49 protein-coding genes (2 of these 49 running past the window's edge) are annotated in these 57,671 nt (G+C 51.0%); 12 read left to right on the top strand and 37 right to left on the bottom strand.

Annotated features, from left to right (window positions below):
- Positions 1 to 400: the end of an ATP-binding protein gene (locus LZ463_RS21910; RefSeq protein ID WP_241458413.1), read on the top strand. The gene continues 962 nt to the left of window position 1, outside the view; 400 of the gene's 1,362 nt are visible here — the last part of the coding sequence; its start codon lies beyond the left edge, outside the window; its stop codon occupies positions 398 to 400.
- A 384-nt stretch (positions 401 to 784) separates the two neighbouring features.
- Positions 785 to 2,392, top strand: a complete 1,608-nt coding sequence (locus tag LZ463_RS21905) for a M64 family metallopeptidase (RefSeq protein ID WP_241458412.1) — start codon at positions 785 to 787, stop codon at positions 2,390 to 2,392.
- An 86-nt stretch (positions 2,393 to 2,478) separates the two neighbouring features.
- Here the strand turns inward: LZ463_RS21905 and LZ463_RS21900 are convergent, their stop codons facing one another.
- From LZ463_RS21900 to gspG, 13 genes are all read right to left on the bottom strand, one after another.
- The gene (locus tag LZ463_RS21900) at positions 2,479 to 2,607 is read right to left on the bottom strand and encodes a transposase domain-containing protein (RefSeq protein WP_277624143.1); all 129 of its coding nucleotides are present in this window, start codon (positions 2,605 to 2,607) and stop codon (positions 2,479 to 2,481) included.
- 156 nt (positions 2,608 to 2,763) lie between these two features.
- Positions 2,764 to 3,252 (bottom strand): DUF4124 domain-containing protein, encoded by a 489-nt coding sequence (locus tag LZ463_RS21895; protein ID WP_241458411.1) that lies wholly within the window; start codon positions 3,250 to 3,252, stop codon positions 2,764 to 2,766.
- A gap of 79 nt (positions 3,253 to 3,331) precedes the next feature.
- Positions 3,332 to 3,805 (bottom strand): type II secretion system protein, encoded by a 474-nt coding sequence (locus tag LZ463_RS21890; RefSeq protein WP_241458410.1) that lies wholly within the window; start codon positions 3,803 to 3,805, stop codon positions 3,332 to 3,334.
- 45 nt (positions 3,806 to 3,850) lie between these two features.
- Positions 3,851 to 4,246, bottom strand: a complete 396-nt coding sequence (locus tag LZ463_RS21885; RefSeq protein WP_241458446.1) for a type II secretion system protein — start codon at positions 4,244 to 4,246, stop codon at positions 3,851 to 3,853.
- A gap of 49 nt (positions 4,247 to 4,295) precedes the next feature.
- Entirely contained in the window at positions 4,296 to 4,775 is a 480-nt protein-coding gene (locus LZ463_RS21880; protein ID WP_241458409.1) for a type II secretion system protein, read from the bottom strand.
- Positions 4,776 to 4,795: 20 nt separating this feature from the next.
- Positions 4,796 to 7,135 carry a secretin N-terminal domain-containing protein gene (locus LZ463_RS21875; RefSeq protein ID WP_241458408.1) on the bottom strand — a complete coding sequence of 780 codons (2,340 nt, stop codon included), beginning with the start codon at positions 7,133 to 7,135 and terminating at the stop codon, positions 4,796 to 4,798.
- A gap of 26 nt (positions 7,136 to 7,161) precedes the next feature.
- Entirely contained in the window at positions 7,162 to 7,701 is a 540-nt protein-coding gene (locus LZ463_RS21870; protein ID WP_241458407.1) for a hypothetical protein, read from the bottom strand.
- Entirely contained in the window at positions 7,698 to 8,297 is a 600-nt protein-coding gene (locus LZ463_RS21865; RefSeq protein WP_241458406.1) for a hypothetical protein, read from the bottom strand. Before LZ463_RS21865 ends, LZ463_RS21870 begins: the two co-directional genes overlap by 4 nt.
- Positions 8,298 to 8,302: 5 nt before the next feature.
- Positions 8,303 to 8,860 (bottom strand): PilN domain-containing protein, encoded by a 558-nt coding sequence (locus LZ463_RS21860; protein WP_241458405.1) that lies wholly within the window; start codon positions 8,858 to 8,860, stop codon positions 8,303 to 8,305.
- The gene (locus LZ463_RS21855) at positions 8,857 to 9,675 is read right to left on the bottom strand and encodes a hypothetical protein (RefSeq protein WP_241458404.1); all 819 of its coding nucleotides are present in this window, start codon (positions 9,673 to 9,675) and stop codon (positions 8,857 to 8,859) included. The genes LZ463_RS21860 and LZ463_RS21855 overlap by 4 nt, the downstream gene beginning before the upstream one ends.
- Positions 9,668 to 11,371, bottom strand: a complete 1,704-nt coding sequence (locus LZ463_RS21850; RefSeq protein WP_241458403.1) for a GspE/PulE family protein — start codon at positions 11,369 to 11,371, stop codon at positions 9,668 to 9,670. Before LZ463_RS21850 ends, LZ463_RS21855 begins: the two co-directional genes overlap by 8 nt.
- Positions 11,368 to 12,570 (bottom strand): type II secretion system F family protein, encoded by a 1,203-nt coding sequence (locus tag LZ463_RS21845; protein WP_241458402.1) that lies wholly within the window; start codon positions 12,568 to 12,570, stop codon positions 11,368 to 11,370. Before LZ463_RS21845 ends, LZ463_RS21850 begins: the two co-directional genes overlap by 4 nt.
- Positions 12,571 to 12,603: 33 nt before the next feature.
- Positions 12,604 to 13,047 (bottom strand): type II secretion system major pseudopilin GspG, encoded by a 444-nt coding sequence (gene gspG / locus LZ463_RS21840; protein ID WP_241458401.1) that lies wholly within the window; start codon positions 13,045 to 13,047, stop codon positions 12,604 to 12,606.
- 595 nt (positions 13,048 to 13,642) lie between these two features.
- On the opposite strand from gspG, the gene LZ463_RS21835 reads away from it, so the two are divergent.
- A complete protein-coding gene (locus LZ463_RS21835) occupies positions 13,643 to 13,861 on the top strand; it encodes a VF530 family protein (protein ID WP_241458400.1) in 219 nt (72 codons plus the stop codon).
- 196 nt (positions 13,862 to 14,057) lie between these two features.
- Here LZ463_RS21835 and LZ463_RS21830 read toward each other — a convergent pair whose 3' ends face one another.
- On the bottom strand, positions 14,058 to 19,637 hold the full coding sequence (locus tag LZ463_RS21830) for a hypothetical protein (RefSeq protein WP_241458399.1): 5,580 nt from the start codon (positions 19,635 to 19,637) through the stop codon (positions 14,058 to 14,060).
- A gap of 204 nt (positions 19,638 to 19,841) precedes the next feature.
- Here LZ463_RS21830 and upp point away from each other — a divergent pair, with 204 nt between their 5' ends.
- Together upp and LZ463_RS21820 are read left to right on the top strand one after the other, a co-directional pair.
- Complete coding sequence (gene upp / locus LZ463_RS21825; RefSeq protein WP_277624140.1) at positions 19,842 to 20,474, top strand: uracil phosphoribosyltransferase; 633 nt, start codon at positions 19,842 to 19,844, stop codon at positions 20,472 to 20,474.
- A 26-nt stretch (positions 20,475 to 20,500) separates the two neighbouring features.
- Positions 20,501 to 21,667, top strand: coding sequence for a pyridoxal phosphate-dependent aminotransferase (locus tag LZ463_RS21820; protein WP_241458398.1), 1,167 nt, complete (start codon positions 20,501 to 20,503; stop codon positions 21,665 to 21,667).
- 130 nt (positions 21,668 to 21,797) lie between these two features.
- Here the strand turns inward: LZ463_RS21820 and LZ463_RS21815 are convergent, their stop codons facing one another.
- From LZ463_RS21815 to LZ463_RS21745, 15 genes are all read right to left on the bottom strand, one after another.
- The gene (locus LZ463_RS21815; RefSeq protein WP_241458397.1) at positions 21,798 to 23,264 is read right to left on the bottom strand and encodes a DUF3999 family protein; all 1,467 of its coding nucleotides are present in this window, start codon (positions 23,262 to 23,264) and stop codon (positions 21,798 to 21,800) included.
- Positions 23,261 to 27,193, bottom strand: coding sequence for a DUF2339 domain-containing protein (locus LZ463_RS21810; RefSeq protein ID WP_241458396.1), 3,933 nt, complete (start codon positions 27,191 to 27,193; stop codon positions 23,261 to 23,263). Before LZ463_RS21810 ends, LZ463_RS21815 begins: the two co-directional genes overlap by 4 nt.
- Before the next feature lie 501 nt (positions 27,194 to 27,694).
- Positions 27,695 to 28,099, bottom strand: a complete 405-nt coding sequence (locus LZ463_RS21805; protein WP_241458395.1) for a hypothetical protein — start codon at positions 28,097 to 28,099, stop codon at positions 27,695 to 27,697.
- Positions 28,099 to 29,196 (bottom strand): cell division protein ZapE, encoded by a 1,098-nt coding sequence (zapE, locus tag LZ463_RS21800; protein WP_241458444.1) that lies wholly within the window; start codon positions 29,194 to 29,196, stop codon positions 28,099 to 28,101. Before zapE ends, LZ463_RS21805 begins: the two co-directional genes overlap by 1 nt.
- 151 nt (positions 29,197 to 29,347) lie before the next feature.
- Positions 29,348 to 30,775, bottom strand: coding sequence for a dihydrolipoyl dehydrogenase (lpdA, locus tag LZ463_RS21795; protein WP_241458394.1), 1,428 nt, complete (start codon positions 30,773 to 30,775; stop codon positions 29,348 to 29,350).
- Positions 30,776 to 30,850: 75 nt separating this feature from the next.
- The gene (locus LZ463_RS21790; protein WP_241458393.1) at positions 30,851 to 31,183 is read right to left on the bottom strand and encodes a PspC domain-containing protein; all 333 of its coding nucleotides are present in this window, start codon (positions 31,181 to 31,183) and stop codon (positions 30,851 to 30,853) included.
- Positions 31,184 to 31,216: 33 nt separating this feature from the next.
- Entirely contained in the window at positions 31,217 to 32,473 is a 1,257-nt protein-coding gene (odhB, locus tag LZ463_RS21785; protein WP_241458392.1) for a 2-oxoglutarate dehydrogenase complex dihydrolipoyllysine-residue succinyltransferase, read from the bottom strand.
- Between the two features lie 61 nt (positions 32,474 to 32,534).
- Positions 32,535 to 35,390 (bottom strand): 2-oxoglutarate dehydrogenase E1 component, encoded by a 2,856-nt coding sequence (locus LZ463_RS21780; protein WP_241458391.1) that lies wholly within the window; start codon positions 35,388 to 35,390, stop codon positions 32,535 to 32,537.
- Between the two features lie 318 nt (positions 35,391 to 35,708).
- On the bottom strand, positions 35,709 to 37,013 hold the full coding sequence (gene gltA / locus LZ463_RS21775) for a citrate synthase (protein ID WP_241458390.1): 1,305 nt from the start codon (positions 37,011 to 37,013) through the stop codon (positions 35,709 to 35,711).
- 60 nt (positions 37,014 to 37,073) lie between these two features.
- Positions 37,074 to 37,355 carry an FAD assembly factor SdhE gene (locus tag LZ463_RS21770; protein ID WP_241458389.1) on the bottom strand — a complete coding sequence of 94 codons (282 nt, stop codon included), beginning with the start codon at positions 37,353 to 37,355 and terminating at the stop codon, positions 37,074 to 37,076.
- Positions 37,356 to 37,499: 144 nt separating this feature from the next.
- The gene (locus LZ463_RS21765) at positions 37,500 to 38,210 is read right to left on the bottom strand and encodes a succinate dehydrogenase iron-sulfur subunit (RefSeq protein WP_241458388.1); all 711 of its coding nucleotides are present in this window, start codon (positions 38,208 to 38,210) and stop codon (positions 37,500 to 37,502) included.
- A gap of 12 nt (positions 38,211 to 38,222) precedes the next feature.
- The gene (sdhA, locus tag LZ463_RS21760; protein ID WP_241458387.1) at positions 38,223 to 39,998 is read right to left on the bottom strand and encodes a succinate dehydrogenase flavoprotein subunit; all 1,776 of its coding nucleotides are present in this window, start codon (positions 39,996 to 39,998) and stop codon (positions 38,223 to 38,225) included.
- A gap of 2 nt (positions 39,999 to 40,000) precedes the next feature.
- Positions 40,001 to 40,369: a succinate dehydrogenase, hydrophobic membrane anchor protein gene (gene sdhD / locus LZ463_RS21755; protein WP_241458386.1), complete on the bottom strand. Its 369-nt coding sequence runs from the start codon at positions 40,367 to 40,369 to the stop codon at positions 40,001 to 40,003.
- A gap of 2 nt (positions 40,370 to 40,371) precedes the next feature.
- On the bottom strand, positions 40,372 to 40,779 hold the full coding sequence (gene sdhC / locus LZ463_RS21750) for a succinate dehydrogenase, cytochrome b556 subunit (protein WP_241458385.1): 408 nt from the start codon (positions 40,777 to 40,779) through the stop codon (positions 40,372 to 40,374).
- Positions 40,780 to 40,982: 203 nt separating this feature from the next.
- Positions 40,983 to 41,786 (bottom strand): GntR family transcriptional regulator, encoded by an 804-nt coding sequence (locus LZ463_RS21745; protein WP_241458384.1) that lies wholly within the window; start codon positions 41,784 to 41,786, stop codon positions 40,983 to 40,985.
- Positions 41,787 to 42,117: 331 nt separating this feature from the next.
- Here LZ463_RS21745 and LZ463_RS21740 point away from each other — a divergent pair, with 331 nt between their 5' ends.
- From LZ463_RS21740 to LZ463_RS21720, 5 genes are all read left to right on the top strand, one after another.
- On the top strand, positions 42,118 to 43,107 hold the full coding sequence (locus LZ463_RS21740) for a malate dehydrogenase (RefSeq protein ID WP_241458383.1): 990 nt from the start codon (positions 42,118 to 42,120) through the stop codon (positions 43,105 to 43,107).
- An 89-nt stretch (positions 43,108 to 43,196) separates the two neighbouring features.
- Positions 43,197 to 44,168, top strand: a complete 972-nt coding sequence (locus LZ463_RS21735; RefSeq protein WP_241458382.1) for an HpcH/HpaI aldolase/citrate lyase family protein — start codon at positions 43,197 to 43,199, stop codon at positions 44,166 to 44,168.
- A 10-nt stretch (positions 44,169 to 44,178) separates the two neighbouring features.
- Positions 44,179 to 44,670, top strand: a complete 492-nt coding sequence (locus LZ463_RS21730) for a hypothetical protein (protein ID WP_241458381.1) — start codon at positions 44,179 to 44,181, stop codon at positions 44,668 to 44,670.
- Positions 44,671 to 44,803: 133 nt separating this feature from the next.
- On the top strand, positions 44,804 to 47,539 hold the full coding sequence (acnA, locus tag LZ463_RS21725; protein ID WP_241458380.1) for an aconitate hydratase AcnA: 2,736 nt from the start codon (positions 44,804 to 44,806) through the stop codon (positions 47,537 to 47,539).
- Between the two features lie 163 nt (positions 47,540 to 47,702).
- Positions 47,703 to 47,939: a hypothetical protein gene (locus LZ463_RS21720; RefSeq protein WP_241458379.1), complete on the top strand. Its 237-nt coding sequence runs from the start codon at positions 47,703 to 47,705 to the stop codon at positions 47,937 to 47,939.
- 36 nt (positions 47,940 to 47,975) lie between these two features.
- On the opposite strand, the gene LZ463_RS21715 is transcribed toward LZ463_RS21720, so the two are convergent.
- The 6 genes from LZ463_RS21715 to phaC form a co-directional block, all read right to left on the bottom strand.
- Positions 47,976 to 49,154: a cystathionine beta-lyase gene (locus LZ463_RS21715; protein WP_241458378.1), complete on the bottom strand. Its 1,179-nt coding sequence runs from the start codon at positions 49,152 to 49,154 to the stop codon at positions 47,976 to 47,978.
- A 192-nt stretch (positions 49,155 to 49,346) separates the two neighbouring features.
- Positions 49,347 to 49,841 (bottom strand): hypothetical protein, encoded by a 495-nt coding sequence (locus tag LZ463_RS21710; protein ID WP_241458377.1) that lies wholly within the window; start codon positions 49,839 to 49,841, stop codon positions 49,347 to 49,349.
- Positions 49,841 to 51,223, bottom strand: a complete 1,383-nt coding sequence (rimO, locus tag LZ463_RS21705; protein ID WP_241458376.1) for a 30S ribosomal protein S12 methylthiotransferase RimO — start codon at positions 51,221 to 51,223, stop codon at positions 49,841 to 49,843. Before rimO ends, LZ463_RS21710 begins: the two co-directional genes overlap by 1 nt.
- A 134-nt stretch (positions 51,224 to 51,357) precedes the next feature.
- Positions 51,358 to 51,915 (bottom strand): polyhydroxyalkanoate synthesis repressor PhaR, encoded by a 558-nt coding sequence (gene phaR / locus LZ463_RS21700; RefSeq protein WP_241458375.1) that lies wholly within the window; start codon positions 51,913 to 51,915, stop codon positions 51,358 to 51,360.
- A 303-nt stretch (positions 51,916 to 52,218) separates the two neighbouring features.
- A complete protein-coding gene (locus LZ463_RS21695) occupies positions 52,219 to 52,959 on the bottom strand; it encodes a 3-ketoacyl-ACP reductase (protein ID WP_241458374.1) in 741 nt (246 codons plus the stop codon).
- A 43-nt stretch (positions 52,960 to 53,002) separates the two neighbouring features.
- Entirely contained in the window at positions 53,003 to 54,721 is a 1,719-nt protein-coding gene (gene phaC, locus LZ463_RS21690) for a class I poly(R)-hydroxyalkanoic acid synthase (RefSeq protein WP_241458373.1), read from the bottom strand.
- A gap of 118 nt (positions 54,722 to 54,839) precedes the next feature.
- Here phaC and LZ463_RS21685 point away from each other — a divergent pair, with 118 nt between their 5' ends.
- Positions 54,840 to 55,091, top strand: coding sequence for a hypothetical protein (locus LZ463_RS21685; protein WP_241458372.1), 252 nt, complete (start codon positions 54,840 to 54,842; stop codon positions 55,089 to 55,091).
- On the opposite strand, the gene pgeF is transcribed toward LZ463_RS21685, so the two are convergent.
- On the bottom strand, positions 55,088 to 55,894 hold the full coding sequence (gene pgeF / locus LZ463_RS21680; RefSeq protein WP_241458371.1) for a peptidoglycan editing factor PgeF: 807 nt from the start codon (positions 55,892 to 55,894) through the stop codon (positions 55,088 to 55,090). The two genes, LZ463_RS21685 and pgeF, sit on opposite strands and share 4 nt — an antisense overlap.
- 2 nt (positions 55,895 to 55,896) lie before the next feature.
- Positions 55,897 to 56,946, bottom strand: a complete 1,050-nt coding sequence (locus LZ463_RS21675) for an RluA family pseudouridine synthase (protein ID WP_277624138.1) — start codon at positions 56,944 to 56,946, stop codon at positions 55,897 to 55,899.
- Positions 56,947 to 56,989: 43 nt separating this feature from the next.
- Between LZ463_RS21675 and LZ463_RS21670 the strand changes: the two genes are divergently transcribed.
- On the top strand, positions 56,990 to 57,671 hold the 5' portion of the coding sequence (locus LZ463_RS21670; RefSeq protein ID WP_241458369.1) for an outer membrane protein assembly factor BamD. 122 nt of this gene lie beyond the right edge of the window; 682 of the gene's 804 nt are visible here — the first part of the coding sequence; the start codon lies at positions 56,990 to 56,992; its stop codon lies beyond the right edge, outside the window.

Below are 57,671 nucleotides of genomic sequence, written 5' to 3'. Positions count from 1 at the left end.
CACGGCCATTGCGCCTGACATTCATGTCAACGGTAACCTGACTGAACTCAGGCGTCTGTTCAACAACCTGATAGAAAACGCCTGCCGCTACGGCAAGACTGCCGGCGCGCCCATCACTACGCTGGATGTCCAGTGTTCACGCAAGACCAAAGAAAGAAAGCACAATATCCTGATCAGCTTCCGGGACCATGGCATGGGTGTGGCAGAGCAGGATCTGATACGCCTGTTACGTCCTTTTACCCGTGGCGATGCATCACGCAGCCAGGCAAATGGCTCAGGCCTGGGCCTGGCCATCGTCGACCGCATCATCAAGAGCCACGGTGGCAAACTGCGTATCTATAACCATCAGGAGGGTGGTTTCGTCATCGTGATTGCCTTGCAGGAGTCAAAAGAGGCGTAACACCTCTATCGACGATCAATATCGATACCACATGCGGACATACAAGAATTAAAACCGGCTCTCCCCATACCAGAACAGTCCGTCTCAATCCCCTTCAGCAACACAGGCTTGCCTTCCTTACAGATCTCGCAAGCATCAACGACATCAGAATTAATCAAGACGCCATACACCTGCGGGCAGCAAAAATACTGGGATGACCGCACAAAAAGAATTCACATCTGCTTACATTAATTGCTGTTTAATCTAGCTTTTTTACTATACTAGTCTGCAGCTGCCAGCATCAGGCGCAGCGCCTTCCCTCACTTCAACCTCTACCCGCAGGGAAGGTCATTTTTTATCAGCGTCGACGGTTCACACATCCACCTTATTTTATTCGGAGACAGTATGAATTCAATCAAACTTATTTTGATGTTCGTTGCAGTCACGGCAGTTCAAATCAGCACAGCATACGCTGGCAATATCTCGCTGCGCGTCGCTTACAGCGACGGCAGACAGGGTACCACCTTCACACCCGTGCATGCTGAACTTGGCGAATTTGCCCTGACACCCGGCATGGCAGACGGTGGCCAGAATGAAAAATGGCGCGTCGTTGCCAAAAATGCCCAGGGAACGGTGCTGCATGAAGTACTGTTGAGGAATGCCCAGCAGCGCCATATTGAAGTGTTCGACCCAAAAACCGGTGCCATCGAAGTGTCCCAGCAAGTGCGGCAGGCAGATGGCGTTTTTGAGGTTTCACTGCCTTTTGATGAGAAGGTCGTCAGTATAGAAATCCAGCAGCAAGCTGCGGGCAATTCACGTATCGCACTTGCACCGCCTCAGCCGACTATATTCGACCGCGCTTCACTGGAAAAAATGGCGCGCAGCATCCAGGCTGCACGCGTCCAGGCCCCGCCACCGGCAGCAACTGTCACCACCATCATCAATAACGGCCCTTCCAACGCACGCATGGACCTGGTTTTTGTCGGCGACGGCTATACCACTGCCGAAATGAGCAAATGGCATACTGATGCCCAAAAGGTCATTGATGGCTTCATGGCCGATCCTCTGTTTGCCGCCAACCGGGCAAGCATCAACGTGCACCGTGTCGATGTCGCCAGCAACCAGTCGGGCGCAGATGAGCCGGACAAAGGGATCTACCGGGATACAGCCATGGACGGCAGCTTCTATTGCTACAACATAGACCGCCTGCTCTGCGTCAATTCCGACAAAGTGTACAGCATCGTCGGTTCGGTACTGTCGCCTGACCAGCGCGATGTTATCGTTGTCGTCTCCAATTCCACCCGCTATGGTGGCTCTGGCGGTGAAATAGCGACCTTGTCCATGCATGCCCAGTCAGTAGAAATCGCCTTGCATGAGATAGGCCATACCGCCTTCGCCCTGGCCGACGAATATGACTACGGCACCTGCAGCCTCAATGCAGAACCAACTTCCGGCGACGTGTCGCTAAACGGCACACGCAGCGTCAAATGGGGCAGCCTGATCTCATCTTCCACTGCCGTGCCGACCGGCCTGGGACAATATCCAAATGGGACAGTAGGCGTATTCCAGGGCGCACAATATTGCAAGACCGGGAAGTACAGGCCCACAGAAAACTCACGCATGCGTACGTTGGGCTACCCATGGCATGCAGTCAACGAGGGCCTGGCCAGAACCGTATTTGCCTCCTACGCACCCTCACCAGGCGGCCAGATCACCCAGACCGGCAGCCTGGTCAGCGGAGCAACAGCCAACGCACCCAGCGCATCACCCGGCTATGTCCAGGCGGGCAATGGCACCTACAGCATACAGCTGACCGGCCCAGCAGGCACCGACTTCGACCTCTACCTGTACAAATATTCCGGCAGCGCCTGGACCAAGGTAGCCAGCAGCGAAGGCAGCACATCAACCGAAGCGATCAACTATGCAGGAACGGCAGGCTACTACTATGTGCAAGTCAAATCGTATTCGGGCAGCGGGAATTACACGGTGACTTACTCGTTCCCGCCCAAGTAAGTTGAACGCCGGGTGTCTTGGGCTGATGTCTGACAGAGCACTCACGCCGTTCGTAAGCGTTTAGCCGCCCCACCTATAAAAAGAAGTTACAACGGTGTAGAGTCCGGGAATGGCAGTAGCGAATCGATCTGATTGTTAGGGCACGTCGGGAGACGTTCCAGGGCGCTGGTCAGCCTTTGCATTGGACCAAGGCCATTGAGCCTGGCGGCACCCAACAAGGTCTGAATTGCGGCAGCATGGCAGCCAGCGCGTTCGGAACCGGGGAACTGAGCGCCCCTCAGTAATTAGTTCACCATCAGGTGAACGTCATACAGCCAGGCTTTCCCGGTTTTGTCTCTACACCACGCCATTTTGGTGCCCACCCACGTGGCCTATTCGTAAGTTTTTGTTCGAACCATATTGCCATCTGTGCGTTTAACCCAGGTACATTTGTCTTTTTCAGGCTCTCTCTTATAGATAAGACATTCGTAAGTAATTCCCGGGCACGAGGCGTTAAATTCATCTGAAAGTGAGTGCCATGGCGCACCTGGTTTCACTTTTGTGATGGCTTCGGCTAGGCCAAGGCACTTTGGCCCAACCCTCGCTGGATCAATCGGAATCGTTTTGGAATTACCATCATTATTTGCCCCTTTAAATGGTGGACTCAATTGATTGTTTAGTGTTGGGTGCTTTGCCTTGTCACCTTGATCGGATAATTCGTTATTAGGTTGCAAGACTTTTACATCAATTTTTTTGCCGTTTTGTGGGGCGGTTGAACGATCACCGAAATGTACTGTGCCATGTTCGTCTTTCCACTTATAAATTTCGTCAGCATTTGCATAACAAAAACAAATCATCAATAAAATCGAAATTTTTTTCATAATATTTATCCGTACCTCTCCTTCGAAAACAAACAATCGATCAGCACAAATGTGAAATTCATGCCCTATCCCGACAGTCTCACTGGACCATGAACACCCATTCCCGATAACTCTTCTTATCCTCAAAACCCTTGATTGACGCTGGAAATTGGGCAACCTTGATCGGCTGCTTTTCTGACTTGCTGTAAATACCGATGATACCTTTGCCATCAGGTGACAATACCAGGCCCCACTCTGCCTGCATGCTGATGGGGTCGACATATAACTGGCGTATGTGTCGCCGTGGCATGGGGTAGCGTGGGTCGCGCAGCAGGTCGTCTAATGACGCGGGCGATCTGCTGGCGCCAGGGGGCGTGGCATTGGCATAACTGAGCAGTGCCCGCTGATATTGCTGGCCTACATATAGCAACTCGTCTTCCGCAGCGCGCCTTTGCATGAGGCTATGTACCTGCGCTGTCGCCAGTGCTGCTATTGACAGCAGCGCCAGACTCAATAGCAGACTCAGGTAAGCCATGCCCCTGGCAGTAGCGAGTTGCTTACAAGAGCTACGCACCTTAGATTTACCGCAATATGTTTTTGTATGGCGCATGCCTGACACTTACAAAGCGTTATAAGGCTTGCCGTCGGCGCGCTGCCCTGTTGCGCCGCTGTAGATGTTATACACCTGCCCTTGCACGCCGTCTGCTGGAGCAACGATTTGCCAGCTTGTAGTGCTTTCAGTGATGGGGTCCATGGGCAGGTCTTTCAGGTATTTGCGCTCTACCAACTCATCCAGGCTTTCGGGGTAACGGCCAGTATCTGCAAAAAATTTGTCTATGCTTTCCCTGGTGGTGCGCAGGTTTTCTACCAGGACGACTTCCTTGCCTTTGTCCACACTATGAAAATAACGCGGCAACGTCAAAGTGCTGAGCAATGCGACGATGGCAAGCACCACCAGCAACTCAATCAGGGTAAAACCACCCTGCCGTTTTGCGGACAAAAATTCCGTTTGCATGTGATCGGGTAAATTCATCCTATCTATTCTTTTGTTGATACGCATGCTATCACCATTGTCTGTAGGCGATGCCGTTCAAACCTTGCTGGCCGCTGGTGGAATAAACATCATAAACGTCGTCACCCTCTTGCGGGTCATTGGCTTCGCTGGCATAGCTACGCTTGCCCCAACTGGCAGTCGCATCCAGGTTCAGGTTGTTTTGCATGGGGTCGCGCGGCAGACGGCGCAGGAAAAAGATTTTCCTGTGGCCGGGGTCGCGCTGGTCGACTACGCCTTCCACCAGCAATTCCAGGCTGGCCGGGTAGCCAGTGGAATTAAAATTCCTGGCAATGCGCCCCTCATCGCTAAGGCGCTTGTACTGATCAATTGCAGTGCGTATTTCACGCAAGGCCAAACGCAATTCCTGCTCCTTATTGCGCTGTACAGATAGTTGCGCCACCGGCACGGCGATGCTCGCCAACACCCCCAGAATTGCCAGGGTGATCAGCAATTCTATAAGTGTAAAACCTGAAGCCGGTGCACGTTTCATCTGGCTATATCCGCAATCTGTCAGGGCTGGACTTCAAGATTGAATGGCAACAGGGCCTGTGCCTGCAAGTTACGTCCAGCCGCCCCTACCGGCATGACCGACAATACCTTGATCGGTGATGCCTCTGCCGCTGCCATCGCACGGAAATTGACCGTCATCAAACTACCGGGGCTGCTGGCGCCGCCGCCTGTACGCGTATTGCTGACGACAACCTGACCTTTGGGGTCAATCTGTGCCGTAAAATTGGTCACTGCCCCACCCTGCTTCAGGAATATGCCCTCATTCACGTTGACCACTTGCAGCACTTGCGGGTCAAAGCCCAGGGTCAAGGGTACAGCAGTGACTGGCTGATCAGACTGCATGATCAACTGCATAGAAAATACGTCGCCAATTTTTACACTGCGCGGCCCCTGCCATTCCATTTGCGGCATACCTGTCATGGCAACGCCACCTGTCCCTGTGCCCATGGCACCGGGGCCACCGTTGTTATTGACACCTGCTCCCGTATTAGGGTTGGCATCATTTTTAACCGCAGTGCGTGTCGTATCCACGGTGGCATTAGACGTATTAGTGTTCACCGGTGACGCGGAGTCAGACAGTTCTGGTCTGACGCGGAAACTGCTATCTGTACCTGACTGGAATTCGGCATTGCGCATTTCTGGCTGCTGAATATTTCGTATCAGGTGGGGTGTGATCGACAGAACGATTTCTGTCTTCTGGCTATCATCAAGCTGGCTGCCAAACAAACGTCCAACGACGGGCAACTCACCTACGCCTGGCACTTTATTGGCTGAATTACGCTCTTCGTCGTTGATGAGGCCGGCCAAAATCTGTGTCTCACCATTTTTCAGGCGCAAGACCGTGCTGGCAGTCCTGGTACCGATTTGGTAGGCGACAGAACCGGACTGAGTTTTAAGCTGGTTGGTCAGGCTGCTGACTTCCAGCGCGATCTTGATGCCAACATCATTATCGAGGTAAATAGTCGGTTCGACCTCCAGCTTCAAACCTACTTCTATATAGTTGATGTTTTCAGAAACAAAGCCCGTAGAAGTAGCTGTCGTAGTGATATTGGGCACACGCTCGCCAATCAGTATCTTGGCTTTTTCATGGTTCTTTGCCCGTATGCGTGGATTGGCCAGCAGGTTGGCGTCACCCGTTTCACGTCTGGCCTTGACAGATACCGGGCCCACGGTTGCGGCAATCGTCGACGGGTTGAGATTGGTTTTCAAGTCGCTTAATTTAAGCGTACTGCCAGACGCACCAGCCAGGGGAGATAAACCCAGGGTATTTGGCCACTGTATGCCCAGGTCCAGCAAGCGGGTACGTTTGATCTCCAGTATCTCGACTTCGAGCATCACTTCTGGCTCAGGCAGGTCTTGCAAGGCGATGATTTTTTCTGCCAGCCTGATCGCGTCAGGGCTGTCCCGCAGGATGAGCATATTGAGTTTTTCATCAACGACGATATCACGCGTCTTGACCAGGGTCTTGAGAGAATTGGACACATTCTTGGCTTCTGCATTGCTCAGGTAAAAGCTTTTGACGATCATCTCTTGATATTCTTTTTGCTTGGCGCTGGTATTGGGGTAGATCAGGATGGTGTTTGCATCCAGCACCTGTTTTTCCAGTTGATTGGTCAGCAAGGCAAAATGAATGGCTGCCTCTATCGTGCTGTTTTTCAGAAACAGGGAGGTGCGCTGATCTGTTTTGACATCACGATCAAACAGGAAATTAATGCCAGATGTGCGTGAAATCACCTCAAACACCTGCTTAACAGGTGCATCCCTGAATTCGATATTGATGGATTTTTTATAGCTTGCATTGAGCTTGTTTTCTTGCGGTGCCTGCGCCTGCAATTCGGCTACCATCCTGGCCAGTTTGTTGCCGGCAACGCTGCCAGGGTTTTCTGCCAATACCTTTTTAAGCAAAGATTGAGTACGTCCATACTCTTTCTTGTCAAAGGCTGTCTGTGCCTCTGTCAGCAAGGCTGCGTGTTGTTCGAGTTGATCAAGCCTCACCAAGCCTGCCCTGGCCTGCTCATTAGAGGGATCAATGTTGAGTATGCGTTGAAAATGTTTTTTTGCGACAGGCAGTTTGTCCAGCTTCATTGCCTGGTCTGCTTGTTCAGACAGATTATAGATAATCTGCTCGCGCGTTTTCAGGTAAGCTTTACGGTATTCCAGTTGGCCAGGATCGTCTGTCATTGCCAGTCTGAATTTCTCCAGGCCGTCTTCCAGCTTATCTTGCGCAATCAGGTCTTTGCCTTCGCGATACGCCATTTGTGCAGCACAACCGAACAAGGTAAGACTGACAGCCAGCAAGGCCAGCAATCGGTAATAAGGCTTTTGTCGAAATGAAATCATAAATACTCAATAAATTATTCTGCAAATTAATCTGCACTACCAATTTGCAAAGTTTGTACCTGATTCAATGGCAGGTAGGTCAAGCTCATCGTGCTTGGTTTGATACTGTCTACACGGTAGATATTGTCGATGATGGTTTTTTCCTGGACGATATAAGTGCGCTCACCATTGGCCAGGTAAACCTCCAATTGTCCGTCATCCGATTTCTTACCCAGGTATTTAAATGGTAAAGGCGGCGCCGTCGGTGGCGGCGGAGGTGGCGGCGCAGCTGCGGGTGGCGGCGGAGGTGTCCAGCTTTGCGCTCCAAAAAAACTTTGGCTGTTCTTATAATCAGAGTTGATCAAGGTTTTTCTGTCTATGATGCTCGCAATCGCCGGTACAACATTCACTGGCTTTGCACCCTGTGCTGGTATTCTCACACCACTGCCTGCCTCTGCTGTCTGCACTTTTTTAACAGTTGCAGGTGCTGCTTCGACAATTGCTGTTTCTGGCGTCTTATCTGCAAAAAAAGCAAACCACGCCGCCACGACAAGTGCGCATGCCAGTATCAGTTTCCGCGAGTTCATTCAAAGCCCCCTTTGGCGTTGTCACCCGCACTGAGGTAAATGGTAAATACCAGTTTTGAATCAACTGCCACACCACTGACAGCTTCGCGCTTGAATGACATCTCATCCAGGGATGCATAGGGGATTGCCAGCAAGACTTGCTCAGTAAACTTGCGAATTTGCGAATAGCTGGCCTTGACCGGTAATTGCACACGATAGCTGAAATATTTGCCGGCACTGTTTTCCGACAATTGGTATTCACCGGCCTTCAGGTTAATGCCCGACTCATTTGCCAGGGACAGTATGGTCTTGACCTGTTGTTCCACATGCTTTTTTTCACCCAGCATTTCATGAAAAGCATTCAACCGTACGAGGTTATCGTCGAGCGGCGGTTCTTTTTTTTCTTGTATCAATTGCTGGCGATTTGCTTGCAGACTCAGCTTGCGCTCTTCCAGCTGGTAGATTTGCCTTTGCATATAGGGTACACCTACCCACCATCCTGTTGCTGCCAACAACAAAGCCATTAACAGGATGGATTTTGCCCACCCCAGATAATGGAGCGCGAATTCAAGTTTTAATTGGAATTGTCCTGGCGAAATTTTGCTAGCGGTATTCATCCTGATCATTGCCGCACCCCGTCCCGCCACAACATTTCAATTTGAAAACGATAAGGCTTATTCGGGTCTTGCTCATTGATTTCGTGTTTTTCAAGGATGACAGATACAAACATTTTCTGTTGTTTCAATGTCTCAACATAGGCAATCATGTCGTCGCTGTTTTTTGCTTCTGCCATCAACTTTACATTCATCTTTTGTGCGTTTGGCGTAATTTGCAAAATAGCGACCTTATCCGTGCTTGCCTGCTCCAGCGCGTCCAGCAAATCTGTCCATGGAATGTTGAGCTTGGCGATTGCCTGGTTAACAGCCACTGCCTGCTCTTGGGGCAATTTAAAAACAGGCTCCTTGCCGACTTTCTTTTCTGCTTTTTGAATATCGATCTGCAAATTACTCACACTGTCGTCAATACGCGCTTTCTTTTGCAACAACTTGCTGCCATGCCAGGTTACACCCGTCAACACGACAAGGACCAGCACGGCAAGCACCCAGGTTGACAAAGACATGTCTTGCACACGTTTCATCACCGACTCAGGCGAAAATTCTATGTATATGGGCTTGCTCATACTATCTCGGCCTTCTGCTTGCACTCAGGCTGATCGACTGATTTGCCCGCCAGGCTTTTCATGGCAAGCTGGCCGTAAGCATTTTTTTGTATGAGCTTACATAGCCACGCTGCCGGCACATCGCCCGACAGCAGCAATTCGGAAGGCATATCCAGTTGCTGCAACATTGATTCCCTGTGCAGTTGTTCAAGCAACCAGGTTTCGTCATTAGTGACTGGCAAGGCAATCGTTTTTACACTCTTGATCTGTCCACCCTTTTGCAAGGCCAGCGTCATTACCTCTTTTCCGACAGATGCAAACCAGGTATCGGGCGAGATTTTTTTTTGACACGCATTCCACGCACGGATAAAACGCGGTTGCAGGCTCAATATGTGTTGACCTGATTGCTTTGCTGCTTTGCTGATTTTACTCAGCAAGATTTTGGGAATGCCGCAAGCAAGAGAGTTCGCATGCATTTGCCAGTCAGCCGTCACCTGCCAGTCTTCACTGGCCACACCAAACAAAGCCTCAAGCCGCATTGTCGCTGCAGCATGCAGATCCTTGAAAGAGCGTGCATGCGGTGGCGGTGCTACCATGAAATACCTGACCATCGTGTCGTCAAGACTGATATCAAGCAAATTTGCAGGTTTTTCCAGGCCGGAAATCGCCTGTTGCCATTGCGCACAAAATGTACTGACATCCGATTCAGAATCGATAGGGAATATGCTGACGGATTCAGGTGATTTGGCCGAACCTATTTTTTTCGTCTGTCGGCAAACCTGAATTTGCTGATCAGACACGTCAACCTGCAAAGAGTCACAAAAGAATTTAAGCATGCAGCGTAATCCTCTTGATTTCTTCCAGTGTTGTGTCGCCACGTTTGACCAGGGCCAATGCAGCCTCGCGCAAGGTAGTTGTTCCATTTCGACGGGCTGCATCCTTGATCTGCCTGATCGGCCGTTTTTCGATGATCATTTCCCGAATCTCATCGGTCAAGGTCAGAATCTCTGCTATCGCACGCCGTCCCTTGTAACCGGTACCGCGGCAATCGCCACAACCATGTCCTTTGCGGAATTGAAAATCCACCACGTCAGCCTGGGTCAGATTGACCCGTTTGAGCATCTGTTCATCAACATGTTCAATAGTAGAACAATGCGGGCAATTGATGCGTACCAGGCGCTGCGCCCAGATGCCATTCAATGCAGAGACGAATGCATAGGGATCAATGCCCATATGCGTAAAACGACCAAACACATCAAATACATTATTGGCGTGGACGGTAGTGAGCACCAGATGCCCCGTCAAAGCGGACTGAACAGCAATTTCTGCAGTTTCCTGATCACGTATCTCACCCACCATGATCTTGTCCGGATCATGCCGCAGGATGGAACGCAAGCCCTTGGCAAAAGTCAGCCCTTTTTTTTCATTCACAGGTATTTGCAAAATACCTGGCAGCTGATATTCGACCGGATCTTCGATGGTGATGATTTTTTCACGCCCGCTATTGATCTCTGACAGCGCTGCATACAAAGTTGTCGTTTTACCTGACCCCGTAGGTCCGGTGACCAGCAGCATACCGTAAGGTTCTTCGGTCAGCATGCGCAAGGTAACCAGGGATGCTTCATCAAACCCCAATGCTTCCAGACTCAGGGCACCATAAGCCTCGACCATGGCGCGCTTGTCAAGAATACGGATAACGGCATCTTCACCATGAATGCTGGGCATGATGGAAAGCCGCAAATCGATTTCCCTGTCGTTGACCTCGATACAAAAACTGCCGTCCTGGGGAACCCTGCGTTCGGAAATATCAAGCTCAGCCAACACTTTGAGGCGGGATATCACCTGCTCAGCGTCAGCAATACCCGCCGTGGAAGTAATATGATCAAGCACACCGTCAATACGGTATTTGACACTGAGCCCTTGTGCAGTACTTTCCAGGTGAATATCGGAGGCACCGGCCTTCAACGCATCATACAAAGTGGCGTTCACCAGCTTGACTGCGGGGCTGCCGGCTTCCGAAACGGATTCAAATGACAATTTGGTAGCGGCTTTGCTTTCGCGTTTTTCAACATTGTCACGCGGACCGGCCGGCGCCAGATTATCTGTGGTACGGGCTGACTCTTCCTGCAGTGACAAAAAAGCCTGTATGTCGGTATTCAGGGACAGCCTGAACTGCAAGGCAGATTTCGCAATGGAGTTCAGCCAAACCTGCACATCAGAATCAAATGGGTCAGACAAAACGGCTAACAGCAGACCATGTTTGTCACGCAGGATCAGGCTCTGCTTTTGCATGGCTTTATTTAAAGGCAGCAGATCAAAGGCCGGCACGAGCAATTGCATCTCTGCCGTTTCGATAACTGGCATGGTGCAGAATTGTGCAAGTACGGCCAACAAGCTGCGCGCATCGGTTTGCGTCAGTTGCAGCATGGCTGTCCACATGCTGACCTGATGCCGATTGGCATAATCCCTGACCGTGATCAGGAAATCGGGGGTAATTGCCGGCGCTGGCAAGTTTGCAAGCGGGCTGTTCATGAAAGACCATCCGCCAGGTCGAATATAGGCATATAAAGAAGCACAACAATAGTGCCCACAACAAGACCAATAATGGCCATTAAAACAGGTTCAAAACCGCGTATAAAACGGTCTATCCATCGACTGATCTCACCTTCATAGAAATTGGCTGATTGTGTCAGCATCCCGCCAAGGTCCCCGGTACGCTCGCCCACTCTCAATAATCGCTGGGAAATGGGGGTCGTCAATTGATTGCGCTCAAAGGCGTCTGACAGCATGATGCCAGACTCTATGGCCTTGCCCGCCTGACGCAAGGCCAGTCGCATGCTTTCGCTCACCATGCTTTCAGCCGTAGTCAAGGCAGTGACGATGGGGATGCCGCCATCAAGCAACATACCCAAGGTAATGTAAAGCCGGGACAATGCGTAGACCCGTATTGAATCACTGAATCCAGGCAACTTGCCAATCAGGCCCAGGGCGCCGCCTTTTTTCCAGATCCGGGCTACTATAAAACCAAGGGAGGCAAGCAATGCCACACCGACCACAGCAAAAACGGAACCATGTTCAGTAACCATGCTCCCCCATTGCAATAGCATTTGGGAAGACCAGGGCAGCGCCCTGCCAGTCCCCTTGTACACTTCGGCAAAACGTGGCACGACATAGACTAATAAAAAGAAGCTTACCGCGCCACCAACCAGAAATAATATGGTCGGATAGATGAGAGCACTGATGATCTTGTTACGAACAACGTCTATACGTTGTTGATATTCAATAAAGCGAGAAAGTGAAGGCTGCAAGCTGCTGGTACGCTCAGACGCCTGGACTATGCCTATGAATAGCGGAGAAAAATAATTTTCCTGTTCCGACAGCACCTGCGAAAAACGCTTCCCTTCCTGCAAGCCCGTCAGCACCTTGGACAATACCGTACGAATTTCCTGGTTCTGCTCTTTCTCAAGCAAGGCTTCCAGAGCCTCCACAATAGTCAGACCAGCACGCAACAGGGATAGTAATTCCTGGCTGAACAGCAGAAGGGAAAATTTTCCGGAACGCGCCCCAAGACGAAACAAGTGCCCCAAAGAAGAGGCACTTGTTTGCTGTATGGAAGAAATAGCCCAGCCACGAGACCGCAGTAACTGGCGCGCCTCATCTTCATTTCGCGCTTCAATTACCTCTTCGACGATATCCTGGTCTGGCGTCAACGCCCTGATCTTGAAGCGCATAGTGTAGTATGAAAAAAATTTGCGCTAAAAGCTTTAGTTACTAATGTCGGCATCATCACCTGTACCACCGGCTACGCCATCCTTACCGTAAGAGATGATTTCAAAATCCTTGTCCTTGCCAGGTGACTGGTATTTATAAGGATGCCCCCACGGGTCCATGGGTATCGATTTTTTCATATAAGGGCCACTCCATTTGGCATTTGCCGATGGATTCTCCAGCAATGCCGCGAGCCCCTCCTCACTTGTGGGGAACCGTCCCAGATCAACACGATAGGTTTCCAGCGCTTTTTCGAAAGCCGTAATTTGCGCCTTGGCAACAGCCACCTCTGATTTACCTATTTGCGAAAAATATTTGGGGCCTACATAAGATGCAAGCAACCCTATGATCACCACGACAACCAGCAATTCAAGCAAGGTAAAACCTGATGATTTGCGCAATTGGGGATAACCCGGACTGTAATGTAATGTTCCGCTCACTGAGCACCTGATTGTTTAGTCTATAGGGATGTGTCTGCTGAAATGATGCAGAATGTGCCAAGAATGCCAAAGTAGTGCGACACATCAGGAATGTGTGAATTTTGCCGTTTTTTTGAGCAACTTTGGAGCATAACACACTTTAGTTGATAATAAAATGCACACCCAGACAACTTTTTAAACATGGCGCCCAAAATCATAAGCTTCACTACCCAATACAAATCAATGCAGACACGGCCTGCAACCTGGACATAGTATGATGCGCAATCCTCAGGAAAGCTCGGTCACTTTCGTTTTTTTTCAGAGCCAAATGACATCATGAATAATTTATTGACAGATGCCACTCACCTCTCCTGGCAGACTGGAATTGAATTACCTGCACTTTTACAAGTACGCAACTGCAACGACCTGACCTGCTACGGAAAAGACAGTGCATACTGACAAACCAACTGAGAGCAATACTTGCTGCAAGCTCTGCCAGCACTGCCTCGTAGCAGTTACGATGGTGTGTCGCACGAGTCTGGCCTGTACGCATCGTGCCCCGCTGAAAAATCGGACAAGCCTGACTATACCTGCCATCAACCATGAATGAGAAGAAATGAAGCAGCCACTCACCCCACGCACCCTGCAACACATGACACTAGAAGCCATCCTGGAACAACTGGTGGCCCACTATGGCTGGGAGCAACTGGGCAAGATGATCGAGATCAGGTGCTTCACAAGTGATCCGAGCATTAAATCCAGCTTGAAGTTTTTGCGCAAGACACCCTGGGCGCGCACAAAAGTAGAAGAACTGTATCGGTCTATGCCAGAGTGATTTTTCATCATGGCAAATCGCGATTATTGCGCATACCTGTGCCATTCGCAGGACACTTTGCACCCATTGATAAATACAAGATTCTGGACCAATGAAAACTGCCACAACCTTCCAAGTTGCGGCATTTTCTATACCTTGCCCATACCAGGCTGGCACTTGATGCAATGTCTCTCAACGCATTTTCTATGTCTAAGTATTAGCGACTCCCCGCCAGAGCCAACTGTACTGCGGGCTTGCTTCCATCTTCAGCCTGAGCCGGAGTTGTAACTGTCGGTGCAGTTAATTCGTAACTCATATGCAAGTCTGTATCGATTTTTTGCCCAGGGACGGTTACTTCCAATGCTGCTGTTTTTTGCACAGCTGTACGGGCTGTCGCAGTACTGGCAACACCAAGACCGTTAAATCCGGCAAACCCTGCAATACCTGCACACAATAACAAACCAGCGATGACTGAAGGACGCAGGCGGAAGCGTTTTTGCACTTCATCTTGATGTGCCTGTGGGTCGTAGGCGATATCAACCGGTGCTGTAGCGAGGATTTGCTCAACCTGTTGACGCCACTCTTCTGAGTGATTTTTGTTGGTGAGCAATTTATTGATCAGCGCCTGGGCAAGCTGCTCTGCTTCGTGATGTTCAGCCTCCAGTGTCTGTTTGGCCATTTCTGCCTCGGCCTGCAAATCATCTTGCTGCTGCTGGATTTGCTGCCTGTTTTTTTCTTGCCACGCCTGAGCTTCAGCCAGCGCCTGTGCGATCAAAGCCTGGGCTGCCACCTGTTGCTCAGCACGTTGCATTACCATGGCTTGCAATGCAGATTCTTGTGCCAGTTGTTGTTCCAGCTTGACTTGCAGAGCCTGTTCGTCAGCGATGCGCTGGGCATTTGCAGCAGCCAAAGCCAGCTCTTTCTCCTTGGTTTGTGCAGCGATTGCTTGCAGTTGCTGCTTCAACTGTGTCTGCAGTGCTACCTCGCCAGCCAATTGTGCATCAATCTGGGTCTGCAATTCCGACTCTTCTTCCATGCGCTTGGCGATAGCATCATTCAAGGCTTGTTCTTTAACTTTCCTTTGTTCTTCAGCCGCATCAAGTTTGCGTTGCAATTCGGCCTGCACTTCTGCATGCAACTCGGCTTCATCTGCCAGCTTTTGATCGAGCTCTGCCAACAAGGTATTTTCTTCTTCTACACGTTGGGCAATGACATCTGCCAGCAGTTGTTCTCTTTCACGCCTTTGGGCCTCCAATTCTTCCAGCTTACTTTCCTTGAGCAATTTTGCACGTAGGTCTGGCAAGGCTTGCTCATCAGCGGCAATTTGCAAAGCCGTTGCTTCGGCAATTTCGCGTTCCAGGTCGAGTCTTTGCTGTTCCAGCGCATTTGCCACAACCAGTTGCTCAGCTCTTTGCCTGCTTTGCTCTGCCAATTCCGCTTCAAGACGTACACGCTCTTCACTGGCAGCAATGACCAGGCGTTCAGCTTCCATTTTTTCTTCGATCAGGTGCAATGCATCCTGCTTGAGTTGCATGCTGTCCATTTCAATTTGTTTCTGTTGTTGGGCAGCGATGATTTCCAGTTGTTCGATTTCTGCACGTTGCTGCTGGGCTTGTTGCAGGGCGAATAGCTCTTCTGCTCGTGCTTGCGCTAATTCCGTTGCCTGTTTTTCAGAGACAGCCAATGCTTCTGCCAATTCTGCGGCTTCTTTTTCACTTTGCAATCTGGCCTGAATCGCCACATGAGCATCCTGTTCGGCATTGGCGCGTATCACGGCCAGATCCAGATACTCTTGCTCAGCCTGCTGGCGTTGCTCTGCTTCTAGTGAGGCTTTTTGTTCCGCAGCGAGTTTTTGCTGCACCAGGCTCAGCGTTTCCAGTTCAGCTGTCGCACGTTTATTTTCTGTATATGCCAAAGCCTCGGCTTCACGCAACCTGGCTTCAATGGCTTCACTGGCAATACGCTGCGCCTCTGTATGCTCCATTGAGCGTGCCAGCAGAGTTTGTTCGTTATTGGCAAGTCTGAGTGCTGCTTCCAGTGCTTCTTGCTCAACAGCAGCACGTTGCGCTGCGGCCTCTGCAAATTCACGTTCTGTCGCCAGTTTGGCTTGCAGGGCAATTTCTGCTGATTCTTCCTGTTCCAGCTTGGCCTTCAGCTCAATGCTGATCTGCTGTTCAATAGCTATTTGTTCCTGAGCTGCACGACTCAACTCCAGCAACAAGGCTGTTTTTTCTTCCAGGGCGACAGCGGCCTGACGTTTGATCAATGCCTCCTCAGCAGCTTGCGCCAGCCACTGTTTCTCGGTCTCATTGAATTTTTCAGCCAGTTGTCGCGCTTCTGCTTCAGCTGTCTGGCGAGCAGCAATCATCCTGCACTGTTCTTGCTCTGCTGCCAGGCGTGTCTCTGCTTCGGTTTTCGCAGCCAATTCTGCCTGTTGTTTGGCTGTCAGGCTGTCAAGCACGGCTTGCTCTGCTTCTGCGCGCTGTTTTTGTGCATTAAGGAGTTCGGTTTCCTGCTGCAGACGTTGCGCCAGCAGCTCGGCAACCAGGTTCTGTGCATCAGCATGGGCGGCCAGTTCCTGGAACAGGGCTTTTTCTGATGCCAGTGTCGCCTCAGTAGCGACACGAATGATTTTTTCTGCACGGGCACGTGCTTCGGCAAATTGACGTGCTTCGGTTTCACTTGCCAGGCGGCTCTCTACTTGTTGCTGTATCTCTTGCTCAGCCTGGAGTTTCGCTTCAGTGGTTTCCAGCAGTGCCTGATCATCAGCCAGGCGTTGCTGCAATACGGCATCAAGCTCTGCAACCTTCCTGTTCTTTTCCAGGACCAGCTCATGAGCTTTGTGCTGGCTGGCAGCATAGGCCTGTGCCTGCACTTGTAAGGTCTGTTCCGCCAACAGTTTTGCAGCAGCCAACTCGCTGGCTTCTTGCTCTGCCCTGGCCCTGACGGCTGCCGCTTGTGCATATTGCTGCTCCGCCTTTGCCTTGGCGGCAGCAGCTTCACTGGCGACTTTTTCAGCCGCAAGTTTCTCAGCAGCAGCCTGCGCTTCTGCCTTCGCTGCTTCTGCCCTTTGTTTTTCCAGGCTGGCCTGCTCTTCCAGAGCCTGAGCTGCCTGTTGTTGTGACCTGGCCTTTTCCTGCTCTAGTTTAGCCAATTGCGTGGCAGCCTTTACCCGGGCACTGGCAGCCGTTGCAGCCTGTTGCTCTGCCCTTGCCTGTTCATTATTTTGCTCCAGCAGTTTTTTCTCTTCAGCGACTTTTGCTTCCAGCGCGGAGCGCAAGGCCTGCTCTGATTGCAAACGGGCCAGGTGTTGATCACGCTGCTCTTGTTCAAGGCTTGCCTTGGCCTGCAATTCTGCAGTCAGGCGTTTTTCAGCTTCTAGTTTTTGCTGGACCAGACTCAGGGCTTTTTGTTCGGATTCGGCACGCAGTTTCAGTGTTTTCCCAAGTTCTTCAGCTTCTGCTGCCTTGCTTTGTGCCAGTGTCGCTGATTGCTTCTGCAACTCTGCATGCTCCTGCATTTTTTTCAGACGCACTTGCTCAGCCGCGATCATGGCCTGGCGAGCTGCACGGGCATCAGCCTCTTGTTGCTGACGCGCGTTGAGGACGTTGATATGCTCACGATCGGCCTGCGCGCGGGCGATAACTTTCTCAGCAGCAAGCTTTTCCGCTTCGAGTTTGTCTTGTGCTGCTCTAGCGGCCTGCTTTTCTGCTTCCAGATGCATCTGCTCAGCACGTGCCATCTCAGTCGCCTGATGGCTCTTCAATACGGCGACTTTGGCAATCTTGGATTGTGCCTCTTTTTGCAATTCTGTCTGCTCCAGCGCACATTTCTCTGCGCTGGCAGTCGCCTCCAGCGCCAGCCTGTGTTCGCGCTCAGCCTGCTCTTTAGCCATGGCAATTGCCTTGACTTCTTCTTCAGCACGCAATCTGGCTTCTGCTTCTTGTTGCGCAGCCTGCTCAAGTTGCAGTTTTTCCTGGGTCGCTTTCAGCACTTGCTGCACTGCCTGGGCACGGCGACGCTCTGCCTGTAATTTTTCTTCCTGAAGTTCCATCGCTTTCACCTCATCATTAGTGCGTTGCTGTTGGACGCGCAAGAGTTCAGTCGCATCATGATTTTTCTTGGCGGCCGCCGCCGCCATTTTTTGCTGCAATTCCACCTGTTCCATAGTTTTTTCCAGGCTCAGTTTTTTCGCTACACATTCAGATTCCTGGGCAATACGACGAGCATGCTCAGCCTGTTGTTGCAGACGCAGTATTTCAGTGTGTGATTGTTCGGCTTCTGCCAAGGCTTGTGCTTCTTCTGCTTTTTTGCGTTCGGCATTGAGCTTTGCTTCCAGCGCTGCTGCGGCTTTCTGCTCTGCTTCCTGGCGTTTTTGTTCTGCCAGAGCCAGTTCTACGGCTCTTTTGGCATTTTCTGCTGCCACCTGATTGGCTCTTTTCAATAATTCAGCCTGAAAGGCCGCTGCACTCAACGCCTGTTGCTCGGCATCGGCTTTTTCACGCGCCTCCTGTACCGCAACACGCTCGATCTCCACGCGCTCATTGGCCAATTGAGCGGCGCGCTGCTCTTCGGCGATACGCTGACGGGCCATGTCGGCAGCCTCCTGTTCTGCCAGACGACGTTGGCGTGCCTCTTCAGCCAGTGCCGCTTCGGTTTCCTGGCGGGCGCGTGCCTGCAAGTCAGCTTGCTGCTCATTTTCTATGCGGGACATTGCGGTTGTCTGCAGCTCGCGCTCGGCCCTTATGCGCGACTCTGTCACCATACGGATTTTGTCTTCCGCCTCACGACGTGCCTGGGCAGTGGCAGCAGCGATTTTTTCTGCCTGTTCGCGCTTGCCGGCGGCAATACGCAAATCTTCCTCGGACTGCATGCGCAGCTGTATTGCTTCGGCGGCCTTTCTTTCCGATTCCATCCTGGCCTGAGCGATAGCTTCTTGCTCTTGCTCCAGAGCAACGCGGGCCAGCGCATCTTCACGGGCACGCACCTCTACCGGGGCGCGGTTGATAGCATATTCCAGTGCAATAGCTTCTGCCTGGTCACGCTCTTTACTGATTTGCAGGGATTCGCTGCGTACCTTGGCAAGCATTTCTGCTGTTTCGCGGGCTTCACGGTCACGTTTTTCGCGTTCACGTGCCAATTCTGCAATACGCGCGTCAGCACGAGCACGCTCTTCTGCCTGCTGACGGGCCGATTGCGATGCTGCCAGGCGTTCCGCCGCCCAGTTACGGGCATTGGCCGTTTGGGCTTCAAGCTTCTGTGCCTCTGCATGCGCCTGGGATGTCAGTTCTGCCTCTGCTTTAAGCTGGTTTTCTGCCTTTTCTTTCGCTTCCAGCTCAAGTTTATTACGTTGCTCTGATTGCTCCCGTGCGCGCGCTTCTATCAAAGCGCGCTCTTGAAGATTTCTGGTTTCTTCAGCGGTAGCAGCAATTCTGGCAGCACTGGCGGCGCGGGACTGACGTTCTGCCATCAATTTTGCTTTAGTACTGGCAATGGCCTCCTGTTCCAATGCCAGTTTGCGCTGTGCCAGTTCGGCAGCTTCTGCTTCGGCTTGCGCCCTGGCTTCTGCCAGCGCACGTGCCTCGGTTTCCGCCTTCAACCTTGCTTCACTGGCGACCGTGGCCCTGGCTTCCGCTTCCACCCGCGCAATAGCTTCACGAATACCTTTCACGTCAATGCGGGTATTGGACTCGATCGCCTCTTCTGATGGCAAATAATCGTCTTTGCGATCACCGAGGCGACCAAGGGGATAATCCCCCAGAGATAATTTATTTAACAACGCCTGATTGCTGTCCATTCTGCACTCCTGATCTGATAGTCGTTCACCGTCATCGCGGGCCCTGCCATGCCGGAACTTCTTATACTGGATTATCGATGAAGAAAAATCTGACAATGGCCGGAGCAGAAGTGGAAAAACAGCTCAATTCTTGTTTTATCCGTTTCCCTTAATGCGGGCGGGGACGTAAAATAGCGGTCAATTCAACATTGCCGGAGAAATATTTTGAACGAACTCGTTACCGAAATCAGACACCCGCTGGTGCAACACAAGTTAACGCTGATGCGCAGCAAGGACACGGCCACCGATAATTTCCGCCGTTTACTGCGTGAAATCAGCCAGATGCTGGCCTATGAAGTCACCCGTGACCTGCCAATCGAACTGGTGAAAATCGAAACACCGATCACAACCATTGATGCACCTGCCATCAGTGGCAAAAAGCTTTGCGTAATTTCTGTCTTGCGCGCAGGCAACGGCATTCTGGACGGCATGCTCGACCTGCTGCCGAATGCCCGCGTCGGCCACATCGGTCTTTACCGTGATCCGGAGACACTGGAACCCGTCGAGTATTATTTCAAGGTACCGGAAGATATCGCTGAACGCCTTGTCATCGTGGTTGACCCCATGCTGGCAACCGGCAATTCTGCCGCCGCCGCCATCTCACGCCTGAAACTGCGCGGCGCAACGACCATCAAGTTTGTCTGCCTGCTTGCCGCCCCCGAAGGCATCAAGGTCATGCAGGCAGCCCATCCTGACGTCCCTATCGTTACCGCCTCCATAGACCAGTGCCTCAACGAGCATGGTTATATCGTGCCTGGCCTGGGTGATGCCGGTGACCGTTTATTCGGTACCAAGTAATTTTATTGATTGAGACAATTCGACTGATGACGACTACAGCCCGCTTCGTACCCGTTTCCAAATTGCCCGAAGTGGGCACCACCATCTTCTCGGTCATGTCAGCCCTGGCAGCAGAGAAGAAGGCCGTCAATCTTGGCCAGGGTTTCCCTGACTTCGCCTGTGACCCTGCCTTGCCTGCCATGGTGACACAAGCCATGACCGACGGCTATAACCAATACCCGCCAATGGCTGGCCTGCCGCAATTACGTGAACAGATTGCAGCGAAAATCAAGACCATTTACGGCCATCAGTACGATGCCAATGCAGAAGTCACCGTTACGGCTGGCGCCACCCAGGCCATCATGACCATCTTGCTGGCTTGCGTGCACCCTGGCGACGAAGTCATTGTCATTGAACCTGCCTATGACAGCTATGTCCCCAGCATCAGGCTGGCTGGCGGCATACCGGTGTTCGTCAGCATGGAACTCGACGAGCGGGGCTATCACATTCCCTGGGACAGACTGAAGGCAAGCATCAGCGACAAAACACGGCTCATCATGCTGAACTCGCCGCATAACCCAACCGGTACAATACTGGCGCCTGCCGATATCGCAGCACTCACCGATATCGTTCGTGATACCCAGGTATTGATCGCCTCTGACGAAGTCTACGAGCACATGGTATTTGATGGCCAGCGGCATGAATCATTGGCATGCTACCCAGAGCTGGCTGAGCGCAGCTTCATTATTTCCAGCTTCGGCAAGACTTACCACGTGACTGGCTGGAAAGTTGGCTATGTGACGGCTCCAGCCGCATTGATGACAGAGTTTCGTAAAGTACATCAATTCAATGTATTTACTGTCAACACCCCCATGCAACTGGGGCTGGCGCAATACATGAGCAATCCCGCCCCGTATCTTGATTTGCCGACCTATTACCAGCGCAAACGTGATTTGTTCAGGGATGGCCTGCAAGGGTCTCGCCTGCGCCTATTGCCTTGCGCCGGCACCTACTTCCAGAGTGTCGACTATTCAGCAGTATCAGCCTTGAGCGAACTCGAATTCGCCCGCTGGCTGACCACTGAAATTGGTGTCGCTGCTATCCCGGTCTCTGCCTTTTATCAGCAAAGCCGCGAGTCAGGCATCGTCAGGTTTTGTTTTGCAAAACAGGATGCTACTTTGCAAGAAGCTTTGTCCCGCCTGCAAAAACTGTAAATATTAAAATTGCTTTATTGAAAACATCAGGCCAGAAGCAGCACACGCGATCAAAAGACAGATGACAGAGGGTTATTGAGATAACTTGCATCACTCCTGTCTGATGCCTGCCTCTATAACAATTTCATCATCATTTCTTCTCATTGCCAGCCTCGGCAGACATGTTTTTCAATAATGACCAGACCATTGCCCCCAGCAAAGCCAGACCCGCAGCCAGGGCAGCCCACAACCATGGCTTGTGTTCTTTGGCAGGTATGGGTTCGATATTTTTTTGTGGCTTTGTGGCGACATACTCGGCAATCTCCACCTTGGCGGCATCCGTTTTCGCCAAGGTGGCCAAATCCATATGTGGCATCAGCGTACGTAAACTTGCGGCTGCACCATCTTTGACCGGCGCCCCCCATTCCAGGCTATAAGGTCCATCACCACGGGCAAGAAACACCAGCCTGCGTGGCAAACTGGCAATCTGTATCGAAGGCGGTACCTTGCCCAACATACTTACAGGCCCATCCGTCTGCAAGCGCAGCCCCTGGTAAGTTGCACCATCCATCAACAGATCCGGGGATTTTGCTTCTCCATTGGGCTGACTGATGCGGTACACAAGGGTTTCATTAAGCCATACTTCGCGGCCTGACTGTGCTTCTACAGCACGCCTCTGATGTCTTAAGACATGTAATGGGTAAAGCGGGCTATGGCGGTGATGATAAGACGATCCCGGACTAACCGCTGCAAGCTGCCCCAGCACGCTCACCCTGGCCAGAGTGTTTGACTCGCTGTTGAGAATCCGCAAACTGTTTATGGGTGTATTGCCCGGCACATCATAATCGCAGTAATTTGTGCTACAGGACTTTACGCTGATGGCTTTGCTCCACTGTAAAGCAGGAGGAATGTAAATCTGCTGCTGACTGTCAATCGTTACACTCTCGATCCAGGGAGCGTACTCAGGGTTATTCCAGCGCAAGCGCAGGTAGTGTGCTTCTACATGATGTAATGCGACGTCCAGTGTTTGCACCAGGGCGCCGTTGTGACGAAGCTGTACGAGTTGTTCGTTATTGCTGACGGTCTGCCAGTTCTTCAAATCTGCACTGCTCTCCAGGCTGAATCCAAACATGCCCTCTGCCTTGTCAGCAAGCTTGAACCTGGCTTGCAATAAACCTCCCTTGACCTGACTGACATCCAATATCCATGCAGGCACCGGATTTTGTCGATCGATCTTCACAGTCGATATCAGTACCAAAGAGCCGTCGTGCTTTTGCGTAAAGCTGCTGATGCTGCTACTCTGATTGTCTTTTAAGGGTAACAGATTGACAGTTTTGCTCTCCAACTGCACAGACTCGCTGTCTGTATCAGTCCAGGCAAAAGGCAATAAATCACCGGTTGCATTGCGTACGCGCACATCGCTCAAATCCGGCTGCAAGCTGCCAGGATAGATAGTCGCAGGAATATCAAGTTGATAGTAAGGTCCGCTGCCTGTCACCGAAATAACCGCGCGCTGTGCAGAGCGGGTTACCGTCTGGCTGGTCGATACCTGAGCAAAGCCTGTGCTACATGTCAAATGAAGGCAGGCAAGGCTGACAAGCAAATGCTTGATTTTCATTGGTGTTTCTCCTGCGTGGTTTGCGACCCTGCCGAACTGGTCTGTGCATCATCCGACATAGCCACATCATTTTTTGGCTTGACAGGAACAGGGGCGAAATAACCAACGACCAGCAACAGAATACCAACACCAATAAACGACACGATGCGGTACAAGCCTCCGCGATCAGCCAGTTCGACCAGGAACAGCTTCAGGACGACCACGGCCAGCAATGCTGCACCGGCTATCCAGATGCCACGCGACATGCGGCGATTCCCAAACAGCATCACTGCCACACCACAGACAGCCCAGGTAATTGATACGGCAGCCTGGCTGAGACGTGATGCAAACATGGCGTCAGCATCCCAAGGCACGTCGGCAAAATGATGACAGCTACGCAATACCATGCCAGTTAGCAGAGCCAGCGCCGTCACGGCAGTCACCGCGCTTGCGATATTTTTACCATCGGTAGTCACAGTCGCAGCGGACAGGGCACGCCACCAGTGCAGCAGAGAAGCCATTACCAGCCACTGCCCCAGTTCAAGGGGATTAAGAAGCGGCAAATAAGGTAAAGGGCTGGCATTACCGGCACTACCAGCATTGGTCGTCCAGCACCAGACCAGCAAATACAGGGCAACCGGCGCGCAAGCATGCTCTATATATGTCTTGCGATACATGAGCAAAGGCCAGCGTCCTGCCAGAGGTTTTGCACCAATAAACCAGAACACCAGCGCCGGCACCAATATCCAGCCTAGCAAAGGCCAGCTAGACCAGGTGTCAGCCAATGGCGCCAGACGGGCCTGGCCTTCGCGGGCAGCCAGCAGCAGGAAAAACCAGAAACCCAGAATGTGCATTGATTTCAAAACGCCTGGCCAGCCAGAGCACCAAGTCTGCTGTTTCTTCAAAAGTTGCAGATGCCACGCCAGAGCCAGGGGCCAGGCCAGCCAGCCCAGATGAGCAGACGGTAGATAAATATCACTGGAACCAAACAAACCTATCAGGGCCGCAAACATGAATAATGGCAGCCCCACCAGACTGGCTTTACCCATTTGTGGCCATTTCCGCCAGGCGGCCAGTGCAGACATGAGGACGGTCGTTCCCAGCCCTATCATCACGGCAACAAAAGATGAGTAATCACGGTGCCCGGTACGCTCCAGTGTTTCCAGGCTTTCCGGAAACCATGCAGTCATCCACCAACTTAATCCCCACAAAATGGGCAAGCCAAGAGCAAGCGCCCCGTCACACCACTGATTGATCCAGACCGGGGATGGTTTTATACCCAGATCTTCTGCAGCAGTCTGATATTGCGCAGGCATTGCCGACAAGACCTCGCGCATCCGGACTGCTTCCGCACGTATCCGGTCAGCGCTGAACCATGCACTCAACGCCAGGGACAAAGGCGTCAGGAAACCCAGATGTGCAAAAGCCACTCCCTGATATTGCCCCGGATTCACCATAGACAGAAAGGCAGATACGACTTGCAGGCTGCCGGCAAAAGCCGCCAATGCAGAATGCGACATACGCAAGCCGACCCACAGCAACAGGCAGGAAGTCACTGGCCAGATCGCCGCGGCCTGCGTCAAATCGATGGCAAATAACATGGCCAGATGCAGCAACGTTGTACCACTGATTACCGCCAGGCTATTCCAGACTGACCAGGACGGCGGCAAGGCTTGCGCCTGCGCAGCACGTTTTGCCGCCAGCATGGAGCGTCCGGCACTATACAAGATACTGCCGGCAATCATCACTGCGGCCAATCCGCCGCGCCAGCCATCTGCCAGTGCAGCATTACTGGTTTCTGCGCTTGCAGCGTGCAAGGTCAGCATGAAACTGGCCAGGGCAAACGCCTGCAGGGTGGCCGAGATATGGCGGAAGGCTGCAACAGCAATGCGCCTGCCTGCTGCTGCAACCGGTAACGCCATCAAAGCCAGAGCCGCTGCAGCAAACTGCGAAGGCAGGAACATCCAGGGCAATAAACTGATTGCCGCAACACCCAACCATGGCAAACCGGCATTTGGCAATTGCTCCCAATTGGCGATCTGCTCTTGCGCTGCCCTTCTGTGCAAATTCCAGACGGTAAAACAGCTCAAAGCCAACAGGACTGGTCCCAGCCAACTGCCCTGCAACAGTGGCTGCCCGGCTTCCGGATTGATGTAGATACCATGCAAAAGTTTATATGCAGCCCCCAGCATGACCACATAGGCAAAACCACGCGCGTAAGGCCGTTGCTGCCGTATGCCCAGCCAATACATGCCGGCGCCTTCTACGGCCCAGGCCGCACCGGTCCAGATACCTTCCAGTCCCAACGGGATAGCCAGGGTTGCAAAAATGGCTGCAACGATGACATAGGCCTCGGCCAGCAAGGCCAGTCCCTGTTTTGCCCGTGAAAACACCAGTCTGGCCAGCAGCAAATAAAAGAAACCGACTGCCAGTGCAGAAAAGGCCGCACCAAACTCAGTATGCCTTACCAGCATGTATTGAAGACCAAATGCAGTAACAGGATTTCCAAAGACCAGGGCACTATCGACACGGCCAACACGCTTCAGACTGGCCAGCGGCCCCTCCTCTGCCTGCGCTTGCTGCAATGTCTTGCGTGCGAAGAACAGACCTATCAAGGCAAACAGGACAAAATAGAAAATCAGGAAGGGCTGGACGATGCCATATTGAGCATCGGTATAATATTTGTCTGCCCAACCCAGCGCCAGCGTAAAGGTGCCGACAAAACCGATAAGGTTGAGAACCCGCCAGGCATTGAACCAGGCAACCAGGCAAATGCCCACATCCAGTACTGCCATGTAGGTGAACAAGCCCATGGGGCGGTTTTCCCCTGTCGCAGTCAACACAGGCGTGGCAAAACCTTCAAGTGCGGCAACTATGGCCAGCATAGGCGCATTTTGCAAGACAGCTAAAATGGCGCTCAGGACCGATACCAGGAACATGAAACCAAAACCTGCCTCTGGTGAAACCAGGGCATGCATCTTCATCGCCGAGAGCGTGGTCAGATAAAAAACACCTACCGCCATACCTTGCAGGATAAGCGCATAATCCCTGCGCCGCTTGCGCAAGAACCAGCCCAATCCCAGCAATACCACACCCGTCATCGCCACGCCGGCATATCGCAATTCCACAGGTACAGTCACCCGTTCTGCCGTATAGCGGAGCAAGAAAGCCAGACCCAGGAACAGGATCAATACGCCCGCCTTGACCAGGGTATTGCCGCCAAAGATGAGCCTGGCCAGTGGCGCTGGCAGGCTTTCCCTGAAAGTCTTGGGTGGCGGTGGCGGAATTCGCTTGGTCGCTGCACTTGATTGAGTCGCATTCTTGAGCTGCTCTTTGCCTGCTGTCTCCTGAGTCAGGCTGGCGGTGGCCAGAGCTGGCGCCTGCAACTCTTCTGGCAAACCCGGGCCATCCGTTGCATTTTTTTCAAAAATCTTATTGCCAAAATCATTGAGCTGCAACTCAGGTTCTTGTGGTTTGTCTAGCTGTGATGGCGTCTGTATACTCTGTGCATCAAGTTCAAATTCACTGACTGGCTCTGCTGGCAAAGACAGACTTAAGGCGGGCTCAGGGGACTGGGCTGTTACAAAAGCAATATCTGGGGCAGACTCAACTGAGTCTGGTTCGGGCGCAAGCGCAGCACCAGCTGAGACAGCAATAGAATTATCAGGCGCCGCGACCAGACTACCGGCCTTGAGCTCAGCCATCTCACGTTCCAGCGTTTGTAATCTACCTTCCAGCCTTGCAATCTTCTGGCGCATTTCTGCAAGCGAATCGTTGACACCCGTCTGAATTGGCCGCTGGGTACTGGCCGGCTTGGGCTGTTCCGCGTTGCGTGATCTGCTGATCATGTGCCCGACAAAAGCGCCCAGCAATGCAAGCAGGAACATCGCTGCACCAGAGTCTGCAGCAACGCCAAGGATGAAACCGACGATTCCACCAACAAACCACATATTATTCCCCTTGTTTTTATGATTGTGAGGCTAACGCCAGACTGTAAGGAAATTTTTGTGGCCTTGCAATACTTATATCTCGATGCAGGTCGACAGATTGCATCCATTTGCTTGCCACAGCAGTGCAAGCCAGGTACTGTCCAGATCAGTAACAGAACAATTCCTTGATGAAAGCAAGGCGCTGGTAATAATGGACTGTAACGGTGAAAACGGAGTCCCTGCCATATGTGCGACGATCATGGCGGCGTTGCAAATACGCGTGATAGTCCCGCTATCTCTCCACTTTGTGCCTTGCCCTGATTCGCCGGACACATGTCCTTCAATCTCGATTCCACTGTTACAGTCTACTAGTTCACCGACAGCGCAATTTATATCGACGAAGAGAAGAAAGGCTGGCCGCACTCGTAGCAGTCCACAGGCAAAACGGGGCTGAATGAAATAAGGGTGAAATTAAAACCAGCTTTAGACCACCCTCATATAGCTTACATGTACTTACAAAATTCAAGGCTTGGCCTGGCGTTCAGCCAAGTCCCTGTCAAGCTGGTCTATACGCAACTTTCTTTGCAAAGCTTTTGCTTCCAGTGCAATTCTTTGCAAAACGACAATATACAGACGACGCTGCTCTTTTATTTCGTTGAGGCAGTTATTGACAAAAAAATTACCCTGGCATGTCTTATCAGCCCGCTCATACCAGCTTTGCAAACGCACCTGGGTCGCGGTACTTTCTTTCAAGGCTGACTCTGCCTGTTCGGCAGTGCGGATACTACCCGCAGGATATTTCTGATCCAGGCTGGCAGTCAGGTTGACGATCTGGGACAGTTCATTACTGTCAGGTGTTGCATATGCAGGCATGGTCGACAGGCATAACAAAACCAGTGCCAGACATATGCACGAGAGGGATTTCATCAAGTAATACTCCCGGTAATTTGGCGTTGATCGGCATCCATATACTCTTTGGACTGCATCTCGATGATGCGCGACACTGTCCTATGGAATTCGTTAGACAAGGTGCCATTGGTATATAGTTCCTCAGGAGGGACTTCTGCTGACATGATCAATTTTACCTTGTTGTCGTAAAACACATCTATCAGCCAGGTAAAGCGTCTGGCCTCTGAAGACATGGCTGCTGACATGCGCGGGATAGACGACAGAATAACCGTATGAAAACGGCTGGCTATTTCAAGATAATCATTTTGTGATCTTGGACCACCACACAAAGTCGCAAAATCGAACCAGATCACACTACCAGCACGGCGCAAGGATTTCAGGTTACGCCCTTCTATGTCCACCCTGACATCCTCATCCGCAGTTTCTGCGATCCGTGCAAAGGTCTCACGCAAGGATTTATCAGTTGTAGCACTCAAAGGTGTCAGATAAGCCTGCACTTGTTCCAACGCACGCTTACGGTAATCGTTGCCCGAATCCACGTTGAGCACATCGAGTTTCTCCTTGAGCAAGGCAATAGTTGGCAGCATACGATCCCGGTGCAGGCCGTCGGGATACAGGGTATCTGGCTCATAATTTGATGTCATGACGAAAGACACGCCGTTCTCAAACAAGGCACTGAGCAGGTTATACAGCAGCATTGCATCAGCCACATCCGAGACATGGAATTCATCAAAGCAGATCAGCCTGTATTTCTTTGCCACCCGGCGTGCCACCTCATCCAGGGGATCAGCCACACCCTTCAATTCATCCAGCTGACGGTGCACGGCACGCATGAATTCATGGAAGTGCAAACGGGTTTTTCTAACCACAGGCACGACAGAAAAAAAACTGTCCATCAGAAAAGACTTGCCGCGCCCTACCCCTCCCCACATGTAAACACCACGCGGCACTTCGGGCCTGGTAATCAGGCGCGTGAATTTGTTCGCACGTTTGCCCTTATATTCCACCCATTCTTCATAAGCTGTCTGCAAACGATCAACCGCTCGTTTTTGCGCCTCATCGGCCTGAAAACCGCGCTGACTGAGCGCATCCTGATAATAGTCTATGACATTCATGGGCAAGGGAAGGCTAAATTGCTGTGCCACCTATAGCAGGTATGCAGGTAAGAAACAACGCACGCCATCCATCATTACTGGACAGAGTGCGTTGCCGGTGCAGACGTAAAAACACGTCCGTATTTCAAATTACCTAGTTACTGGCAATGTTTCAGAAATTCAGTGAACGCTTATCAACCGCCAAGGCCGCTTCTTTGGTCGCTTCCGACAAAGATGGGTGAGCATGGCAGATCCGTGCGATATCTTCGGCAGAAGCCTTGAACTCCATCGCCACGACAGCCTCAGCAATCAGTTCAGAAGCCATAGGACCAACGATATGCACACCGAGGATTTCATCCGTTGTCGCATCCGCGAGGAACTTGACCATACCAGATGTATCGCCCAAAGCGCGGGCACGGCCATTCGCCATGAACGGGAAAGTACCTGCCTTGTAAGCCACACCATCAGCCTTCAATTGCTGCTCAGTACGACCAACCCATGCGATTTCCGGCGAAGTGTAGATCACCCAGGGGATGGTGTTGAAGTTCACATGACCATGCTGGCCAGCGATACGCTCGGCGACGGCAACACCCTCTTCTTCTGCCTTGTGCGCAAGCATAGGGCCACGTACCACGTCACCGACTGCCCAGACATTCGCCAGATTGGTTTTGCAATCACCGTCAACAGCGATGAAACCACGTTCATCAAGTTGCAGGCCAACAGCTTCGGCATTGAGGCCATTGGTATTAGGCGTGCGGCCAATAGAGATGATCAGTTTCTCGAACACAGCCTTATGCTCAGCACCCTTGTCATCTGTGTAGTTGACAGTCACATCGCTGCCGCCATTGACGATTTCACCTATCTTGACACCCAGGTTGATGGACAGTCCTTGTTTGACAAACAGCTTGTGTGCTTCTTTGGCTATTTGCTCATCCACTGCACCCAGGAAAGTTGGTAATGCTTCCAGCACTGTCACTTCAGCACCCAGACGACGCCAGACGCTACCCATCTCCAGGCCGATGACACCAGCGCCGATGACGCCGAGTTTTTTCGGTACTTCAGCAATCTTCAACGCGCCGTCATTCGACAGGATGGTTGTTTCATCAAATGCAGCACCTGGCAAGCCACGGGCATTAGAACCAGTTGCCACAATGATGTGCTTACCAGTGATGACTTCTTCTGTCTTGCCAGCAACCTTGACTTCGTAAGCGCCAGCTTCAGCTTTCACAAATGAACCGTGGCCGTGGAAGAAAGTGACTTTATTCTTTTTAAACAGGAACAGGATACCGTCATTATTTTGCTTGACGATGGTGTTCTTGCGGCCCAGCATTTTGGCCACATCCAGCCCCAGGCCCTGTACATTGATACCATGGTCAGCGAAAGCATGACCAGCATGTTCATAGTGCTCGGAAGACTGCAACAACGCCTTGGATGGGATGCAACCTACGTTCGTGCATGTACCGCCTGGAGCCGGACCACCTTTTTCATTGGTCCATGCATCGATACAGGCTGTAGAAAATCCCAGTTGTGCAGCGCGGATTGCGGCGATGTAGCCACCAGGGCCACCACCGATAACGACGACGTCAAATTGTTTGCTCATGAAAATATCCTGATTTTATATAGATGAATTTAGCGCTGAATCCAGTCGTGAAGTCCATTCTTCGCCTCGTAGCTTTCAGCCCTCTTCAGGGATGAATATCCAGGCCAGTAGATAAGCCACTACGCCAGCACCAAAGTAAAGACTGAAAAAGACAAACATCAAACGCCATATCCAGGAGTCCAGTCCAGTGAATTGGCCCAGACCACCACAAATACCACCCAGCCACTGGTCATTTTTTGACCGGCGAAACTGGTTCAGATGATTAAAACCCTGGTTTTGGCCATTGCCGGATGTGGAAGTGTCGCCTGTAGCCAGCAATCTGGCTTTGGCTTGTGCAAACTCTGCATCAGACAGGGCTCCTGCCTGATGCAGTTCATGCAGACGTTTGATTTCGTCAGCGATATTCACGGAATGATTCTCGCTTTGCGCTTTGAACCTGAATTACAGATCAAGCAACAGACGCGCAGGATCTTCCAGCGCATCTTTCATTGCCACCAGACCCAGAACAGCTTCACGACCGTCAATAATACGATGGTCATAAGACATAGCCAGGTAATTCATAGGACGGATAACGATCTGGCCATTTTCAACCACGGCGCGGTCTTTGGTCGCATGCACACCCAGGATTGCGGATTGTGGCGGGTTGATGATAGGCGTGGACAACATGGAGCCGAAAGTACCACCATTCGAGATGGAGAAAGTACCACCAGACAAATCGTCCAGCGTCAGTTTGCCATCTTTGGCCTTGGCGCCAAATTCACCAATTTTCTTTTCGATTTCAGCAATCGTCATTTGATCAGCATTGCGCAGGATAGGCACGACCAGGCCACGTGGGGAACCAACCGCGATACCAATGTCGAAGTAACCGTGATAAACGATGTCGTTGCCATCAACGGAAGCATTCAGGATAGGGTATTTTTTCAATGCAGCAACGGCTGCCTTGACGAAGAAGGACATGAAGCCCAGTTTCACGCCGTGTTCTTTTTCAAACTTGTCCTTGTACTTGTTACGCAGGTCCATGACCGGCGCCATGTTGACTTCGTTAAAAGTCGTCAGAATGGCGTTAGTCGATTGCGATTGCACCAGGCGTTCAGCAATACGGGCACGCAGACGGCTCATTGGTACGCGCTCTTCAGGGCGGTCGCCAAGGTTGGCAATCGTCGGTGCAGCGACTTGTTGCAAAGCCGGCTTGCTGGCAACAGGGGTCGCCAAAGGTGCAACAACAGGCGCAGCTGCCGGTTTGGCGGCTACTGCTGCCAATGCGTCACCCTTGGTAACACGGCCATCTTTACCGGAACCATCAACCTGTGCTGCAGTCAGATTATTTTCAGACAGGATTTTTGCTGCTGCTGGCATTGCCACGCCAGCAGATGATTTTGCATCAACCAGTGTTGCTGTCGCTGGAGCAGCAGCTACCGGTGCAGCAGACACCTCCATAGGGCTTACTTTTGTTGAAGCTTCAGTATCAAGAATCGCGATAACTTCGCCAGCCACAACTGTGCTGCCATCACCCTTGATGATTTGCGTGATCACGCCAGCGTCAGGTGCAGGCAGTTCCAATACAACTTTGTCAGTTTCCACATCAATCAGGTTTTCGTCACGACCAACTGCCTCACCCACTTTTTTATGCCAGGACAACAGGGTTGCTTCTGCGACGGACTCAGATAACTGGGGAACTTTTACTTCGATAATTGCCATTTTTTACTCTCCGATTCGGGTAGCCAAATGCGACACCAGCTTCTGGTGTCGCATCGCGTCATTATTTGGTCAGGACAAAGCCTTTGAGTTTGGAAAATGCCGTTTCCAGCAATGCTTTTTGTTGTGCGTAATGCTTGTCATAGTAACCGACAGCAGGTGAGGCACTCGCTGGGCGACCGGCATAAGCAAGCTTCTGACCGTCTTCCAGGCTTTCAAAAATATTGTGCTGAATCTGGAACCATGGTCCCTGATTTTGAGGCTCATCCTGCGCCCAGACCAACTCCGTCATATTCGGGAATTTTTTCAATTCTGCGGCAAAACTCTTATGCGGGAAAGGATACAGTTGCTCAACACGGACAATCGCCGTATCAGTCTGACCACGCTCTTTACGGGCATTAACCAGGTCGTAATACACTTTGCCCGAGCAAGCAATAACACGTTTGACTTTCTTCGCATCAATCTTCTCATCGACTTCACCGATGACAGTGTGGAAGCTGCCTTTGGCCAGGTCGGACAAAGGTGAACCTGCATCCTTGTTACGCAACAGAGATTTCGGCGTCATGATGACCAGAGGCTTGCGGAACATGCGTATCATCTGACGACGCAACAGATGGAAAATCTGCGCAGCAGTAGTAGGTTGAACTACTTGCATGTTATTGTCAGCGCACAATTGCAGGAAGCGCTCCGGGCGAGCAGATGAATGCTCGGGGCCCTGACCTTCATAACCATGCGGCAGCATCATGACCAGACCCGATGCACGACCCCACTTCACTTCACCAGAGCTGATGAACTGGTCGATAACAACCTGAGCGCCGTTGGCAAAATCGCCGAATTGCGCTTCCCAGATAGTCAGGGTATTTGGTTCAGCTGTGGAATAGCCATATTCAAAGCCGAGCACCGCTTCTTCAGACAAAACGGAATCGATGACGGTGAATGGTGCCTGCTTGTCAGAAATGTTTTGCAGAGGGATATACGTACCAGCATCCCAGCGCTCACGATTTTGATCATGCAAAACAGCATGACGGTGAACGAAAGTGCCGCGACCTGCGTCCTGCCCTGTCAAACGGATGGCATAACCGGAAGAAACCAGGGATGCATAAGCCAGATGCTCACCCATGCCCCAGTCCAGGTTCATGTCACCACGGCCCATGGCTGCACGATCACCCAGGACTTTTTCTACCAGGCTATGTGGCTTGAAGCCTTCGGGCACAACAGTAATACGCTCTGCCAGGCGCTTGAGTTCAGTTGCCGGTACTGCAGTATCTGCAGCATCTGTCCATTTACGGTTAAGGAAAGGAATCCAGTCAACAGCATACTTGTTCTTGAAATTGGAGATGACAGGGTCATGCGTATGCTTGCCGGCATCCATGGCGTCACGATAAGCCTTGACCATTTGATCGCCGCCATCCGCTGGGATAGTGCCCTGAGCAGACAGTTTGTCCGCGTACATCTTGCGTGTGCCAGGATGCTGACCAATTTTCTTGTACATCAGAGGCTGTGTCAGCGCAGGTGTATCTTGCTCGTTGTGGCCCAGTTTGCGATAGCAGATGATGTCAACCACGACATCCTTCTTGAATTCCATACGATAATCCAGAGCGATCTGGGTCGCCAGGACAACAGCTTCAGGATCATCTGCATTGACGTGCAATACTGGTGCCTCGATCATTTTGACGACGTCGGAGCAATACAGGGTAGAACGTGAATCGCGTGGATCAGAAGTCGTGAAGCCGATCTGATTGTTGATGACGATATGCACGGTACCACCTGTACCATAGCCGCGTGTCTGCGCCAGGTTCAGTGTTTCCATGACCACGCCCTGTCCTGCAAAAGCGGCGTCGCCGTGTACCAGGATAGGCAATACTTGTGATCCGTCTTTGTCACCGCGACGGTCCATACGCGCTTTGACAGAACCTTCAACCACTGGATTAACGATTTCCAGATGGGAAGGATTGAAGGCCAGGGACAAGTGAACCGGGCCACCTGGAGTCGAGATATCAGACGAAAAGCCTTGGTGGTATTTAACGTCACCCGCTGGCAAGTCATCACCATGTTTGCCTTCAAACTCAGCAAACAGATCCTGAGGCATTTTACCCAGGGTATTGACCAGTACGTTCAGACGGCCACGGTGGGCCATACCGATAACGATTTCTTCGACGCCGCGCTCACCGGCGCGCTGGATAGTCTCATCCATAGAGGCAATAAAGCTCTCGCCGCCCTCCAGAGAGAAACGCTTCTGACCAACATACTTGGTGTGCAGATAACGTTCCAGGCCTTCAGCTGCGGTCAGGCGATCAAGGATATGTTTTTTCTTTTCTGCAGAGAAGGATGGTGTGGAGCGTATCGCCTCCAGCTTTTGTTGCAACCAGCGTTTCTCGGCCGGGTCACTGATGTACATGAACTCGGCACCGATGGAACGGCAATACGTGTCACGCAAGGCATTCAAAAGGTCGCGCAATGATGCTGTTTCTGGGCCAAAATAGGTATTGCTGATATTAAACTGTATGTCCATATCGGCATCGGTAAAGCCATAGAAACTTGGCTCCAGTTCTGGAATACTCGGGCGTTCCTGGCGTTGCAGCGGATCCAGGTTAGCCCAGTGGCTACCGAGAAAGCGATAGGCCGCGATCAATTGCTGTGCTGCGACACGTTTGCGCCCCATTTCAGCATCGCCAGTGGCATTGATAGTACGGACTGGACCTTGTTTCGCGCGCTCTGCAAATGAAGCAATGACAGGTGCATGGGCAACATCAGGCTTGGCCGAGCCATCAACGGCAGGCACGTTTTGCATGGCGTCGAAATAGGCGCGCCAATTATCAGGAACAGAACCGGGATTATTCAGGTACGCTTCATACAGCTCTTCTACATACGGCGCATTGCCGCCGAACAAGTACGAGTTAGCGTTATATTGTTGCATCATCTTGCTCACCTTTCTTCGCGTTTCGCGAGATTAGCGGGTTAATCTAACCTTCCGCGACACGGCCTGACCGGTTAGCGGATTGCACATCAAGTTGTGGGGAAGGGCTTAATTCAAACTGTCCTCGTGATCAAATCAAAAAGCATGTCATTTAAATATGTTTTTTGATTAAATCGCGAAAGTTATTCCTAAAAATCACTTTCGTGGCGAAGCATAGCATAATTACTGAAGAAAAAAAAAGCGAGTCTTGCGGACTCGCTTTTAATATCTGCAACTTATCTGCAACTAAGCAACAAACCTGGCAGAAAGCTTAAATAAACATTAACGCTTATCTATCGCAGGAACATCACGCTTGGCAGAGCCGACAAACAATTGGCGTGGGCGGCCAATTTTTTGTTCAGGGTCAGAAATCATTTCTTTCCATTGTGCAATCCAGCCTACTGTGCGCGCCAAGGCGAAGATACCGGTGAACAATGCAGTTGGGATGCCCAGTGCACGTTGTACGATGCCAGAGTAGAAATCGACGTTAGGATACAGTTTGCGGCTGACGAAGTATTCGTCTTCCAGCGCGATTTTTTCCAGAGCCATGGCCAGCTTGAACAATGGATCATCTTGCAGACCCAGTTCTTGCAACACTTCATAGCAGGTTTCACGCATCAGTTTGGCGCGTGGATCATAGTTTTTGTAAACACGGTGACCAAAGCCCATCAGCTTGACGCCAGAGTTCTTGTCTTTGACTTGAGCAATGAATTCAGGAATATTATCAACACTGCCGATTTCTTCCAGCATACTCAATGCAGCTTCGTTTGCACCACCGTGAGCAGGACCCCACAGGCAGGCGATACCGGCAGCGATACAGGCAAATGGATTGGCTCCAGAAGAACCTGCCAGACGTACTGTCGACGTGGAAGCATTTTGCTCGTGATCTGCATGCAGAATCAGGATGCGGTCCAGCGCACGCACCAGCACTTCATTGGTTTTGTATGGCTCGCATGGTGTAGAGAACATCATATGCATGAAGTTGGCGCTATACGACAAGTCATTACGTGGGTACACGAAAGGCTGACCGATAGAGTATTTGTATGCCATTGCCACCAGTGTAGGCATCTTGGCGATCAAACGGATAGCCGATACTTCACGGTGATGCGGATCATTGATATCCAGAGAATCATGATAGAACGATGCCAGCGCGCCGACGGTACCAACCAATACAGACATAGGATGCGCATCGCGACGGAAACCGCGGAAGAAGAATTGCATCTGCTCATGCACCATGGTGTGATGCGTTACTGTCGTGACGAACTCTTTCTTTTGCTCTGCATTGGGCAATTCGCCATTCAGCAACAGATAGCAGGTTTCCAGGAAGTCGCCACCGTTCACGGCCAGTTGCTCAATAGGATAGCCACGATACAGCAATTCACCCTTGTCACCATCGATATAGGTGATGGAAGAATTACACGCCGCTGTCGACATAAAACCTGGATCATAGGTGAACATGCCGGTAGAACCATACAACTTACGGATGTCAATGACATCAGGACCAATTGAGCCCTTGTAAATCGGCATCTCCAGGGATGGCGAGCCATCGGAGAATGAAAGGGTTGCTTTTGTTTCAGAATTAGTCATGGCTCTTCCTTCAGATAAGAGGTGAGTCGTTAATCAAAAAAACACAAAAATAAAAGATGCTCAAGCCATTTGCAGGCGTCGCAATAAAGCATGCACATGCGGAAGATCGACTTCGGCTTCAGGTTGTTTCCTGGCCAAAATCAAATCCATTAAAGTATTGTCTGACAATTCCATCAGCCGGCTGAAGGCATCCACTTCCTCATCTGTCAGGGACTCCTCATGCGCGTCCAGAAACCGGGTCAATATCAGATCGTTTTCCAGCAAACCGCGTCTTGCTCGCCACCGTAGCCGGGCACGCTTAACCGGGTCGCTCTGATGGTTTACCGCTTGTGACTCAGACATAATTACTTTCTTTTCTGTGCTTACTATTTCATGCAATTCTCAGGACAAATCAAGAAAATCGCATGAAATAGCAGCGATGCCTGAAGACATCGCTTGCTATTTACTGCCAATACCATCAATTTACTACTTTGCCGCCCTGCCCGCTCAGACTGCGCGGCGAACCATTAATTCCTTGATTTTGCCGATGGCGCGGGTAGGATTCAAACCTTTTGGACAGACATCCACACAATTCATGATCGTGTGGCAGCGGAACAAACGATAAGGATCTTCCAGGTTATCAAGGCGCTCGCCAGTAGCCTGATCGCGTGAATCAGCAATGAAGCGGTAAGCCTGCAAAAGACCGGCCGGGCCAACGAATTTATCCGGATTCCACCAGAACGAAGGGCATGAAGTGGAGCAGCATGCACACAATATGCACTCATACAGACCATCAAGCTCTTCACGCTCCGCAGGAGACTGCAGACGTTCTTTTTCCGGAGGAATGGAATCATTCATCAGGTAAGGCTTGATCGAATTGTATTGCTTGAAGAATTGCGTCATATCCACGATCAGGTCACGGATGACAGGCAAACCTGGCAAAGGACGCAAAACGATGGGTTCAGTCAACTCATTCAGGTTGGTGGTGCAAGCCAGACCATTCTTGCCATTGATGTTCATTGCATCAGAACCACACACACCTTCACGGCATGAGCGGCGCAATGCCAGGGAATCATCAACGTCATATTTGATGCGTTGCAGAGCATCCAGCAGCATCTTGTCAGTGTCTTGCAACTCTACCGTCAAGTCTTGCATATAAGGCTTGGCATCCTTGTCCGGATCGTAGCGGTAGATTTTAAATTTCAGTGTACGTGCCATTTCAGTATCTCTTTAGAATGTGCGTGGTTTCGGCTTGAAGGTATCCACAGTCAGCGGCTTGGTCACGACTGCCTTGTAGTCGAGGCGATTGCCTTCGGAATACCACATGGTGTGCTTCATCCACTCCTCATCATTACGCTTTTCATAGTCACGGTGTGCATGCGCACCGCGCGACTCCTTGCGTGCCGCAGCGGATGTAATGGTTGCCTTGGCTGTTTCTATCAGGTTATCCAGTTCCAGCGCTTCTACGCGGGCAGTATTGAAGACCTTGGATTTATCCTTGAAAGAAACATGCTTGCGACGCTCATCAAGCTCCATGATTTTCTTGTAGCCGGTTTGCAGCAAATCGTCAGTACGGAATACGCCGCAGTATTGCTGCATGGTGCTGCGGATGGCATTTGCAACATCCTGTACGCGTTCGGAACCTGTACTGTTTTCCAGCTTGGACAAGCGTGACAGTGCCAGATCAGCTGCATCTGCAGGCAGGTCTTTATTGCTGCGCGCCTTGAGATTGCTTGCAACAACATGGTTACCAGCCGCACGGCCAAATACCAGCAAGTCCAACAAGGAGTTGGTACCCAGACGATTCGCGCCATGCACGGATACGCAGGCGCATTCACCGATCGCGTACAAGCCGTTAACCACGGAATTACTGCCATTTCTGTAATCAACAACCTGGCCATGGATATTGGTCGGGATACCGCCCATCTGGTAGTGAATCGTCGGTACGACAGGGATAGGTTCTTTGGTTGCGTCAACGTTGGCAAACTTGTGCGCGATTTCGAGAATCGACGGCAACCGCTTTTGAATTGTGTCCGCACCGATGTGACGCAAATCGAGCATGACGTGATCCTTGTTAGGGCCACAGCCACGGCCCTCCTTGATTTCTTGATCCATGGAGCGGGAAACGAAGTCGCGTGGAGCCAGATCTTTCAGAGTAGGCGCATAACGCTCCATGAAACGCTCGCCCTGGCTATTCACCAGAATACCGCCCTCACCGCGCACACCCTCAGTAATCAGCACACCAGCACCGGCCACGCCGGTTGGGTGAAATTGCCAGAACTCCATATCTTCGAGCGGCAGGCCGGCACGTGCAGCCATACCCATACCGTCACCGGTATTGATAAAGGCATTAGTAGAAGCTGCCCAGATACGACCAGCGCCGCCGGTTGCAAATATCGTGGTTTTGGCTTCCAGCATCATGACTTCACCGGTTTCCATTTCCAGCGCGACGACACCAAGCACATCACCTTCCGCATCACGGATCAGATCAATCGCCATCCATTCGACAAAGAAATGAGTGCGGGCGCGCACATTGCGCTGATACAAGGTATGCAACAAGGCATGGCCGGTACGGTCAGCCGCAGCGCAGGCACGCTGCACAGGCTTTTCACCAAAATTGGCTGTGTGACCACCGAAAGGACGCTGATAAATCGTGCCATCGGCATTACGGTCAAACGGCATGCCGAAATGCTCAAGCTCATACACGACTTTTGGCGCTTCACGGCACATGAATTCGATCGCGTCCTGGTCACCCAGGTAGTCAGAACCCTTGACCGTGTCAAACATATGCCAGTACCAGTTATCTTCCGACATATTGCCGAGAGAGGCACCAATACCACCCTGCGCAGCAACAGTGTGAGAACGAGTAGGAAAAACCTTGGACAGTACGGCGACATTCAGGCCAGCCTCAGCCAATTGCAGCGAGGCACGCATGCCAGAACCGCCAGCACCAACGATGACCGCATCAAAACGGCGACTTGGGATTGTGGATTTAATTGCAGCCACTTTTATACTCTCCACAAAATCTGTGCAGCATAGCCAGCACAAGCAATCAACCACACGATAGTGGCAACTTGAAATACCAGACGAACAAATACATTGTGCGTCACGTAGTCCATCCAGACATCACGCATACCAACCCAGGCGTGATACAACAGGCAGATCACGACTGCAAAAGTCGCCATCTTGAACCACTGCATGGCAAAAATACCTATCCAGCCAGCATGACTGAAATCTTTACCCGTCAGAAACAACCCCAACAGTATCACTGTGTACAGAGCCATCACGATGGCCGTTACACGTTGCGCCATCCAGTCGCGCAAGCCATAGCCCGCACCGACGACCAGGCGCTTTGGTCCAATATTATTGTTTGCCATTTTTAAAATACCCCGAACAATTTCAAGCCTATCAACGCAGACAATACAATGCTGACTACCAGCACGCTAACGGCGGATTGACGTGCTGAATCCTTGTCAAGACCGTAGTGAAAGTCCATGAGCAAGTGACGAATGCCAGCGCAAAAGTGGTGCAGATATGCCCAGATCAGGGCTAAAATGACAAGCTTAACAAAAACACCAGATGTCAGCGCCTGCAAGCCCGCAAAAGTCGCCTCTGAAGCCAGGCTCTTATCGAGCAGGTACAGGATGAATGGCAACAGCAGGAACATCAACATTCCGCTAGCGCGATGCAGAATGGATACAAAACCTGCCAGCGGCAGTCGATACCCCGTTGCATCGATCAGGCGCATGACCCCAAAGCGAGGTCTGGCTTTTACTACTTCAGACATAAATAATCTCCCCATTAACTAGTCTGTACATAAACCTTGTAATTTTCGCTCATTTTGGTGCATTGCACCAACAAAAATCATCACGATTAACAAAATATCGCTATCTTAAACCCAAAGCTCCCCAGACGCAGAGCGCGAAAAACTAACAACAACAAGGCTAGAGCACACGAAAAAACCACAGCAAAAACAATCATGCAATTGATTTAGCTCAGTTCATTTCTATAATGGTGATTCACTGTCAAATACAAGCCACGCCGCAATTCGACTGGCTTATCTCCATAGGTGAAGGATACGCGCTCCACATTCAACAAAGGCATGCCAACATCAACATGCAAGAGCGTGGCTACTGCCTCATCCGCGCAGACTGCGCGAATCTGCTCGGACGCGCGTATCATGTGCGTACCAAATTCAGTCTCAAACAAACCGTACATGGGCCCCTTGTACTCATTGAGGCGCTCAGCCGTCAGCCCTTTGAAAATGGCGCCCGGCAACCAGAGATCATCAAGAATCGTCGGCACACCCGAAAATGACTGCACGCGACGGATAAACACAACCGAATCACCCGATTTGATGTCAAGCAGGCGCGCGACCTCGGCGGGTGCACGCATGCGCTTGACTTCAATGATGCGGTTTTCAGGGTAATGAGGCACCCCCTCGTCCGGGGCCAGCCGCAAGAAACGGAACTGCGAACGCGCCTCATGATGAGTTGCAACAAAAGTCCCCTTACCCTGACGACGCACCACCAGATTTTCCGCCGACAACTCATCAATCGCCTTGCGCACCGTACCCTGGCTGACCTTGAAACGACTTGCCAGCTCCATCTCACTGGGAATCAACTCACCCGGCTTCCACTCACCCGATTGCAGGCTTTGTGTAATCAGGGCCTTTATCTGTTGATATAATGGACTGAATGTGGGAGACGCACTCAAAGACGAAGCACCAACACCTGTCCCCGGAGTAGTGGGAGCGATAGTCGGATTATTTGCGGTTGGTATGATTGAGTTCATAGACTGCAATTTCACCACAAAACTACCCGCCACGTCCAGAACAAACTATCAAGTAATATGTCTTATATAAGACATAAGATATTGATTGACACTTAGCCCTGCACAACCTAAACTCCCGTACGAATATTTGGCGCGCACGCCAGCCATAATCTGTTATACCAAGCAATATAGTTCTAACGCTCTTAATGTAAAGGTCGAAAAACATGTTTGCAGCGGATTTTGGCTGACTGACAGTGCTTTCAACGGTATCATTAAGTGTTTTACATAGCGTCGGCAATCCAGTCGCTGCAATTGTTTGAACATCGTTTTCACACCACTTCGGAGATGCATCATGGCGAAATCCCCTATGCGCGTAGCTGTCACCGGCGCCGCAGGCCAAATTGGCTATTCCCTTCTGTTCCGTATCGCCAATGGCGACATGCTGGGCAAAGACCAGCCAGTGATTCTGCAATTATTGGAAATTCCTGACGAAAAAGCCCAGAAAGCGCTGAAAGGCGTAATGATGGAAATCGACGACTGCGCGTTCCCACTGTTGGCTGGCATGACAGCTCACAGCGATCCAATGACAGCGTTCAAAGATATCGATGTCGCCCTGCTGGTTGGTGCACGCCCTCGCGGCCCAGGCATGGAACGCAAAGACCTGCTGGAAGCCAATGCGCAGATTTTCACTGTACAAGGCAAGGCACTGGATGCAGTAGCATCCCGCAATGTTAAAGTTCTGGTCGTTGGCAACCCAGCCAATACCAATGCTTACATCGCGATGAAATCGGCACCTTCCCTGCCCGCAAAAAACTTCACCGCAATGTTGCGCCTCGATCACAACCGCGCCCTGTCCCAAGTGGCAGCCAAGGTTGGCAAACCAGTCGCCTCCATAGAAAAAATGTGTGTATGGGGCAACCACTCCCCGACCATGTACGCTGACTATCGCTTTGCGACGGTTGACGGCGCATCCGTCAAAGACCTGATCAACGATCACGAATGGAACAAGGACGTATTCCTGCCTACAGTCGGCAAACGCGGCGCTGCCATCATTGAAGCACGCGGCCTGTCTTCTGCTGCGTCTGCTGCCAATGCAGCGATTGACCATGTACGCGACTGGGTTCTGGGCACGAACGGTAAATGGACAACCATGGGTATCGCTTCCGATGGCTCTTATGGCATCCCTGAAGGAACCATGTTCGGCTTCCCTGTCACAACAGAAAACGGCGAATACAAGATCGTTCAAGGTCTGGAAATCGACGAATTCTCCCGTGAACGCATCAATGTCACCCTCAAGGAATTGCAAGACGAGCGTGATGGCGTTAAACACCTGGTAGGCTAAGCAAGTCAGGAACAGGTTCTGGTGATTCCGGTTTCAATACCTGAATCAATACCAGGGCCTGTTCAGTTCCAGACGATAATATTTATCAGATGCATCCATCCACAGTACTCTTTCAGGACCAGATTCAACCGGTATTACTGCCGGTCTGCGACCATTACGCAGGTTCTGAAAAACTGATGCGCAAATCGATCGCATTACAGCAGGAACTGGATGGCATTTTTGACATCACCCTTGATTGCGAAGACGGCGCCGCCGCCGGCAACGAAGTTACCCATGCACAACTGGTTGCCAGTCTGGTTGCCAGCGATAGCAATGTTTACCAGCGCCTGGGCGTGCGTGTGCACGATCCCCTGCACCCAGCCTTTGAGCAAGATTTATCCCTGATCCTGCCCGCCTGCAAAGACAGGCTGGCTTATCTGGTATTACCCAAAATTAACAGCCACCGGCAGTTGATGGCCGCACTGGAAAAAGTCAACCAATATGGCATGAGGACTGATGGCAGCCAGGTACCTGTTCACGTATTAATAGAAACCCATGGAGCACTGGCAGAGGCAGGGCAAATCGCTGCCCTGCCCCAGGTAGAATGCCTGTCATTCGGCCTGATGGATTTTGTCTCTGCACATTTCGGCGCCATTCCAGCCAGCGCCATGCGCTCACCTGGACAGTTCATGCACCCGCTCGTGATGCGGGCCAAGCTTGATATTGCTGCAGCCTGCCATCGTTTCGGCAAAGTCGCTTCGCACAATGTCACGACAGAAATAAGGGACTTATCAGTCGTGGCCGACGATGCTCGCCGCGCCGCATCGGAATGTGGCTACACCCGCATGTGGAGTATACACCCCGATCAGATACGCCCGATTATTCAAGCCTTCCAGCCTGACAGCAATGAAATTGAAGAAGCCACAAACATATTGGCGCTAGCGAGAAAGCATCAATGGGGGCCGACAACATGGCAAAACCACCTGAATGACAGAGCGAGCTACCGTTATTACTGGACGATTTTAAAACGCGCCCAACTGGGGCGCATTGCATTACCAGAAGCAGCACAAGATTTACTTTAGGGAGACCCACATGAAATTACTTTCTTTTATCAGCCTGGCGTTTGCAGCAAGCACAATTCTTGCCGTCAATGCGCAAGCGGTGGAAGCACCACGCAGCAAGACTAAAACCACCGCAAAGTCGACCAAACCGGCTGCAACCCAGACTAGCAAGGAAGAAGACGAGCCAGAACCAGACGTACAGCTCCACAATAATTTCGAGTACAAATGTGAACTGGGTAACTCATTGACCATGTATACCAATCCCAGCGATGCAGACCATGTCGCCATGCGCTGGAAAAAGAAGCTGTACAGGTTGACCAAGGTGGATACAACTACCGGTGCAACACGCTTTGAAAATCGCAAAGCCGGCTTTATCTGGATTGGCATTCCCGCAAAAGGTTTGCTGCTTGACTCACACAAAGGTCAGCAACTGGCCAATGAGTGCAAGACGGAAACGGCAGCCCTGGCTGACGTTGACACAAAAGTTGACGCAAAACCTGCCGAAGCAGCACTAGTAAAATAAGCTGGATAATTTTTGATTTCAGGCAGTACTTCACAGGCACAGGCTTGGTAAAAAGTGTGCATATGGAAATGCTGTAGCAGTAAAAAGAGTAGATATTTCTGATCGTTGATTTTTGTAAATAAGAGGAAGAGCCATGAGCCAAAATGCGTACAAAGATGCATTCAAAACCCTGAAAGACTTTAAAATTTCAGACACCAAGAAAGGCAAGTTCTTTTCTTTGCCCGCATTGGAAAAAAATCTCGGCGTAAAAATTTCACGCCTACCAGTTTCCATCCGCATCGTGCTGGAATCGGTATTGCGTAACTGCGACGGCAAAAAAGTTACTGAAGAACACGTCAAGCAACTGGCGAACTGGGGTGCTACTGCTGCCCGCACTGATGAAATCCCTTTCGTGGTTTCACGCGTTGTCCTGCAAGATTTTACCGGTGTTCCTTTGCTGGCCGATCTGGCTGCCATGCGTAACGTCGCTGCCAAACAAGGCAAAAATGCAAAAAATATCGAACCCCTGGTACCAGTTGACCTGGTAGTTGACCACTCCGTACAAATCGATCATTTCCGCGAAAAGAAAGCGCTGGATTTGAACATGAAACTGGAATTCCAGCGCAATAACGAGCGCTACCAGTTTATGAAATGGGGCATGCAGGCATTTGATACTTTTGGCGTCGTTCCTCCAGGCTTTGGTATCGTCCACCAGGTTAACCTGGAATATCTGGCGCGCGGCGTACACAAAGTCAAAGATGCCAAGAAAAATGAAGTCTTCTATCCAGACACACTGGTAGGCACTGACTCCCACACTACCATGATCAACGGTATCGGCGTGGTCGGCTGGGGCGTGGGTGGTATCGAAGCTGAAGCTGGCATGCTGGGTCAGCCAGTGTACTTCCTGACACCTGACGTCGTTGGCGTCAACCTGACCGGCGCATTGCGCGAAGGTTGCACAGCAACGGATCTGGTCCTGACGATCACTGAATTGCTGCGCAAAGCCAAGGTCGTTGGCAAGTTTGTTGAATTCTTTGGCGAAGGCACACGCTCCCTGTCCCTGACAGACCGCGCCACCATCGCCAACATGGCGCCAGAATACGGTGCCACCATGGGCTTTTTCCCGGTTGATGAAGCAACAATCGATTACTTCAAAGGCACAGGCCGCACCAAGGCAGAAATCGACGCCTTCGAAGGCTATTTCAAAGCCCAGAAAATGTTCGGCGTCCCTGCAGCCGGCGACATTGACTACACCACAGAAATCAGCCTGGACCTGTCCACCGTTGCACCATCCCTGGCTGGCCCCAAGCGCCCACAAGACCGTATCGAAATCGGCAATGTCAAATCGACTTTTGCAGACCTGTTTTCCAAGCCGACATCTGAAAACGGCTTCAACAAAAAAGTGGAAGACCTTGATGCAGTCTACACCAATGCTGACGGTGTCAAAGTCAAAAATGGCGATGTATTGATCGCTGCGATCACCTCATGCACCAACACGTCCAACCCTAGCGTCTTGCTGGCAGCTGGCTTGCTGGCCAAGAAAGCCGTAGAAGCCGGTTTGAAAGTGGCACCGCACATCAAGACTTCGCTGGCCCCTGGCTCGCGCGTCGTCACCAAGTACCTGGAAGCAGCTGGTTTGTTGCCTTACCTGGAAAAACTCGGCTTTGGCGTGACTGCTTACGGCTGCACAACCTGTATCGGCAATGCCGGTGACCTGACACCTGCGATGAACGAAGCGATTGTTGCCAACGATATCGTGGCTTCCGCCGTACTGTCTGGTAACCGTAACTTCGAAGCACGTATTCACCCGAATATCCGTTCCAACTTCCTGGCCTCCCCTCCTTTGGTCGTTGCTTACGCCATCGCTGGCAACATGACCAAGGATCTGATGACAGAACCAGTTGGCCGCGTCAAAGGCAAGGATATCTTCCTGGGCGACATCTGGCCTACCAGCGCAGAGATCAACAAGCTGATGAAGTTTGCAATGAATTCCAAGACTTTCAAGGAAAACTATGCAGACGTCAAAGGCGCTCCAGGCAAGCTGTGGGAAAACATCCAGGGCGTGGCAGAAGGCGATGTCTACAACTGGCCTACCTCCACTTACATTGCTGAACCGCCATTCTTTGCTGATTTCACAATGGAACCAAAAGCAGCGGCGACTGGCATCACTGGTGCACGTGCACTGGGTGTGTTTGGTGACTCCATCACAACCGACCACATCTCCCCAGCCGGCTCCATCAAGGAATCCAGCCCGGCAGGTAAATGGCTGAAAGAAAACGGTGTACTGAAAGCCGATTTCAACTCCTACGGCTCACGTCGTGGCAACCATGAAATCATGATGCGCGGCACATTCGCCAACGTGCGCATCAAAAATCTCATGATCCCGGCCAAGGAAGACGGCTCCCGCGTTGAAGGCGGCGAAACCCTGTTCCAGCCAACAGGCGAACCTATGTCTATCTATGATGCAGCGATGAAATATATTGCTGACGGCGTCCCAACCATGATCTTCGGTGGCGAAGAATACGGTACAGGTTCCTCCCGCGACTGGGCAGCAAAAGGCACACAATTGCTGGGTGTCAAAGCTGTAATCGCTCGTTCTTTTGAACGTATCCACCGCTCCAACCTGGTTGGCATGGGCGTGTTGCCGTTGCAATTTATCGGCACGGACAGTGTTGACACCCTGGGCATCACAGGCAATGAATCTTTTGACCTCAAAGGCATAGAAGATGACATCAAGCCACAGCAGGAAGTCACCCTGGTGATCAACCGTACCAACGGCGAAACACAGGAAGTCAAGGTCTTGCTGCGTATCGATACACCGATCGAAGTTGACTATTACAAGCATGGCGGTATCCTGCCATTCGTATTGCGTCAATTGCTGGCTGCATGATCTGCAGGCCCACGTAAAGTGGGTCTGATGAAATCCACAGCTGCATGAAAAAGGAGAATTTCTCGAGGAGATTCTCCTTTTTTCATTTCACCCCGCCACCTGCAAGATTGCTGTAAGCCTCAACATTTAAGCTAAGCGCATCAAACTTTATGAGGAGGTAAACATGTGGAAAATTCTGGTCGGCTTTATCATTTTTGCAGCTGTGTCACTGTTCGTTATTTTCAAGGCCGGCGACAAAGTCAGCATGCAGGGCGAAGCCGGCGGCCATGCTGCCGCTGAAGTCGCATCTGCGCCAGAAGCATCTGCAGCATCATCGTCCGCATCTCTGGCTCCGGCAAATCCAGCATCAGCAACTACACTGCCAGTAGCTCCGGCATCGGATACAGCTGCCAGCAAATAAAGACGGTACTCTAGGGCTGGCAGTGAATGGCGGATATTACATAGCTGCGAAAGCTTGCTCGATATCGGTGATCAGGTCGTCGGTATCTTCCAGGCCAATATTAAAGCGCACCAGGATACCTGACTCTTGCCAGTCTGAACGCATTTTCTGTATGCGGTAAGGTACGCACAGGCTATGTGCCCCACCCCAGCTATATCCTATCTTGAAAAGTTTCAGACTATCGACAAACCTGTCAGTCTGTGCTTCACTATAACGCTCATCAAACAGGACTGAAAACAGCCCACCTGCGCCACTGAAGTCACGCTTCCACAGCTCATGACCAGGGCAGGCAGGCAATGCCGGATGCAAGACCCTATGGATTTCTGGACGGCCATCAAGCCAGTTTGCGATCTGGCGCGCACTTTGATCATGTGCCCTGAAGCGTAATTGCAGGGTCGGCAAATTGCGCAAGACCAGATAGACATCGTCCATCCCCACTCCCAACCCCAAGCGCATATGCGCCATTAGCAGGCGCGTGTGCAATGCTGGATCACGAGTAATGACTGCCCCCATCAAGACATCCGAACCACCACTCTGATATTTGGTCAGGGCTTGCATGATGATATCCACACCATGCTCAAAAGCATTGAGGGCTATGCCTGCAGACCAGGTATTATCCAGTGCAACCAGCACGCCCCGCGCATGGGCCGCGGCACAGATAGCCGGCACATCAGGTACTTCCATGGAAACCGATCCCGGTGCCTCAGCCCAGATCAAACGCGTATTTTCGCGGATCAAGCTGGCAATCCTTGAACCAATCAACGGGTCATAATAATCAACAGCGATACCAAAGCTGTGCGACAGCCAACCAGCCAGATCACGATTGGGTCCATAGGCATTGTCAGGTATCAAAACATGATCGCCATTTTGCAAAAATGCCATATCGACCAGGGTGATGGCTGCCAGGCCGCTGGGTGTCAGCACACAATGTCTGCCGTGCTCAATTTCTGCCAGACGCGCCTCCAGGGTAAAACTCGTCGGTGTGCCATGTAGCCCATAGGTATATGCCGATTTGTCTTGCCAGTTGCTTGCACGCATGGCTGCGACATTCTCAAATAACACAGTGGAGGCATGATGTATGCCTACCGGGAAAGCGGCAAAACCTTGTGGTGCGACATACTCGCTATGAATAATGCCGGTATTAAGACCGCGGTTCGAATCTGTTTTTTTAGACATGACATTCCCTTGTTGCTTTTACGTACACTATGATCAAGCTCATCAGCAGGCCAATATCTACACCGATCCAAGCCCCCCCTCCTGCCGAGTGCAATCAACAAGCCAATCAGAACACAAAAAAACAAAGGGCACAAAGAATCTCCCTGTGCCCCGCATGGTCATCACAACCTTAACTCCATATCAAGCAGTTCACTACTTTATCTGCTTGGAGTGCTTCTGAGCCGACTTCTTTTCAAGCAGTTCCAGCACAAAATCCTTGGTGAGCTTGCCATCGTCGGATTGCCAGACACCGCGTATGGTCTTGCCACTCAATTCACCGTCCCATTGGCCTGAGACATCAACACCATCTTCTGACTCTTCCATGCTGAGTTTATTGCCACCCACTTCACCAGCCAGCAAGATTTTGTTGCCCTTATTACGCTTGCTCCCGGGAAGCTGATAAGAACCTTCCACACTGTCCATGTCTTCAGTCTTGGGTTGCAAGTGCATGACCACCTTGTCATCACCAAGCTTGCCTCGTAATTCTATAGGCCGGGCGAAAAACGGGTTCGACATGGGAGCAAACTTTGTGGCAACCACAGAGTTTTTTTCCACGGCTTTCACAGTCTGCGCCACCTCATCCGCAGCCTGCAGGCTAAAGCTGCACAACAATAAGCTTGAAAATAAAGCCAATCCGACAAACCTCATCAAATTGCCTCGCCCCACAGGTCATGCGCATCTGCTGCCGTAATCGTCACATCAACAAACTCACCAACCTTCAACTTGCGATGTGGCTCAAACGGTGGCTTGACATAGACCACTCCATCAATCTCTGGCGCATCAGCAGAACTACGACCGACACCGCCGCTGCGATCAAGGGAATCGATCAATACACGCATGGTTTTGCCTATCTTGGCTTGCAGGCGTTTTTTGGAAATGCCTTCTTGCAATTCCATGACGCGACGGCGACGGTCTTCACGTACTTCATCGGGCAACTGATTGTCTATCTCATTAGCAGTGGCGCCCTCTACCGGTGAGTAAGCAAAACAGCCCAGGCGATCGATTTCCGCTTCTTTCAGGAAATCCAGCAGGTATTCAAACTCTTCTTCCGTCTCACCAGGGAAGCCGGCAATGAAGGTCGAACGTATCGTAATCTCGGGGCACATTTCACGCCAGGCCTTGATGCGCTCTATATTTTTCTCGCCACTGGCCGGGCGCTTCATGCGCTTCAAGACATCAGGGTGGGCATGCTGCAAAGGCACGTCCAGGTAAGGCAGGACATGACCATTGTTCATAAAAGGAATAATCTGGTCAACGTGTGGATAAGGGTAAACATAGTGCAGACGCACCCAGGCATCGTATTGTTTGGCCAGCTCACCCAGCGCTTCTACCAGTTGCGTCATATGCGTCTTGACCGGCTTGCCGTTCCAGAAACCCATGCGGAACTTGATATCAACGCCGTAAGCGCTGGTATCCTGTGAAATCACCAGCAATTCCTTGACACCGGCCTTGAACAGGTTCTCTGCCTCCAGCATGACATCGGCAATCGGGCGCGAAACCAGGTCACCACGCATGGAAGGAATAATGCAGAAGCTGCAACGATGATTGCAACCTTCAGAAATCTTCAGATAGGCAAAATGCTTGGGCGTCAGCTTCACGCCTTGTGCCGGCACCAGGTCAACAAATGGTTCATGCGGCTTGGGCAGATGCTTGTGCACTGCCGCCATCACTTCACCAACAGCATGCGGGCCTGTTACTTCCAGTACTTTGGGATGAACGGATTGAATCATGTCTTTGCCGTCAGCATCCTTCTTGGCACCTAGACAGCCTGTTACGATCACCTTGCCATTTTCAGCCAATGCTTCGCCAATGGCGTCGAGCGACTCCTGTACCGCAGCATCAATGAAGCCGCAGGTATTGACAATGACCAGGTCAGCGCCGTCATAGGATTTGGCAGTGTCGTAACCTTCTGCACGCAACTGGGTAAGGATTTGCTCGGAATCGACGAGTGCTTTCGGGCAGCCGAGACTGACGAAACCTACCTTGGGTGAGTTGGCATATTCTTGACGACGGATTTCAGTGATAGACATAACAGTACTTAAATAGCAAAAAGGGTACAAAAGCGAATCCGCTATTGTACCCTTTTTGTCATGCCTGCTTGCCGCCAGAATACCATTACTCCTGAAAAATCAGGGGCTTAAGCAAATTCATGGCACAACAGCCTTTACTTTTTGTTCACATCTTCCGGATTGAACGGGAAGACATTGAACATATTCTTGGCCTGGCTCTGCATTTGCTCCTGCATTTGCACAAACAGATTCTTACTCTGCTCTATGTAGTTGCCCATCATACCCTGCATCATCGGCCCCTGGACGTTCATGAACTGTGTCCACATTTCCGGGCTGAAAGGTTTGCCCTCGTAGATACCTTTGGAATTCTCGGCCAGTTTGTTCTGGATATCAATAAAAGCCTGAACGTTTTTTTCCAGGTAGTTACCCATCATGCCCTGCATGGCATGGCCATAGTATCGAATGATCTGCGACAAGACGACGCTGGAAAACATCGGTGTACCACCCGCCTCTTCTTCCAGAATGATTTGCAACAAAATGCTGCGCGTCAAGTCTTCGCCTGTTTTTGCATCGACAACGGCAAAATCATCGTTCTCAAGCACAAACTGCTTTACATCTACCAAGGTAATGTAACTGCTGGTCTGTGTGTCATACAAACGACGGTTTGGATATTTTTTGATCAGATGCTGTGTTGTTTTTTTTGCGCTATTCATTGAAATCTCAATTAAACACATCAATATCCTGCCACTTGCAAGATGTATACCCGCAAGGTAGCACAGACTATTCACGCAAACATAATTATTTCTTCCGCAACAAACGGAATACAAAAAAATGTTTGTCCCCTTTTTTTATTGCAGTTTTTTTTGCAGCCCGCAAAAGACATGCCCATCGAAATCTTGCGACTCTGATGGGCATATTTTACCGCACTGCAGAAGAAAGACAGCAATCAGGGAGGCTAAAAAGCCAATTTAAAAAATTTATTCTAATTCCTGGCTATTCCTGAGCTGTCGCGGTGATTACCCCATGTGCAGGCCGCCGTTGATGGAAAAATCTGAACCGGTTGCATAACCGCCTTCATCAGATGCAATCCAGGCAACGATAGAGGCAATCTCTTCAGGTTCAGCCAGGCGCTTGACGGGAATGCCGGCAACGATCTTTTCAAGCACATCAGGACGTATGGCTTTCACCATATCAGTACCAACATAACCTGGGGATACAGTATTGACTGTCACACCCTTGGTTGCCACTTCCTGGGCGAGAGCCATGGAGAAGCCGTGGATGCCTGCCTTTGCCGTCGAATAGTTTGTCTGCCCAAACTGGCCTTTTTGACCATTAACGGAAGAAATATTGATGATACGACCCCAGCCGCGATCTACCATACCATCAATGACTTGCTTGGTGACATTGAACAGGGAATTCAGGTTAGTATCCATCACGGCATCCCAATCCGCCTTGTTCATTTTACGGAACTGACCATCACGGGTGATACCTGCATTATTGACCAGTACGTCAATTTCACCGATCTCTGCCTTGACCTTGTCAAAAGCTGCCTTGGTTGAATCCCAATCTGAAACATTACCCTCTGAAGCATGGATATCCAGGCCTTCTGCACGCATATCTGCCAGCCATTTATCCTTGCGCGCAGAATTAGGACCACAGCCGGCAACAACTGTATAGCCGTCTTTGCACAAACGTCTGCAAATTGGAGTCCCGATACCACCCATACCACCAGTAACATAAGCAACACGTTTTGACATACTTGTTCTCCTAATTGAAATTTTATTACTTAACAACAAACCTTCAATCTGCCCTTACCTTCACATAACGCCCAGGCGCAGCTTCTATTTCAGGGAATTCTGTATTCCCTGGCTTGGCGGGTGCCTTCACCATCTTGCCACCGTGTTCACTCAAAAAGGCCGACCACTCTGGCCACCAGCTACCCGGATGTTCGGTTGCCCCGGCAAACCAGGAATCACTATCAGCAGCAGTCCCATCATTGATCCAGAAGCTTCTTTTCTTTTTCGCCGGTGGATTCACCACACCGGCGATATGACCAGAGGCTCCCAGAACAAACCGGTTCCTGCCCTTATGGCGAGGATTAAGCAAGGTGGTGGAAGCAAAAGCTGCAGGCCAGGGAACAATATGATCCTCGCGCGAACCATAGATGAAGCACGGCGCATCAATCTTTCCCAAATCAACCTTACTACCGGCGACAGTCAGGGAACCAGGTTCTTTGAGCTTATTTTCCAGGTAGGTATTACGCAAATACCAGCAAAACATCGGGCCAGGCAAATTGGTGCTATCCGCATTCCAGTACAAGAGATCGAACGGCGGCGGCGCCTCACCTTTAAGGTAGTTGGATTGCACATAATTCCATACCAGATCATTTGCACGCAGACTGGAGAAAGTACTGGCCAGGTCACGTCCAGGCAGCAAGCCTCTGCGACCGATGGTCTGCTCGCGCATCTTGACCTGCATTTCATCGACAAATACATCAAGTACACCGGTCTGGCTAAAGTCAAGCAGGGTCGTCAGCAAGGTCAGGCTGCTGGCCGGATGCTCACCGCGCGCCGCCAACACGGCCAGCGCAGTCGAAATAATGGTACCTCCTACGCAAAAACCGAATGTATTGATTTTTTCTTGTTTGCTGATTTTCTGGACCACCTTGATGGCGCGGATTGCACCGTCCTCAATGTAGTTATCCCAGCTTATTTCAGCCATACTTTCATCAGGATTAGCCCATGACACCAGGAAAACTGTATGCCCCTGCTCCACCGCATAATGAACAACGGAATTTTCAGGCTGCAAGTCAAGGATATAAAACTTGTTGATACATGGCGGCACCATCAGTAACGGTCGCTGGTGCACCGTCTTGGTTGTTGGCGTGTACTGTATCAATTGAAACAAATGGTTTTCAAAAACCACCATACCAGCCGAGGTCGCAACATTTTTACCGACTTCAAATGCCGATTCATCGGTCTGCGAAATTCTGCCTTTTTGCATGTCAGCCAGCATCTGGGTGATGCCTTTTGCCAGGCTTTCCCCCTTGCTTTCAATCAGCTTGCTTTGCGCTTCGGGATTGGTCACCAGAAAATTGGCAGGTGACATCGCATCAATCATTTGCTGCACTGCAAAACCGATTTTTTGTTTTGTCTTTGCTGGCGCCTGTACGGACTCTGCCATGGCCATCAAAAAACGGGCATTCAACAGGTAAGAGGCTGCACTATAAGAGTGCATTGCATGATTATGCCAGTCCGGTGCAGAAAAACGCCGGTCCTTGAGTTCAGGAATTTTGGATAGAGAAAAATCTTGCCACAATCGCCCGAATTCCTGCATGTACTCACTTTGCAGGCGAGTCATGGTAGCCGGGTCAATCTGCGCGCCCAATTCCTTGAGCATATCCCCTGCCGGCATGGGATTGATTGCTGCGGCAGGTTTCATCCACTCCTGCCATTTATCTTGATTCACTAGCTGTGACATCCACTCGGAGTACATAGCTTGAGGATCGAAAGTCTTCATGCGTGCCTCCTTATTTTCGCGTATCGTTTTGAAATAATTTTAAGCTTCCATTTTTAATTGAAGACCCTTGTCAATTATTTTTGCAAGTGCATCACAAATTTCAACAATAAGGTTTCGTATGTATATAGTTGCAATCGCCTGGATCTATGTTGTATTCATGATGTCGATTACCGAGCATTCCATCATTGCCGGCATCGTGACTTTTCTGCTGTATTGCGTTTTTCCTTTAACAATAGTTTTATACCTGATGCGCACACCCCAGCGCAAGCGTGCACGACAGGAAAAACAAGCTGCACTGCAAAAACTAACTGATACAGAGGTCATTTCCAGCATCCCTGCTCAACCGGAAACCCCTAAAGAACCGCTCTAACCTTGTGGACCGCCGTCTATCCAGATCAGGCTTGCCATCCTCCCGCATACTTTGTCCCGGCGGTAAGAATAAAATTCTGCAGTTTCACTTACTGTGCAATGGTCGCCGCCATATATCCTGGTAACACCAATATCATTTAGCAAGTTTCTTGCCAGGCCGTAAATATCAGCTAAATATTTTTCGACGCCCCCCTCATTTCCTTTTATACGGAAATAAGCATGCAGATTCGGTATTTTTGCAGCAAAAGCATCAAATACATCGCGACCAACTTCAAATTGCGACGAACCAATTGCCGGTCCCAGCCAAGCGACAAGCTCGCCGGCACCTCTGGCACGCATTGCCGCAACGGTGTTTTCCAGCGCGCCACCGGCCAATCCACGCCAACCTGCATGTGCTGCTGCGACTACAGAGCCGGCCATGTCAGTAAATAAAACAGGCAAACAATCCGCAGTCAGCACGGCGCAAACTGTTGCCGCCTGATTGGTCAGAACTGCATCTGCCTGACTGCCAGGCTGCAAATTCGCAGCATCCAGCACCATATTGCCATGCACTTGTGATAAGAATATGACATCTGCCGGCAAAGTAAGATTTAATTTATCTCTGTTTTTTTGCACTGCTTGTGGATCATCACCTACGTGGTCACCCAGATTCAGTCCGCCGGAACTGTCCAGAGCAGCAAAAGGCCCCAGACTAAAGCCGCCTTCGCGTGTCGTGGTGAAAGCCTTCACTTTTGCCGGCACCTCTGACCAGTCAGGCACAATAACGGGGAAAGGCAGCTTATCCATCAATCCGGGCATAGCCATGTTCAGTCTGCCTGAATGCCGGCCTGCTTCAGTAATTCTGTGAAATCTTCGGCCAACGGCACTTCCCATTCAACGTGCTCACCAGAAGCCGGATGGATCAAACCCAGCCTCCTGGCTTGCAAGGCCTGACGATTGAAGAAACGGGCCAAATGCTGTTTGCCATAGAGAGGATCACCAACCAGGGGAAAACCAAGAGACAGCATATGAACGCGAATCTGGTGAGTACGCCCGGTTTCCAGTTGACAGGCAACCAGGCTGACAGGGAATTTTTCCAGCATGCCGGTGGCAACGCGCTGAAAGTGTGTCACAGCCGGTTTGGCCAGCATACTTTGCGAAACAGCCATTTTGATACGATCACGCGGGTGCCTCGCCATCGGCGCATCGACCGTGCCCGACAGGTTGGGCGTTCCCCATACCAAGGCATTGTATTCACGCTTGACAGTTCGCTCCTGCAATTGACGTACCAGTTCGGTGTGGGCAATCAGCGTTTTAGCAACCACCATCAAACCGGACGTATCTTTATCAAGTCTATGTACGATACCGGCACGTGGCACACCGAGCAAAGTCGGCCAGTGATACAGCAATCCATTCAATAAGGTGCCCGACCAGTTGCCTGCGGCCGGATGCACCACCATACCGGCAGGCTTATTAATAACAAGAATATGATCATCCTCAAATACCACATCCAGGGCGATATCTTCCGGAGAATAAGCACCTTCGTCCGGGGCAGCCTGTGGTTCGATGACAATCTTTTCATCACCAAGCATGGTCATTTTGCCACGACCAGGCTTGCCATCGACGCTGACAAAGCCAGCCTCAATCCACTGCTGAAGACGACTTCTTGAATATTGCGGAACCAGTTTGGACAAGGTCTTGTCCAAACGCTCACCACAGACGTCCGGAGTGAGTTTTAATTCTATCTTGTCAACAGAGGGCGAAAAATCTTCATCCGCTTCGGCGACATCATTGAGGCCCCCGAGTTCTTCAAAATCGGTATCGAGGTCAGAATCTGACAAAATCACCGTAGTAGTTTGTTTCACATTTTTTGCCATCGGCTATAATCCGTAAATTGTTTTCATGCTCACGCACAAATTTATGCACATTAAATCTTTGAAATTGCTGGTTCTGGCTGTAGCCGCGTCCGTAAGTCTAAGCGGCTGCGGGGTGTTTGGCGAAAAAGGCGATGAGACCAGAACCTGGTCAGCATCAAAATTATACGCTGAAGCAAAAGACGAAATGTCTAGCGGTAGCTATGAAAAGGCAATTCAATACTTTGAAAAACTTGAATCACGCTTCCCTTTTGGTACGTATGCGCAGCAGGCACAGATGGAAACCGCCTATGCCTACTACAAACAAGGTGACCAGGCGCAAGCACTGGCCGCTGTTGAACGCTTCATCAAACTGCACCCCAATCATAGTCATGTAGACTATATGTACTACCTGCGCGGCGTGATCAACTTCAATGACCAGGTAGGCTTGTTCAACTTCCTCGCCAACCAGGACATCACTGAACGCGATCCGAAAGCGTCACGTGACTCATTTGACGCCTTCAAACAGCTGGCGACGCAATTCCCGGACAGCAAGTATACGCCAGATGCGATCTTGCGCATGAAGTATCTGGTCAATGCCCTGGCCCAGTATGACGTACACGTGGCACGCTACTACCTGCGTCGCGGCGCTTATCTGGCGGCTGCCAACCGCTCGCAGTCAGCGATCAAGGAATATCCCGACGCGCCAGCGATTGAAGAAGCAATGTTCATCCTGATTCGCTCTTATG

Source organism: Undibacterium paludis, assembly GCF_022568815.1.
Classification (GTDB): Bacteria; Pseudomonadota; Gammaproteobacteria; order Burkholderiales; family Burkholderiaceae_D; genus Undibacterium.
This window is presented reverse-complemented; position numbering and strand designations above follow the sequence as displayed.

Bases quoted from the DNA above. Each gene is read 5' to 3' on its own strand.
- gltA (WP_241458390.1), bottom strand. From the start codon at position 37,013: ATGACTAATTCTGAAACAAAAGCAACCCTTTCATTCTCCGATGGCTCG.
- LZ463_RS21850 (WP_241458403.1), bottom strand. From the start codon at position 11,371: ATGAACAGCCCGCTTGCAAACTTGCCAGCGCCGGCAATTACCCCCGAT.
- LZ463_RS21695 (WP_241458374.1), bottom strand. From the start codon at position 52,959: ATGTCAAAACGTGTTGCTTATGTTACTGGTGGTATGGGTGGTATCGGG.
- LZ463_RS21895 (WP_241458411.1), bottom strand. From the start codon at position 3,252: ATGAAAAAAATTTCGATTTTATTGATGATTTGTTTTTGTTATGCAAAT.
- pgeF (WP_241458371.1), bottom strand. From the start codon at position 55,894: ATGGCTATGCCCGGATTGATGGATAAGCTGCCTTTCCCCGTTATTGTG.
- rimO (WP_241458376.1), bottom strand. From the start codon at position 51,223: ATGTCTATCACTGAAATCCGTCGTCAAGAATATGCCAACTCACCCAAG.
- LZ463_RS21765 (WP_241458388.1), bottom strand. From the start codon at position 38,210: ATGGCACGTACACTGAAATTTAAAATCTACCGCTACGATCCGGACAAG.
- odhB (WP_241458392.1), bottom strand. From the start codon at position 32,473: ATGGCAATTATCGAAGTAAAAGTTCCCCAGTTATCTGAGTCCGTCGCA.
- LZ463_RS21780 (WP_241458391.1), bottom strand. From the start codon at position 35,390: ATGATGCAACAATATAACGCTAACTCGTACTTGTTCGGCGGCAATGCG.
- LZ463_RS21830 (WP_241458399.1), bottom strand. From the start codon at position 19,637: ATGGACAGCAATCAGGCGTTGTTAAATAAATTATCTCTGGGGGATTAT.
- sdhC (WP_241458385.1), bottom strand. From the start codon at position 40,779: ATGTCTGAAGTAGTAAAAGCCAGACCTCGCTTTGGGGTCATGCGCCTG.
- LZ463_RS21880 (WP_241458409.1), bottom strand. From the start codon at position 4,775: ATGAAACGTGCACCGGCTTCAGGTTTTACACTTATAGAATTGCTGATC.
- LZ463_RS21720 (WP_241458379.1), top strand. From the start codon at position 47,703: ATGTGGAAAATTCTGGTCGGCTTTATCATTTTTGCAGCTGTGTCACTG.
- LZ463_RS21675 (WP_277624138.1), bottom strand. From the start codon at position 56,946: ATGGCAAAAAATGTGAAACAAACTACTACGGTGATTTTGTCAGATTCT.
- LZ463_RS21855 (WP_241458404.1), bottom strand. From the start codon at position 9,675: ATGCTTAAATTCTTTTGTGACTCTTTGCAGGTTGACGTGTCTGATCAG.
- LZ463_RS21735 (WP_241458382.1), top strand. From the start codon at position 43,197: ATGCATCCATCCACAGTACTCTTTCAGGACCAGATTCAACCGGTATTA.
- lpdA (WP_241458394.1), bottom strand. From the start codon at position 30,775: ATGAGCAAACAATTTGACGTCGTCGTTATCGGTGGTGGCCCTGGTGGC.
- LZ463_RS21820 (WP_241458398.1), top strand. From the start codon at position 20,501: ATGACGACTACAGCCCGCTTCGTACCCGTTTCCAAATTGCCCGAAGTG.
- LZ463_RS21860 (WP_241458405.1), bottom strand. From the start codon at position 8,860: ATGAGCAAGCCCATATACATAGAATTTTCGCCTGAGTCGGTGATGAAA.
- LZ463_RS21835 (WP_241458400.1), top strand. From the start codon at position 13,643: ATGAAGCAGCCACTCACCCCACGCACCCTGCAACACATGACACTAGAA.
- acnA (WP_241458380.1), top strand. From the start codon at position 44,804: ATGAGCCAAAATGCGTACAAAGATGCATTCAAAACCCTGAAAGACTTT.
- LZ463_RS21885 (WP_241458446.1), bottom strand. From the start codon at position 4,246: ATGCAAACGGAATTTTTGTCCGCAAAACGGCAGGGTGGTTTTACCCTG.
- LZ463_RS21685 (WP_241458372.1), top strand. From the start codon at position 54,840: ATGTATATAGTTGCAATCGCCTGGATCTATGTTGTATTCATGATGTCG.
- LZ463_RS21865 (WP_241458406.1), bottom strand. From the start codon at position 8,297: ATGAATACCGCTAGCAAAATTTCGCCAGGACAATTCCAATTAAAACTT.
- LZ463_RS21870 (WP_241458407.1), bottom strand. From the start codon at position 7,701: ATGAACTCGCGGAAACTGATACTGGCATGCGCACTTGTCGTGGCGGCG.
- phaC (WP_241458373.1), bottom strand. From the start codon at position 54,721: ATGAAGACTTTCGATCCTCAAGCTATGTACTCCGAGTGGATGTCACAG.
- zapE (WP_241458444.1), bottom strand. From the start codon at position 29,196: ATGAATGTCATAGACTATTATCAGGATGCGCTCAGTCAGCGCGGTTTT.
- phaR (WP_241458375.1), bottom strand. From the start codon at position 51,915: ATGAATAGCGCAAAAAAAACAACACAGCATCTGATCAAAAAATATCCA.
- LZ463_RS21740 (WP_241458383.1), top strand. From the start codon at position 42,118: ATGGCGAAATCCCCTATGCGCGTAGCTGTCACCGGCGCCGCAGGCCAA.
- LZ463_RS21730 (WP_241458381.1), top strand. From the start codon at position 44,179: ATGAAATTACTTTCTTTTATCAGCCTGGCGTTTGCAGCAAGCACAATT.
- LZ463_RS21810 (WP_241458396.1), bottom strand. From the start codon at position 27,193: ATGTGGTTTGTTGGTGGAATCGTCGGTTTCATCCTTGGCGTTGCTGCA.
- LZ463_RS21715 (WP_241458378.1), bottom strand. From the start codon at position 49,154: ATGTCTAAAAAAACAGATTCGAACCGCGGTCTTAATACCGGCATTATT.
- LZ463_RS21770 (WP_241458389.1), bottom strand. From the start codon at position 37,355: ATGTCTGAGTCACAAGCGGTAAACCATCAGAGCGACCCGGTTAAGCGT.
- LZ463_RS21805 (WP_241458395.1), bottom strand. From the start codon at position 28,099: ATGAAATCCCTCTCGTGCATATGTCTGGCACTGGTTTTGTTATGCCTG.
- LZ463_RS21745 (WP_241458384.1), bottom strand. From the start codon at position 41,786: ATGAACTCAATCATACCAACCGCAAATAATCCGACTATCGCTCCCACT.
- LZ463_RS21905 (WP_241458412.1), top strand. From the start codon at position 785: ATGAATTCAATCAAACTTATTTTGATGTTCGTTGCAGTCACGGCAGTT.
- LZ463_RS21845 (WP_241458402.1), bottom strand. From the start codon at position 12,570: ATGCGCTTCAAGATCAGGGCGTTGACGCCAGACCAGGATATCGTCGAA.
- LZ463_RS21815 (WP_241458397.1), bottom strand. From the start codon at position 23,264: ATGAAAATCAAGCATTTGCTTGTCAGCCTTGCCTGCCTTCATTTGACA.
- sdhD (WP_241458386.1), bottom strand. From the start codon at position 40,369: ATGGCAAACAATAATATTGGACCAAAGCGCCTGGTCGTCGGTGCGGGC.
- LZ463_RS21710 (WP_241458377.1), bottom strand. From the start codon at position 49,841: ATGAGGTTTGTCGGATTGGCTTTATTTTCAAGCTTATTGTTGTGCAGC.
- LZ463_RS21875 (WP_241458408.1), bottom strand. From the start codon at position 7,135: ATGATTTCATTTCGACAAAAGCCTTATTACCGATTGCTGGCCTTGCTG.